The sequence below is a fragment of the Bartonella sp. SD1336NMGDW genome, assembly GCF_042193565.1.
GTDB classification, from domain to species: Bacteria; Pseudomonadota; Alphaproteobacteria; order Rhizobiales; family Rhizobiaceae; genus Bartonella; species Bartonella grahamii.
The window spans coordinates 1-53,147 of record NZ_JBHILW010000009.1; the positions used below are offsets into that span (position 1 = coordinate 1).

Below are 53,147 nucleotides of genomic sequence, written 5' to 3' on the forward strand. Positions count from 1 at the left end.
CCTTACCTATCCCAACAAATCTATCCATAATGTATATGATTACACAGATATAAATAGATTACAAGTAAGCTGTTAAAGCCCTTCAACTGAAATCGCTCCAATGGTAAAAAAAACAAGGCAGCTGTCAAAAAGAGAAGTATACGTTCTTGATCCTCATGGTTCTTCAACAAAAACTTTTAACCCTTTAGATTGGCTGTTAGATGAAAATCTCCCCCTTTATGAAAGAGAAGCGGGTGTGGTTGAAGTTGCTAGACTCCTTCTTTCTGAAAACGACAAATCAACTTCGACTGATCAATTTTTTGTATTACAAGCACATAATTTGTTAACAGGGCTTCTTGCGCATATTGTCTTTTCTGATGAATACGCAGTAAAGGAAAAAAACTTAAAAACCCTTCACACGATCATGTCAATGCCAGAACCCTCTGTGATTGGAAAATTGCAATCTATACGATCAAATTCTTCATCCCAATTTATTCGTGAAACCCTTGGCGTTTTTACAAACATGGCTGAACAAACTTTCTCAGGTGTCTATGCTACTGCTGCAAAAGATATACAATGGCTTTCACTCTCTAACTATGCAGATCTTATTAGTGGTCATGATTTTAAAACTACCGATATAACAAAGGGAAATATTGATATTTTTCTAAATATCCCCTCAAAAATTTTAAAATCTTATCCAGGTGTTGGGCGTATCCTTGTTGGCTCTTTTCTCAGAGCTATGGAGGCTGCTAATGGTAATTATGCAAAAAGAGCGCTCTTTATTTTAGATAATGCTGATCTTTTAGGATATATGAACATTTTAGAAGAAGCACGTGATCATGGACGCAAATATGGTATATCTCTCATGCTTTTTTACAAGTCTGTAGATCAAATAGAACACTATTTCGGTTCGTCAGGCGTTATGACATGGTTTGAAAATTGTGCTTTTGTAAGCTATGCCGCAATAAAAGATATTAAAACTGCTGAAAATATATCTAAGGCATGTGGTCAAATGACCATTGAAGTGAAAGATTCAAGCAAACCTCTAGGAGGATTCCATACAAGAGGGACAGAAAATATAAACACCCAGCATAGACCTTTAATATATCCACATGAAATAACACAAGAAATGCGAAAAGACGAACAGATTATTCTTATGCAAGGGCAACCACCTGTTCGTTGTGGACGCTCTATCTATTTTAGACGTAAGGATTTAACAGCTCTTACTAATGAAAATAGCTTTTCTTCTCAATAAAGCACTTGTTTTTAGTTAAAATGAATAAAATATTGTTGTATTTTGGGATGATATAATTAGAGATAAATTATTTTTATAGTACATTTTTATAGTACAGTGGCTTGAAAATGGGAGAGTCATGAGCAGTCTTTCTGCTAAGAAGACAAAACACCAAAGAAGAAAGGTTAGATGCAAAACAGAGCATTGCTTCAACTATAATGCGTGGGGTGTTCAAGATAATACGTAGAATATTCGTTTGGATATTTAAAACAATACGTAGAATGTTGGCTGTGATATTTAAAAGGTTGCTTTACGCAATCTTCCTTATTTTATTATTCATTCGTAAACCAGTTTTTGCCTTCTTAAACTTCTTTGCTGGTGGCTTGGCTTTATTCCTATTTTTTCTTTTTTTCGGATACACAGCGAGAGTTGCACCCTATGAACACCAAACAGCAATGGTCATTGGTGGTATCATCATGATATTTCTTTGCTTGTTTGCTCATGATGCCTATGAAAGGTTTTTACTACGTCTAGCATCTCTTGATTATGATCTTATACTTATTTCAATAAATAGCGCTCACTTCGTTCATACATAATTTAATCAAAAATGGGAGGTTATCTGCCTCTGATAAAAATACAAATAAAGACTGTTTTTAAATTTTATTGCCAATTTCCTGAAATTACTTTATTGTAAGCGAATGTTTTGGTCGTCTACGCAGCGATCAACAGGGAATGAAAGACCCGAAACTTGAGACACGTATTTATCCAGCTTTATGGATATCCCGGATTTCCGGGAGCTTTTGTTATGTCCAGGTGCGTCTGCGCACTAAAAGCAAAAGGCTGAGTCAAGTTTCAGCTCTTTCAACTCCCGGAATACTTATGCGAGGGCGCTCGCAACCGGTAGGGGAGCTTGAAGTGAAAGCTAAAAATCCACACTTTAACGACATTTCGATAGGCAGAAAAATTCGCTTTAAAAGAACAATGCTGGGGATGTCGCAAAAGCAATTAGGCAGCCAGTTAGGTGTGACGTTTCAACAAATCCAAAAATATGAAAAAGGCTCTAATCGTATAGGGGCGGGGCGTTTACAAGAAATTGCTGATATTCTCAATGTTCCCATTTCCTTTTTTTATTCCGATCTCTCAACAAAGGAAAACGCCTTGGATCCTTATGATGAAAGGATCTCGAGCAAAGAAGAGCAAGTCCTTTTGAAAAGCTTTAGAGAGCTTAAACCTAAAAAGCAGAAGGCAATTTTGTGTTTGATTGTCTCATGAGATAAAAACACTGTTTTAAATTTATTGCTGGTCTCCTGAAATTATTTTATGAACAAGAACGAGGGTTCTCGTTGTACAGTGCGGTTGAATGGTGGAGCCCAAAGCCTGAAAATCCAAGCTGAGACATTAGCCTGCTTTATAAGTATCGCGAGATTCCGGGAGCTTTTGTTATGTCCAGGTGCGTCTGCGCACTAAAAGCAAAAAAGCTGATTCGAACTCAGTACTTTCAGACTCCCGGAATACGCATAAGAGGCGCTCGCAACCGGTAGGGGAGCTTGAAGTGAAAGCTAAAAATCCACACTTTAACGACATTTCGATAGGCAGAAAAATTCGCTTTAAAAGAACAATGCTGGGGATGTCGCAAAAGCAATTAGGCATCCAGTTAGGTGTGACGTTTCAACAAATCCAAAAATATGAAAAAGACTCTAATCGTATAGGGGCGGGGCGTTTACAAGAAATTGCTGATATTCTCAATGTTCCCATTTCTTTTTTCTATACGGATCTCTCGACAAAAGAAAATGCCTTGTATCCCTGTGATGAAAGGATTTCGAGTAAAGAAGAGCAAGTCCTTTTGAAAAGTTTTAGAGAGCTTAAACCTAAAAAGCAGAAGGCAATTTTAAGATTAATTTTTTGTTAGAATAAAGAAAAAATTAAAGAGGCTCTTGCTAAATAATAAATTATTCTATAAACCCTTTTTTAGAGAAGGGGGTTAGCATTTCTCCTCCCCCCCCCCCCGCAGAAATGTCCAAATAGAACCTCCTTCTCGTCATTTTAAAAATCATGAAAATTTGGACCTTTTCCCTTTTTAAAGAGTGACTTATTTGTGTTAGAAAAGTTGCTGTGTTAGGCAAATTGGAAGGCGTGGTGTTTTTAGGGATTTGGGAAGGGCTTGAAAAGTCATCTTGCCAAAAAGAGTTCTCAAAAGGAAACATTGGAGAGCAATCATCCAAAGGGCGCACAGTGGAGAGCGATCATCAAAGGGGCGGCTTAAAAGAAGCTACCAAAAATCTGGAACTTCAGGCTTTAAATGAGGACCAATCCGTACTGCCGAGACCTTTTCTGCTAAACCTGTGCGGTCTGAAATCTCAACCGCTAAACCACAAAGGGTGGCGGGACCACATGCCGGTTCAAAACGATCTTGCTTCGTCTTATAAAGAAAACGGTGTAAGGGTTCTTCTTTGTCCATTCCAAGAGAGGAGTTATAATCTCCACACATGCCTGCATCTGTTAAATAGGCGCTCCCACCTTCTAAGATTTGTGCGTCAGCCGTGGGAATATGCGTATGCGTGCCAACGATAACACTCACACGACCATCAAGAAAATGGCCAAAACATTGCTTCTCGCTTGTCGTTTCTGCGTGAAAGTCAAAAATAACCGTATCGGCTTGCTCCATCAACGAACAGGCTAAAAGAATATTTTCTGCTGTTTCAAATGGATCTTCTACTTTGCACGGCATAAAAACGTTGCCCAACAGATTGGCGACAAGAACACGGGCTCCATTTTTTGCTGTAAAAATACCTACACCTCTTCCAGGAGTTTCTTTCGAAAAATTGGCAGGGCGTAAAAAACGATCACTCTCATGGGCATACTGCAATGCTTCTTTGTGAGAAAAAGCATGATTGCCCGTGGTCACAACATCAACACCGGTCATCAAAAGATCTTGATACGTTTCTTGTGTGAGACCAAAACCACCAGAGGCATTCTCACCATTTACCACAACAAAATCAAGCTGCCACTTCTTAATCAGTTGAGGAAGGTGTTCAAAAACAGCTTTACAGCCTGTGTTACCAACAATGTCACCTAAAAATAAAAAACGCATAGGCGCTTTAATCACATTTTAACATTTTAAGAAACCTTTTTCTGTAAAAATCCCCTGTACCTGTAGATCATGTTCTGCTGCGCGAATAGAGGAAACCTCCTGACATGAAAATCCTATGCCCCATAATGTTATTTGATGTCCTTGTTTTTCAAGAGCTTCAACCGCACGGTCATAATATCCTCCTCCATAGCCAAGACGGTGACATTGACGATCAAACGCAGAAAGCGGAACAATAATATTATTGGGGACAACAACGCTACTGTCTGCACTTGGACCAAAGGTGCCAAAACGCATGGGCTCTAAAATCGTGTTGGGCGAAAATGCACGGAAAACCATGGTGGTGGAATCAAGCACTGCTGGTAAGGCTAAACGTCCGCCGCGTAACGCTACAGCATCCAGTAAAGGACGCGGGTCAATTTCCGATTTAATGGGCCAATAGCCTGCTAAAATGAGCTGTGAAAAATTTGTCCCCTTTTTTTCAAGGTATTCAATAAAGTGGCAACAAGCACGCTGCGAAAAGAGTGCCCGCTCTTCTGTTAAAAGAGCATCACGACGCGATAAACCGCTTTTTCGCTGCTGTGTACGAAGGGATAAAGCCGATTCACAGAGGGGATTATGTGTCATTGTCTCGCCAATTGTTTTATAAGATGCTGGTATTTTATCCATTGTTGGCGTTTTGTAAATCTCTGTGTGGACAAGAGCTGTGCTCATGAAAAAATGTGCGCTCTTATGGTAGGGTATCTTGATGCGACAAGCTGCTTTTGCGTTGCTTGCGTGCAAAGGGATGAAGCAGATTCACAGAGGGGATTATTTTTGTAAGTGCTGTCTGTTTTATAAAATAAAGCTCAACGTAATTTTTATTTCTTGAAAAGAGCATATCGTCATTGGTCTTATGTAAAAGGACGCTCTCAATTTTTATCTGGAAAAATTTTGATGTAAAAAAGGGTGATCCACAACAGCCGATGGAAAAAGCTGATCCCGGGAACCTATACAAATAGGTGGGCGCCATATGAAAAAGCCCACGGGCTTGATCAGGGACAGCTCCCTTGGAGATCATTAAGGTCTCAGGAATACGTTATTTCCTGTCGAGAAGCGCAGAACACCCTCCTTAATATAAAACAATTTCAGAGTTTCTGCTAGAGATAAAATAACTACAATCTCTTATTTTTCATAAAGTTTTTTCAGGATGATTCTATAACCTTGCGGGTGGCTGCTAGAAATGGCTGTATGATATATAGAACGCGTTATTCAAAGTAAAAAAAGCAAAAAATATGAGTGGGGGTGGGTGATTGAGTGAGGCATAACGGTTTATTGGCAATCGCTTGATTTTTATGTTTCGGGGGAATGTTTGGAGGAGCTTTGAAGGGGAATATTTTTTATTCAAGGATGTTTGTTAACTGACGTTGCGTCTTTGAAGTTTTTGCCTCGTGGGGAATATTTCAGTGCTGTTTTATCAACTTTGAGGGCAAATTGTGAACGCTTTTCGTTTCTATGATTTTCTAAGTGTAAAAAGGTATCTCCAATCATGGGGTGAAGGCTATGAGAGTGTTCGTGAAGAGCGAAATATAGTAAAAGATAAATATTTTTTGTTTTTAGAATGAAGTAAACACAATAAAGAGGTGATAAAATCTAAAAAGGGAGGAAACATGAGACTTATCAACTTTAGAAAATTATATACTTTTACTTTCAAGGCGACAATTAAAGAACCTGTTAAGCCCTATATGGTTTCAATTGTTAATGTTGAAGATCTAACAGATATCACTGTTTTTACAATAAACGATGGTGATCCTGTTAGACTTTTTTTAGAATTTGTGAAAAAAATAGAAAACAGTACAAGATTTTATGCTTATAACCTAAACTATGATTATGCTATTATTCGATCATGGTGTCATTTTAATCAAAATGATCTTATAACACCTAAATTTTATGATTTTATCTCGCAAAAGGATAGAGTTCTTAGATCGGAACTTGCATTTCAATCAAATAAATCAAAAAGAGTTTATCTATTCGATTCATTAGAGTTATTTTTAGTTCCTTTACAAGACATAATAACAGCTTTTACCGATTTAAAACAAAGTGAATCTTCTCTCTTTGAGTGCATTGATGATGTTATTATTCATCAAAATGATATCGACTGCTGTGTGAATGAAAGCAAGGGATTAGCCATTGCTCTCAAAAAAAGACTCCAATGGGGAAGAAATAAAATGACTTTTGCAGCTGATGCTAAAGCTGTATGGTCAGAAAAAATGTTTAAAAAATTTACAAAAATTAAAGCAGAAACATATTTATTCCCATCTTTAGAAGAAGGTGATGATTATATTTTTAGAAAAGCAAATGACGGTGGTTTTTGTTTTTTTAATAGATATATGGGTAAATTCATAAATAAAGAAATTGAAATTTATGATGTCAATAGTATGGGCCCTGCTATGATGTTAAAACAATTACCTATAGGGGCACCTCTTTATAAAAAAGGTAAAATTGAAACTAATGACTTACACCCTCTAGGTCTTCAAAGATTTTATATAAACTCAGCAGAATTAAGAGAAAACAAAATACCTATTTTAAATAATAACACACAATCATCATCTGGGGGTGTTGAATATTTACAAATTTTATCTGAATACGAATGTGAACATAAAAAAATATTCATGTTAACATTACAAGAATTTGAATTGTTTAAACAATCTTATCACTACCAAAATTTGGAATTATTAGATGGTTATCTCTTTCAAGCAAGAGATGACCTTTTTACTGATTATATTGATGAATTTTTTGAATTGAAAAATTCTTCAGATAAAACAATCAGCAGAATAGGAAAAATGTTTCTTAATTCATTATGTGGAAAAATGGCTGAACGTCCTCATAGAATTAAAACATATATCGAATTTGAAAATGATGTTCTTAGATTTATTTGGGGTGAAACAATATTCCAAAAATGTGGTTATTTGCCAATTTCTTTATTTGCTGGAAGCTATGCTCGTATGTTTTTAATTGAGTCTATTTACAAAATTGGACTTGAAAATTTTATCTATTGTGACACTGATAGTATCCATTGTTTCAAAACTGAAAATGCTAAAAAATTAGATATTCATCCCTCTAAAATAGGGGCTTGGAAATTAGAAAATAAAAAGAAAATTATAGCAGCTAAATATTTAGCTCGTCGTCGATATTGTTTGCAATTTGAAGATAATACTTTTCAAGCCGTTTGCCCATATATACCTTCTGACAAATTAACGCCTCACATCAAGTCATTGGATGATTTTCAACTTGGTAAAAGCGTTAAAATGACAGGTTTTAAAATGGGTGTTGGTGGTCTATACCCAATAGAAAGATTTGTTTCAATTTAAAGGAAAATAGGAAAGTGACTATACTGGGAGATGAAAACGTGCATGGAAAGGCGTGAGGGTATCAAATTTTATCCTGTTATGGCGTAACATACTGTTATTTACTGGCAATATAAGGTTGCTATCCTTGATAGGTTCAATGTTTTAATGTGTGTGGTCAATGTCCTTAAGTTTAAGAAAATCCCATATGTGGGAAACCAAGAGAAGTCTACTAGAATTCGGATTGTTTACAGTCCGAAGCGGGTTAAGAGACTTCGTGCTTTAAGGTGTGGGGAGGATATTCATTGGCAATCGCTTGATTTTTATGTTTCGGGGGAATGTTTGGAGGAGCTTTGAAGGGGAATATTTTTTATTCAAGGATGTTTGTTTAACTGACGTTGCGTCTTTGAAGTTTTTTCCTCGTGGGGAATATTTCAGTGCTGTTTTATCAACTTTGAGGGGTGGAGAAGAGCCGATACGGTATGTTCTCTGCTATGGTTGAAGCTCATAAAAATAAAAAAAGACGATAACAGTTTATCAAAGGGCTCAGCGATGTTTTAAGTTTTTTTCAAAAAATATTTTTTGAGGATCGTGTTTACAAAATTTTTTTTTGTCCATGATGGAGAGATGTGAAAAAAGAGGCGGTGTGAAGAGGACTCAAGCGTGAAGCGTTTGCTTGCTAGGAGAAGAAATTCTTTAAGGGGTATATTGGAAGTGTTTGGACGCTTCCTTTAATACAAAACAGGTCAAAATTCAAAAAAGACATTTTCAATTGCGTGGGGTGGGGTCAATTGCGTGCGGAGTGTTTGAGGGCGTGGTTATGAGCAGGGGGGCTTTTAGTTTATTGAGTGGAATGTGAAGAAGGCTTGCGTCTTATCCAAGTTTTAAAGGATGCGTAAAGCATCTCGTTTTTGAATGGTTTCAAAGAGCTTGTGGTGATTGTTCGTCTAACAGAGCTTGTACGCGCTTTTGAATTCTGCGCATTTGTGGGTAATACTCTAATGCGGTTTCATAGGCTTTAAGAGCCAGTTTTGGACGCTCTGTTGCTTCCATGGTAACGCCAAGTTCAAAAAAAGCGATATAGTTGCGCGGCTCAAGTTCAAGAGCATGGTTGAGATCAAGCATGGCAAGCTTGAAATCGTTTAGTTGAATGTGAATCCAAGCGCGCCTTACCCAAGCTTCAGCGTGAGTAGGTAAAAGTGCAAGAGCATTATCAATATAATCAAGCGCCAGTCCATAATCATCACTGTTAATAGCATTTTCAGCCCATGACATTAAAAGATCAATCGTCTCACTCCCCGATTGGGACCACAAATGTTGAAGTTGTTGACTGATCTTTTTTGCTTGAGAAACATCAGCACAATATTTCAACTCTTTCAGTAAACGTAAAATTTCGGCTTCTTTGCGTTGCTTAACTCTGTCAATATGGGAAAGCTGCTCTTTGTCAAGATCTTCAAGAATAACCGCAGACAAATCAGAATCGGAGGGCGTTGAGGAAGGGGGAGGAGAATTGGGAATAAGATCATCTAAGGGTAAAAGCGATTGTGGAGAAGGCCGATCTTCAGGAAGCGAAGGAGGATTTTGCCCATAGCTAGAGGGAACAAAACAAAATATGCCAACAAAAAAAAGAAAAAAAACGCGACTGAAAATACAGAAAAAACGCGACTGAAAAAATCGAAAGGTTTTTAAAAAAATAGAAGAATCCATAAAAACAAGCCCCCAAAAGATAAATCACCAAATATTATCAAATACTAGACTTGTAATCAACGAACTTATAACCAACCGACTCGTAACCCAAAAAATCTTAAGAAAAAATTTTTAAGCCTACAAAAAGTAGGCATAAAAACATTAACCAAAAGAATTAGCCTTGACGCGCTCTAAAACGAGGGTTCGTCTTATTAAGAATATAAATACGACCCTTACGACGCACCAAACGATTGTTACGGTGGCGCTCCTTTAGTGCTTTAAGCGAATTTTTAATTTTCATCATATTCACCGTTAAACAGTTTACGTAACACAATACTATGATACAACATTAAAACAACTATGATATAACATTAAAACACAAAAATACAACACCACAACCCCAATACACTGTTCACTCAATGAACATTGCATTGCGATATTGTACTTGCATCATAACATCACACGATACACTTTTTCACTGTGATCACAAAAAGAAAAACGCACCCTTAAGGTACGCATTAACACACTTCATTAGCACAACGAATAAGTGAAAATTGCAAAAAAAGTAAGGGAGATTTAACAAGAAGTCTTATTCTTGTCAAGGGTGTATTATACATTTCCTATGGTGGGTTAATGGTTTCCTTGAAGGTAAAAATATTCTCGCAAAAGAAGGACAAAGAGTGGAAAAAAGTAAAAGCCTTTTCAGCTTTAAACAAATAAGCTCTGTCAAGGGGGTGTTGAAAGGTCAGGAGCGCTGTTGAGCCGTTGGATTGTTGATTGGTGTGGTTTTTGAGGGTGGGGGGTATGGAGGAGAAGGAGCTTGTAGGAGGGCGTGAAGCTCTGCTAGGGGGCAAATTAAAAGGATTGGGGCGGGGGGCGGCGCGCTTTGAGCCGCTGGATATCGGTGTGAGGGGAGAGGTTGTTTTTCAGTTCATTGAGGGGAAAAGCATTTGTATATATGTGGGTTTAAAATTTGCTAGCTGGTCCCATTAATTGGATGACATGCCCCATTTTGCGGTAGGGTTGAACAGTGCTTTTGCCATATAAATGGATCGAGGTGCGCTCTTGCTTCAGAAAATATTTTAACGTGCTTAAATTTTTCCCAAGAAGATTTGTCATTTGGCAATCGCTATGGCGGTATGTGCTGCCCAATGGAAGACCGCAAATAGCACGGATATGCTGTTCAAATTGTGAAGTTATGCATGCTTTTTGTGTCCAATGACCAGAATTATGGACACGCGGCGCGAGTTCATTTACTAAAAGATGACCATCCGTTAAGACAAAAAACTCAATACAAAGAACACCAACATAATCGAGGGCATCCATGACTGTTAGGCTGATTTCTTGGGCTGCTTTTTGCACGTCAAGTGGAATATGTGATGGAACAAAGGATTTATGAAGAATTCCGTTTTTGTGTTGGTTTTCAGGGCAATCATAAAAAATATGTTCTCCTTGTTTTGTGCGAGCCGAGAGAACTGAAATTTCCGATAAAAAAGGAACTATCTCTTCCAAAATACAAGGCTGCTCCTGAAAAGTCCTTAAGGCTTCGTCAAGGGTTTGTTCATCGGGGTGGTCAAGCTTGATCTGGTTTTTTCCGTCATAACCAAAACGACGCGTTTTTAAAAGACCACGTCCGCCTAAGGCATCGAGCGCGGAAAGAAGAGAAGAAGAATTGTCAACAGCATACCATGAGGCGGTGCCAATCCTTTGATCACGCAAAAATTGCTTCTCAAAAAGTCGATCTTGCGTGATCTCTAATGCTTTGGAAGAAGGATAAACAGGCTTACTCTTCTCTACATATTGAACCGTTTGAAGCGAAAGATTTTCAAATTCATAGCTGACAACATCACACTGAGAAATAAAATGATCTAAAGCTGATGTATCGTCATAGGAGGCAACAATATGGCTGTTTGCTGTTTGAGCGGCTGGGCAATCGGCCTCAGGGCAAAAAATAACTGTTCGAAATCCTAATTCTGCGGCCGCTATGGCGAGCATCCGTGCTAACTGTCCGCCGCCGATTAAACCAATGACGCTGCCTGGAGGTAACATGTTAGGTGAGAGGGTGTTGGGTGAGGGGGTGGTGTTGGGTGAGGGGGGCGTGTTGGAAAACGGTGCCATTTTAACCCTCCGTTACAGGCGTTTTGGCGACATTAGCTGTTTGTTGTTGACGCCAATCTTGTAATCGTTGGGCGAGATCATGATCATAAATGGCCATAACGGCTGCGGCTAAAAGTGCTGCATTAATTGCACCTGCTTTGCCAATTGCTAATGTGCCAACGGGTATCCCTGCTGGCATTTGCACAATTGAAAGCAAAGAATCTTGACCAGAAAGAGAATGAGAATGCACTGGAACGCCAAAAACAGGAAGAGGCGTAAGGGCTGCTAGCATACCAGGAAGATGCGCTGCGCCCCCTGCACCGGCGATTAAAACTTTAAACCCTGCTTCTTTTGCTTCTTTTGCAAATTGATAAAGGCGTTCAGGGGTTCGGTGTGCTGAGACAATATGCGAACTATGAGAAATACCAAGATTTGTCAAAATATCTGCGCTATGGCACATCGTTTGCCAATCCGATTGGCTCCCCATTAAAATCGCGACATCACATGATTTTTTCATCATTCACCATCCTTTTCAAAGGTTCAATGCGATTCTTTATCATTATTTTTTTTAAAGTTTTATATTCTCTTTGCAAAGCCAATTGATGACAGAGAAACAGTTATTTTTCAAATAAGATGGAAAGCTAAAAATTTAAAGGGGGATCTCGAGAGATGAAAAATTAAAGTATTGAAGGTTATGAAGCACTTCTTTTGAGGGGGAGGGATGAATTTTGAGGGGAAGTGTTAAGGGGTGGTGTTGGACCTATGAGGCTGTTGAGCTGCGGAATTGCTGTTTATTTAAGGTAAGAGGAAAAAATACATCGGGGGAAAGGCATTGATTGTAAGTTTTTTTAAAAATGTTTCATTTTTATTTGCCAAAATAAACATGGTCACCATATATTATGAAATCTGCTGCAATTTGAAAAATTGCTCATGAGAAAAAGAGATTTTTATGGCGAAAATGCGTTGCAAAGTGAGGATATTCTTTGAGAAAAAAGAGATATCGATCTCTTAATTTCAAAGGCTATTTATTTTGCTGTTCAAGTGATTATTTTAATTGAGTGGGGGGATATGCTCTTTGTAATCGTTGATATATTTTAATAATAGCTGATATAAAGGGAAGCGAATAATCAGCGCTTTTGTGCTTTTGTTGAGATGTGTTTCTTAGCGATTATATGGTTCTTTGTTTTTTCACTTAGATAGTATGACAAGAAAAGTGAATGACGAATTGTGAATAATAAATCCATGGTCTCTTTTTTGCCCAATTTTGTAATAATGGTGGAAGCTGAAATAAATTAAGAGTTAAACACCGGATGTAAAGGAGATTTAAAGCTATGTTTTTTCCATTTTTAATCGCTTTAGGTACTGCAATAACGACTATGTATGGCAAAAAAAATATAAGTTATGCTCTGTGGGCAGTTTTATTCGTTGTCATTCTTCTCACTTTCAATCATCACGCAACTTCTACTTTAAATTTATCTTTTTGAGAGAATAGCCATGGAACATGTTGAACAAAAAAATCCTCACTTCGTCATCTTTATGAATACGCTAGGACTCATTGGGTTATCCATTGTCTTGGTGGTGGCTTTTTATTATCAATTGGTAAAGTTTGAGTTACCGTGTCCCCTTTGTTTGCTGCAGCGCGTTGGATTGATGCTAGCAGGTTGTGGGTTCTTGCTCAATATTCACTATAAGGTGAAAAATACCCATTATGGTATGGTTATTCTCGGTTGTATGGTAACGAGTGCCGTTGCAGCACGGCAAGTGTTTTTGCATATAACACCTGATGATTTGGGATATGGTTCAACGTTCTTTGGATTGCATTTTTATACTTGGGCTTTCATTATTTCTGTCCTTTGTATCTTTGCTGTCACATTTGTCATGATTTTAGGCGAATTGGCACACAAGTTCAAAGAATTTTCTCCTTTTCCATTTTTGAGTAAAACGGCAAGTTTTTTATTTGTGTTTTTGATTGCGGCAAATTTGATTTCTACCATACTGGAATGTGGTGGCGGACAATGTGCCGATGATCCTGTAAGGTATGAATTGTTATCAAATTGGTTCCCTTCATAGTCTTGAAATTTTTTAATAATCCCTCATCATGGTTTTATTGTTAAAGAGGCGGAAATATTTAAAAGTCCGCTTCTTTTTTATTGACTGGGAAGACATTTCAGCAAGCTTTTCGATAATCTGATCTTTTATGCCAACGCTGCCTTTTATGAGCGCTTGCGATTGGTATTTTTTTAGCGAAGACCTGCTCTGTGAACCTTTTATACGGTCTTTTGAGGGAGATGAAGGGATTGGTCGGAGGCGTTTATAGGGCAGCCCCAAATTGTTGAGCCGCGTGGGTTAAAAAATTCGTTTTTTAAAGGTGCATTAACGATAAAATTTTTTTCCTCTTGATTTTTCTTAACGTTGTGTTAAATAAACCTTTGTATTCATTTTTGATGCTTCTGAAGTATCTTTGCTGCTTTTAGAGGGATTAATTTAAAATTTTGAAAATTATCTGAATAATTTTCTACAGGGGTTTGTTTATTAGAGGCAAACCTTTTTTTTTATCTAATTTTTAGATGTTTTTTCAATGTGAAGCCTTTTTTAGAAAAAGGTAAGCATCTTGATGATGACTCTCCTATTTGTTAATATATTGATTTATAATGAAATCATTTTCAACGTGAAGCACAACGCTGAATAGAATAAGATTTTCTCATCATCAGTTCTCTTATATTGAATCAATTAAAATTACTTGCTTGCACATCATGAGCGGGCGGGCCATGTGGGTCAAAACTTTACAAGAAAGGCATAACTTTAATGAATTGGCTCTTGAACTGAAGGCTGTCGGCAACATTAGAAGCTGGCAGAATTTTTGTGATAGTGCCGGTTTTGTTCCTGCATAAGCGTAAAGATAAGGAGGGTTGAATGGATTTTATTCCCTTCATGGGGGCTTTACCATGCCTTTATGGATAGCGTTTGCGAAATGGGTGTGACGAGCGTTGAGAGATCTGTCTTTAAAACAAGCGTGTGAATATGCAACGCAAGTATCGTGTGTTTTGTGCGTTTTGTCTTACGAAAAAATACTGACTTATAAGGATAAGTTATCGTTGCGAATGTTGAATGAGAAAAACGAAAAGGTTCTCTCATTTCAAATTTTCTTCTAGTCAATCAATTAAATGTACTCTCGTACGTTACAAGAAAGCACTGGGTGTAAATAAAAGTTCTTTTAAAAGTCGTAAAATGCTTCTTATGAACCCTTTTGATAGCTAGAATTTGTCGAAAAATTTTATGTTGGTCAAGGGAAATAATAGGGCGGTTTATATCTATGATTTAAGTAAAAATAGGAGGATTTAAATGAAAAGGGAGGCGAGATTTTAAAGACAGTTGTCGAGAACGTTATTGTGTAATGATTTTTTACAGATTTTCTGATTTCTTTAAATATGTAAAAACATAAAAACGGAAATGTGCAAAAAAGGAAGCTGGGACTTTATGCGTGGTGTGTGATTTTATCATGGCATGGCATGGCATGGCATGGCATGTGATGAGAGGAGTGGAGGGAAGATTGGGGTGTGGGGATAAAGAGTCTTATGAAGGGAGGGGGCGTTTTAATGAAGAGGTGGGTGTGTTGACGGGAGAGAAGATTGGGGTGTGGGGAAGTTGCTTTTGACGTGGGATTGACCGGTGCTTTGCGTGATCTTACTTTAGGGTGGTGAAGGGGCAAGAATATTTTAAAATAGGACGTATCTGTCGCGTTTGATGAAATATCATCCTTTGAGGGGTGGTGATCTGAAATCAGCAGGGGAATTCGCTAGAGTAAGAAGCTGTATTGTTGACAAACCTATGTTTACAAAGCGGTGCGAGAGGAATTTGAAAGTTTCGTTTGGCTGCTTTCTGTAAATGTAGAGAAGCATAAAAACGTTGATCCGTAAAATAAAAATGTATATCCGTAAAATGATGCGGAGGGATTTATGCTTTGTGTGCGCTTTTGCTTAATCAGAAATCAACCACAAGATTGCTTTTTGTTTTTTCGGCTTGAGCTCTCTAAAATTTTTTAAAAGGGCGTGCTCTTTTTCGCTATAGGTGTATTGATTGTGGTGTAAGAGAGTTTCTTTTGTAGCAAGGTCTGCATAAAAAAAGCTTATGGGAACATCTAGTTTTTGGGCGATTTCGAGTAAACACCCTGCGCTTACACGATTGAAGCCTTTTTCATATTTTTGGATTTGTTGGAAACTGACGCCTAAATAGTTTCCTAATGCTTTTTGGGAAAGTCCCATTGAAATGCGTCTATGACGAATTCTTTTGCCTATCAAAATGTCGATAAAATGTGGATTTTTGGTTTGCACGTCAAGCCCCCCGCCGGTTGCGAGCGCCCTCGCATTGGTATTCCGGGAGTCTGAAAACACTGACTTGACTCAGCTTTTTGCTTTTAGTGCTGAGAAGCACTTGGACATAGCAAAATCTCCTGGAATTCCGGGAAACCTACAAAAGTGGGCTCAATTGTACGCTAGGGTTTAGGGCTTGTTTTCCCTCTTGATCGCTGCGTAGACGATCAAAATCACTCTTTAAGTGATAAAGTAATTGCAGGAGATTGGCAAGAAGAATCAAAGTAATCTTAAAGACTACAAGATTGGGTACTCTTTAAAAAAGTGCGAAATATGGATTATAAATAGCGTTTTTTTCTATAGAGATGTCGATAAAATTTGGATTTTAGTTTGTACTTCAAGCCCCCCTCCGGTTGCGAGCGCCCTCGCATTGGTATTCCGGGAGTCACAAGTACTGAACCCTAGTCAGTTTTTTTGCTTTTAGTGCTTAAAGCACTTGGACATAGCAAAAACTCCCGGAATTCCGGGCCCCCCACAAAAGTGGGTTCTATTGTACGCTAGGGTTTAGGGCTTGTTTTCCCTCTTGATCGCTGCGTGGACGATCAAAATATCTTTTAAGTCATAAAGTAATTTCAGGAGATTGGCAAACAAAAATAGTTTTTATTTATAAACTTTATTTTTTAATGAGAGGCTGTCCGTCTTTCAAACTCTCCGGAACGCTCACCAAAATCATGATTTCAGATCCGCGTTTAATGAGGAGACTAACAATCCTAGGTTCTTAAGGTCAAGGAGACCATTACATGGCGCCTAACGGCGTCCTTGACCCCAAGAAACCTAACGGCTTGTTTTGTCTCTCTCACGCGGCTCCGAAATCATGATTAGAAGGGGAGCTTATAGGGGGTGTGGTATCAGGCATATCAATTTATCAAGGTGTTTTTTGTGAGAGTGTGTGATGAATATTTAGGCTGGATTTCCTTTTCTGGTCTGGTGAAATAGTCTCGTTTGAGGGGTGTGATCTGAAGTCCGTGGGGGGATCTGAAGTTTATAGGGGGTGTTGGCTAGGTAAGAAGCTGGGTTGTCGAGTATTGTTTTTAGAGTAGCGCGGGGTGGGGTGGAAGTTTCGTTTGGCTGCTTTCTGTAAATGTGTAAAGGCGTGAAAACGGAAATGTGCAAAAAAGGAAGGTGCGACTTTATGCGTGGTGTGTGATTTTATCATGGCATGGCATGGCATGGCATGGCATGGCATGTGATGAGAGGAGTGGAGGGAAGATTGGGGTGTGGGGGTGACGCGGTCTATAAAGGGGGGTAAAGCTGGGATGAAGAGGCGGGTGCGTTGATGAGAGAGAAGAGAGGGGGTAGGGAATGGGAATGAACAGATTAGAAGGGGGGGATAAGAGACGGTGGTGCGAAGGGGATGCATGAAGGATGGTGTGAGGAGATAGGCTTGGCTTATGGTCCTTAATGAAGTGGTGTCATTTGAGGGGGTGATCTGGAGTGCGGGGGGGGATCTGAAGTTTATAGGGGGTGTTGGGTAGGTAAGAAGCTGGGTTGTCGAGTATTGTTTTTAGAGTGGTGTGGGGAGGGGTGGAAGTTTCATTTTGTTGCTTTCTGTAAATGTGTAAAAGCGTGAAAACGGAAATGTGCAAAAAAGGAAAAGGCTTTATGTCGTTAGGGGCGTTGTGGTTAATGATACGCAATGTATGGGGATCGTGTTTTCGAAGGTAGGGAGAGCAACATAAATGGAAGGAGTGGCTTAGAGGAAATGTGTGGAGAGAGGAAAAATGGGGCAAGGCTGTGCGGGAAATGCATAGAGAGTGGCGTGTGGGGTGGTGAAGGATGTTGTGGAAGGCTGCGTGAAGAATGGAGGAGGTTTTTGAGAAAAGGAGGGGGCTTTTGGTGTGGGGAGTGGTGTTTATCTGAAGGGCGCATGTTTAAGGTGTGGAAGGGAGAAGGTGAGGAAAAGTTGGAGGGAGGATGATTGTTTGTAAGTGGTGGAGGATAAGTCAGAGGCGTTGGGAAAATGCTTGAGGGGGAGAAAATTTAGCGTAATTTCTCGTCACTCTGAAATCAAGATCATCATAAAAATTGGAGGAAATGGGTGGGTAAAATTGGTGGAGAGAAAGTTTTGTGCCAAAATGTGTGGGGTGATGTTTTTTGAGCGCATGAGAGAGTAAACTTGAAAAACCTTTCTCTTTTTGTTGAATTTTTATTCACAAACTCAAGAAAATAGGGTATGAACGCTGGAAATAACGCACAGCTTAACAAAAATGTGCACTGTAAAGGAAATGTTTGTTTATGTCAAAAGAAGAAGTTTTAGAATTTTCTGGTATCGTTACTGAACTCTTACCGAACGCAATGTTTCGTGTGAAACTGGAAAATGATCATGAAATTATTGCGCATACTGCTGGTAGAATGCGAAAAAATCGTATTCGCGTGTTGGCAGGTGATAAAATCATGGTGGAAATGACACCTTATGATTTGACAAAAGGGCGCATTACATATCGCTATAAGTAGCCTTAGGGGTGGCTTGTGCTTTTTTGTAAAAGCCATCATATTATTTCTATTATTTTTTAACAGTTTTTAAGCTTGCTTTTCATGAGTGAAAAAAGGGGAGTGTTTGAATGGCCTTGAAAAACTGTAAAATTAATGCGGAAAAAGATCAAGGAGATTAATGGCGCTTAAAAAGGGGCTCTTAAAAGGGAGTGCTTAAAAAGGGGCGCTTAAAGGGGGTCGCGTAAAAGGGGGTGTTTAAAAGGGGTGAGAGGGAAGTCGATTGTGAAGGGGTGGAAATGAAAAATATAAGAGAGTGGGGGGAAAAACGTTTGGCAGATGCTCTTACAGAAGAAATTCATTTGGTGCTTGCTTCCGCTTCGCCAAGGCGTTTAGCGCTCTTAGCACAAATAGGGATTGATCCTCAGCAGGTTTGTGCAAGCGATATTGATGAAACGCCAAAATTAAAAGAACATCCTGCAAACCTTGCCAAACGTTTGGCAAAAGAAAAAGCCCTGAAAGCCCAAGAAATTTTGCGCTGGTACAATCAGAATGCTCAAGAAGAATTACCTCAACAGAAAATGATTATCTTGGCTGCTGATACGGTGGTGGCTGTGGGGCGCACCATTCTCCCTAAACCAGAGGGTGAAGACGAGGCTTATGAATGTTTGCGATACCTTTCGGGGCGGGCGCATAAGGTCTATGGCGCTATTTGTGCCTTGAATGAAAAGGGGAAAAAAACCGTAAAATTGGTTGAAAGTCGTGTCCGTTTTAGACGCTTAACCCCTGCTGTGATGAAGGCTTACCTTGCTTCAGGAGAATGGCAAGGGAAAGCGGGTGGCTACGCTATTCAGGGAAAAGCCGGTGCTTTTGTTGTCTATATCAGGGGTTCTTATTCCAATGTGGTTGGTTTACCGTTGGCTGAAACAGCCGATCTCTTGACCGCTTATCACTATCCGCTTTTTACGCACTGGGCTGAAGAAACGCATTAGAAAAACTTTAAGGCAAGATCAATGCAAGGTGAAAACCAAAAAAAAGAGAAAAGCCAAAATGAAAAAAAAGGAACAGAAGAAAAACTAATGAAGGAGCAAATGACAAAGGTGCGCCAAGAAAAAAAAGAGCTCAATTTGCAAAAAGAGACTCGCCTTCCGCATCCTTGTCCGATTTGTGGTCAGATGGCACAACAAAACGCCTATCCTTTTTGTTCCACACGGTGCCGAGCCATTGATCTTAATCGTTGGCTTTCTGGCGCTTATATTTTACCGCCCCCGCCGCAGAAAAGTGATGAGGAAGAATAAAGAGTCCTCTTGAGGAGAGAATGCTCAGAGCGTTTTTTGTGTTGGAGCTTAAGGGGGTACGCGGGATTATCGTAAATGGATTCAAGGGTTGGATTAACGGCTTGCTTATTGTCGTCGTTCGTAGAGATGCAGATTAAGTTCAATCAATGATGAAAGTTTTAATATATATCTAAGACTTAGCACTAGTGGTTTTGTAATTATAAATTTCTTTGTTGCGGGGAGGTCGATAATGTCTTTAGGGTGTGAGGGAAGAATTGATCATCTCATCAATATTGCTGAGGTATGGCTAAGGAAAAAGAGGGGCGCGTGTTTTGGTGCAAATAGATGGGGCAACAAACAATCGCTTGCTGGTGCTTTGTTGCGGGGAGGTTGTTGATGTCTTTAGGGTGTGAGGGAAGAATTGATCATCTCATCAGTATTGCTGAGGTATGGCTAAGGAAAAAGAAGGGCGCGTGTTTTGGTGCAAATAGATGGGGCAGCAAACAATCGTTTGCTGGTGCTTTGTTGCGTGAAAGTTGTTGATGTCTTTAGGGTGTGAGGCAAGATTGATCATCCAATCAATATTGCTAAAGTATTGCTAAGGAAAAAGAGGGGTGCGTGTTTTGGTGCAAAGAGATGGGGCAGCAAACAATCGCTTGTTGGTGCTTTTGCTGGGTAATGGTATGGTGTCATTTGGGGGCTGGATTGATTATATCGTGATTTTGACCGTATCTGTGTTCATCTGGAAAGCTGATCAATATGATGTCGCTTTTATTGGAGCGGCAACATTATTACCTGGTATCGTTCTGTCTAAGCCAATTGGAATGTTGGTAAGTCACCGTTCTATGATCCATTGGCTGCGGGCGTCACTGCTGTTACGGGCGCTATGTACTGTCGGTTTATTGCTGGCGACGAGTCTGCAAGGATTTATTATATTGGCAGTTATTCGAGCGATATTCAATAGTGTCGCCATGCCTGCAATTTCCGTTCTTAGTGCAAATTCGGTGCCTAAACACGAACGGACGGACTCGTTACTATTCTGTGCTTAACATGATCAATAGCATGGCGAAGATGATAGGACCTGCTTTGGGTAGTGCTCTCTCTGCATTTTTGTCAGATACATATACTTTATTGTTTTCTGGATTTCTGACATTGCTAGGCTTTATCGTGTTTTGTTTTATTGGTGCACAACCTGTCTCGTCGCTAAGAATAAAAAAAGCGAATACCACGCAAGTACAGCAGAGGCTTTATGGGACAACTTGGTATGCCTATGTGGCGGTGATATTTGTGTATTTTGCCATGATCTTTATGGTGAATAATCAGTTGCCCGTTATTCTTAGTGTAATGAAAATGAATAAACAAGCTCTTGGGATGTTGGTATCGGCTTCGGCGATTGGTAATTTTCTCTATGGGTTTTGGCGTGTGAAACAATCAAAGCATAAACCCCTTACAGGCAAAATATCGGAGTTGTTAATGCCGGCAATGTCATCAATGATTGGTTTTGTCATGATCTCAGTGTGCTTTTTTTACTTTGATTTACTCCGTATTGAGACTTTGTTGTTCTGTTTTTTTCTTATTGGAATGGTGAGCGCTTACTTTTCCATATCTTCTAATGTTTATCTGGTAAGCAATTTCAATGAACAGATTGGGGTGGCTTCCGGATGGGTGCAGTCTATACAAAATTTAGCTATGTTGGTGGCGCCCTTTGTTGGAGCGTTTGTTTTAGGTCACACTTCGGCTGGAAAATTGTTCCTTCTTTCTGGATTGAGTGGATTATTCTGTTTATTGGCTATCAGGATATTGGTGAACCGTTCTTTGTCAATTGTTCGTTCTCAATGATTGGCTCATCAACGAAACATGTATTTTAAATCATTTTTCTGAGATTCAGGGGGCACGGGAATAATCCAGCATCGGGAAGCTTTTTCAACGTTATAGATTCAATTTTTGATTTTTACTTAACCGCTCATATGTTTTTTTTCGGGGCTTTGCCTTCTTGACACTGTTCCACTGTCTCGTAAACTCAATAGGGGGCATGGTTTTGAGCAACAATGTCATTTTTGTGTGACTCTGCTTTGCTACGAATAGTCAAACTTTAAACCCCAGTCGCTGATCCTCAAGCAGCTTGGCTTAAAGCAATAACAGAAACAGAAAACGAGCTATAGCGTGAATTATCCTATCATGCTGTAAAACATCACTCTTTGGGGGGGATATCAGGTATGGGAAATTTTAAGCAGGGGGGGAGGATATATTGATCGTTGCATTTTTTCCTAATCAGAAATTAACCATAAGATTGCCTTTTGTTTTTTTGGCTGGAGGTCTCTAAAATTTTTTAAAAGGGTGTGTTCTTTTTCGCTATAGGTGCATTGATCATGGTGTGGGGCATGTATTGAAAGATTTTCTTTTGTGGCAAGGTCTGCATAAAAAAAGTTCACGGGAATTTCTAGTTTTTGGGCGATTTCCAGTAAACATTTGGCACTTACACGATTGAAGCCTTTTTCGTATTTTTGGATTTGTTGAAAACTGACGCCTAAATGGCTTCCTAATGCTTTTTGGGAAAGTCCTATTGAAATGCGCCTGTGGCGAATTCTTTTGCCTATCAAAATGTCGATAAAATGTGGATTTTTAGTTGGCACTTCAAGCCCCCCTCCGGTTGCGAGCGCCCTCGCATTGGTATTCCGGGAGTCTGAAAGTACTGAGCTCTAGTCAGCTTTTTGCTTTTAGTGCTTAAAGCACCTGGACATAGCAAAATCTCCCGGAACCCCGGGACACCCACAAGAGTGGGTTCATTTTTACGCTAGAGCTTAGGGCTTTCAGTTCCCTCTTGATCGCTGCGTAGACGACCAAAATTACACTTTAAGTGATAAAGTAATTTCAGAAAATTGGCAAGAAAAATCAATATGTCATAAAACAGTATTGTTTGAGGGATGTGGTGATATCAGGTATGGGAAATTTTAGGCAGGGGGGGAGGATATATTGATCGTTGCATTTTTGCTTAATCAGAAATTAACCATAAGATTGCTTTTTGTTTTTTCGGCTGGAGCTCTCTAAAATTTTTTAAAAGTGCCTGTTCTTTTTCGCTATAGGTTTCTTGATCATGGTGTGGGGCATGTATTGAAAGATTTTCTTTTGTAGGAATATCTTCTTTTGTGGCAATGTCTGCATAAAAAAAGTTCACGGGAATTTCTAGTTTTTGGGCGATTTCCAGTAAACATTTGGCACTTACACGATTGAAGCCTTTTTCGTATTTTTGGATTTGTTGAAAACTGACGCCTAAATGGCTTCCTAATGCTTTTTGGGAAAGTCCTATTGAAATGCGCCTGTAACGGATTCTTTTGCCTATCAAAATGTCGATAAAATTTGGATTTTTAGTTGGCACTTCAAGCCCCCCTCCGGTTGCGAGCGCCCTCGCATTGGTATTCCGGGAGGTTGAAAATACTGAATCCGAGTCAGTTTTTTTGCTTTTAGTGCTTAAAGCACCTGGACATAGCAAAAACTCCCGGAAACTCAAGATATCCGCAAAGTGGGTTCGTTTTTACGCTAGAGCTTAGGGCTTGTCTTCCCTCTTGATCGCTGTGTTGGCGATCAAAAACACGCTTTAAATTTGTAAAGTAATTTCAGTATATTGGCAAGAAAAATCAAAAATATTTTTTATTCTGTTATGCCATAAAACATCGCTCTTTTAGGGGGGAAGAGCTAGAATATTCATGATAGGGCTTGATTTGTTGAGTCTGAGGAAGTGCTGTCGTTTGAGGAGGGGTGTCTGAAGACTGTAAGGGGATTAGGCAAAAAGCTTTGTTCGTTTATAGACTATTGTTTATAGAGCAGCGTGGGGTGGTGAACCTTTCCTTTAGCTTTGTTCTGTAATAATGTAAAAGCGTAAAAATGTGAATCTGTAAAAGTGAAGTGGAGGATTTGTGGATTTATGCATTGTGCGTGTTTTGGGTCATGTTGGGCTTTTGTCTGGCATGGAATGTGGTGAGATAAATGGGGGGACGCATTTGTGAATGGAGCGGGGAAGTTGGGAGGAAGAGGGGTGTTAAGCGCGTTGGTTGGAGAAGAGTGTGTAAGGGAATATTTTAGGCTGGACTTAACTGCCTTGTCTGATGAAGTGCGTCTTTTGGGGGGTGGTGATAATTATATGAAGTGATCAGTAGTCCTTCCTTAGATAAGAAGCTGGATTGTTTACAGACCAGTGTTTACAAAGCGGTGTGCGGGGCGATAGTTTGGAAGTTTCGTTGGCTTACGTTCTGTAAAGATGTAAAAGCGTAAAAATGTATATCCGTAAAAGTGAAGTGGAGGACTTATGGATTTATGCATTGTGCGTGTTTTGGGGTCATGTTGGGCTTTTGTCTGGCGGGGAATGGGGTGAGATAAATGGGGGAAAGAGTGCTGTGAATGGAGGGGAAGTTGGGAGGAAGAGGGGTGTTAAGTTGTTAAGTGTGTGATGGTGAGGCTTTGCTGGTGGGGCTGTGCTGGTGAGGGCTGTGATGGTGAGGGCTGTGATGGTGAGGGCTGTGATGGTGGGGTTATAGGGGAGTTGCAGTTTTTATTTAAATAATGACAGTGTGCCTTTCTCTCCCTCTTGCTATAGGGCTTGTGAGGACCCATATTCTTTTTAGCACTACGGTTCTTCTTCATGTGGCATCATTTGCGGTGTTTTGTGGGGGGTGGTTGGTCCTTTGAAGATGTCTCTTTTGTGGAATGTTGGGGGAATTTAAAGTGCGGTGGTGGCTTGAGATTTAAGGAAAAAAAATGAACTTGGAAAAATATAGCGAACGCGTGCAGGGTTTTTTACAATCAGCACAAAGTGGTGCCCTTGCTTCTGATCATCAGCAGTTTTTGCCGGAGCATCTGTTGAAAGTGTTGTTAGACGATTCTCAAGGATTGGCAGCATCACTGATACAAAAAGCGGGTGGTGATCTTACTCTTATTCGAAAGGCGCTTAACGAAGCGCTTGATGCTTTGCCTAAAGTGCAAGGGGGAAATGGACAGCTCTATCTCTCTCAGCCGTTGGCAAAAGTCTTTAACATAGCGGAAGATCTGGCGAAAAAAGCTGGTGATCAATTTGTGACTGTGGAGCGTGTGTTGCAAGCGCTGATCATGGAAAAGACCGCAAAAACTGCTGATATTCTTACAAGCGGAGGGTTGACAGCGCAGGCGCTTAATGAGGCTATTAATGATTTGCGGAAGGGAAAAACAGCAACAAGCCCCCATGCCGAAAGCCAATATGATGCTTTGCAAAAATATGCTCGTGATTTGACAAAAGATGCCCGTGAAGGAAAACTGGATCCTGTTATTGGGCGGGAAGAGGAAATCCGCCGCACTATTCAGGTGCTTTCACGGCGGACCAAAAATAATCCTGTGCTTATTGGTGAACCAGGGGTGGGGAAAACAGCTATTGTGGAAGGGTTGGCATTGCGCATTGTTAATGGTGATGTGCCTGAAACCTTGCGTGATAAACAGCTTCATGCGCTGGATATGGGAGCGCTTATCGCTGGTGCAAAATATCGTGGGGAATTCGAAGAGCGCCTTAAAGCGGTGCTGGCAGAGGTGCAAGCTGAAAATGGGCAGATCATTTTGTTTATCGATGAATTGCATAATCTCGTGGGGGCTGGAAAATCTGACGGGCCTATGGATGCTTCTAACTTGTTAAAGCCTGCTCTTGCACGCGGAGAGCTCCATTGTGTGGGGGCTACTACGCTCGATGAATATCGAAAATATGTTGAAAAAGATGCTGCTCTTGCACGCCGCTTTCAGCCTGTCTTTGTACCGGAACCCTCTTTAGAGGATACTATCTCTATTTTGCGCGGTATTAAAGAAAAATATGAACAACATCACAAAGTGCGCTTGGCAGATAGTGCTTTGATTGCGGCGGCGCGTTTGTCTAACCGCTATATTACGGATCGTTTCTTGCCGGATAAAGCTATTGACCTTATCGATGAAGCGGCGGCGCGGTTGCGCATGCAGGTCGATTCAAAGCCGGAAGAACTCGATGCTGTTGATCGGCGTATTTTACAGTTGAAGATCGAACGGGAAGCTTTGAAAACAGATGTCGAGCCAACAGCAAAAGAACGTTTGAAAAATGTGCAGGAGGAACTGAAAACATTGGAACAACAGTCCGCTGAGATGACAACGGCTTGGCAGGCTGAGAAACAAAAATTAGGGCATGCTGCTGATTTGAAAAAACAACTCGAAGAAGCCCGTAATGCTTTGGCTATTGCACAACGTGACGGACAATTCCAACGCGCTGGAGAGCTCGCTTATAGTGTTATCCCTGAACTCGAAAAACAATTGAGCATCGCGGAAAATGATGATCAACAAAATCATCTCGTTGAAGAGACGGTTACTGCTGAACATGTGGCACGGATTGTTTCACGCTGGACTGGTATTCCTGTTGATCGGATGCTGGAGGCAGAACGGGAGGCGCTGTTGCGGATGGAAGATGAAATTAGCAAACGTGTGATTGGGCAGGGAGAGGCTGTGCAAGCTGTTTCTCGCGCTGTACGTCGTGCGCGCGCAGGGTTGCAAGATCCCAATCGTCCGCTTGGCTCTTTCATGTTTTTGGGTCCTACCGGTGTGGGAAAAACCGAATTAACTAAAGCACTTGCCGCTTTTCTGTTCCAAGACTCCAATGCCATGTTGCGCATCGATATGTCTGAATATATGGAAAAGCATGCTGGGGCGCGGCTGATTGGGGCGCCGCCTGGATATGTCGGATATGAAGAGGGTGGGGTGCTGACGGAAGCTGTGCGTAGAAGACCTTACCAGGTCATTCTATTCGACGAAATTGAAAAAGCACATCCGGATATTTTTAATCTCTTGTTGCAAGTGCTTGATGAGGGACGTTTGACCGATAGTCAAGGACGTACTGTCGATTTTCGCAATACCTTGCTGATTATGACTTCTAATCTTGGTGCTGAATTTTTAACCGCTTTGCCTGAAGGACAAACAACCGATCAGGCAAAAAATGATGTTATGAATGTCGTGAAAGCGGCTTTCCGTCCGGAGTTTTTAAACCGTATTGATGAGATTATTCTCTTTCAAAGGCTGCAACGTCACGATATGGAAGCGATCGTCGATATTCAGATAGAACATTTGCAAAATTTGCTCAATGAACGCAAAATAACTTTGCAAATCGAGCCAGAGGTGAGAAAATTTCTTGCCAATAAAGGCTATGATCCGCTCTATGGTGCGCGTCCGCTTAAACGGATTATCCAAAAAGAAATTCAAGATCCACTGGCGGAAAATATCTTATTTGGAAAAATTCACGATGAATCAACGGTGAAAATTACAAAACAAGGCGATCGGTTGGAATTTTTGCCTGAAGATTAAGTGTGGAGAAATTCACGCTATAAAGAGCGGTGATAATCCTATTATGTGATAAAACACCGCTCTTTGAGGCGTGCTGATTTAGAAAAATTCACGATGAGACAGCGGTGTTTTATTGCAAAGCAAAGGGAGTGGTCGGTTTTTTTGCATGTTAAATGAGCGTTCTCGAATATCGTAGGATTCTTTTACTTCTGTTTGTCGTGAAAGCTATTTTCTTGCAATGTTATAAGTGAAGTCACAAGCGGGATTGCTTTATTGCTTTATTGCTTTGTGCGTAAAAGCGTTAAAGAGAAATGCCGTTTATTCGCCGTAAAATATTGCTCTTTGAGGGGGCTGATCTGTGGCATGGGGGATTTTAGACGAAGATATTTTGACGATGGGTTGGAGTTTTGCTGTTTAAGAAAAAGGTGGAGGATGCGTAAAATGCACTGCTCTCTCATTTTTTTCGGTGATATGCGTTTTTCTGCTTTAAAATTTTGCTAAAAGTTTTTTAAAATTGTTTGATTGATTGCACTCTTGTTAGTGGCTCGTAGATAATGAAGCATGATTATCTGCACAATCAAGTTTGCTCCTTTGCAGTTTTTTAATCAAGATAAAGACTTAAAAACAAGACCCCTAACCTGTTTTTGGTTAAAATTTCCGCTATTCGTTGTTATAAAAGCAAGTTTAAGTGAAGGTGTATATTAAAAATATCATCTATATCTTAATTTACTTTACTTTTCTTATTTACCAATAAACTATAATATGGTAAATACTAAGTAAAACAAAAAGATAATGAACTTTTTTTAAGAGTTTTAATAAAAACTGTATTGGAGTTTATTGATCAAAAGGATCATTTGAAATTTAAGCGGGGGGTGTAATCTCATGAAATTAGCCACAAACTTAGCCACAAACAAGGAATTAATTAACAGCTGGTTTGCAAAGGAGGTTAAGAGTTACAATCGGCGTATTCCAAAAGGCTTAAAGGATTTCTACGAGGATAGGAAAGATTCGTTAATAAGTGATGATGAGCTTCAACAGGAAATTTTGGACTTTTTAATACGGGATATGCCGTTAACACCGGACGATTCCAATCCATTAAAGATGTTTCTTGAACAAGACATTTCTTTTAGGAAGGAGCAAGGGGCGAGAGTTTTTGATACTATTAGAGGTGAGCATTCGATATCTGTTAAAAGTGGAGAAAGCGTTGATCCATTTAAAGTGAATGATCCAGAAATTGACGCATCATCTATACCGGACAAACGAAAAGATCGCTATCCATTTCTAGTGACGTGTGATCGAACAGAGCGTGCTTTTAGAGAAGAGTATGGGCTGGACAATCTTTTAGAAGAGATTAGATCGTCTCTCCGAGAGCAGGATAATGTTGAGAGTTACAATTGGTTAGAAAAGCTTATTGATCGTGCATTAAACAGTGAAGTTGCACCGTTACAAGAAACACAAGAAATCTACATTCCAGACATTCGTGATCATCGTTTAGATGAAAAATCATATGAGCTCGCTATAAAAATCATTCGACAAGCAGTCGGATGTCTTGGGATTCGCTCACGTTTGTACAATGCTTGTTATTTTCAAAAAGCTTGTTCTTTGCGTGATCTTGTATTCATTTTTGTCAGCAATGCTCAATTTGATATAAATGATCAAGTTCTTAACGAAGTCATGAATATGTCGACAGTTGATGACGCTAAAAATAACCTTTTAAAAGTACAAAATTTTGGTGAGAGAAATAGCGATGTTATTGGTCTTGCCATGTCAAAAAAAGCGATATCTATCGATGACTTAAAAATAAAAGGGTATAGCGAGTTTGATCCAAACAATTTGCGCACGAATATCTTTTTTCATATTTCGCAATCGTCATTATTTCGTCCGTTTGAAACAATGATTGTTTTTAAAGCAGGGACTGATGATCAGATTGAAAAAACAATAAAAAGGTATGAAGTCGCTAATGACATGAAGTTAAAAGAAGAAGCAGAGAAAGAAGCTTTAAAAAGAGTGAAAGTGCTATAAAAAGACTAATTGAGGCATTCAAAAGTCACTGGAAAATTATAAGTGACAACAAAAATGCAGCTGATTATCCTCCCTTCCATAAAACATTGCTCTTTGAAGGGGTGTGGTGTGCTAGAATATTTGAGGGCAGAGCTTGAGTTATTGAGCCTGATGAAGTGTTGTCGTTTGAGGGGAAGCTGGTTTGAATTTGACTTAAGGGGGGGATATGAATGGAATAACGTTGATCGTTGCGCTGTTGCTTAATCAGAAATTAGCCACAAGATTGCTTTTTGTTTTTTCGCTTTGAGCTCTCTAAAGTTTTTTAAAAGGGTGTGTTCTTTTTCGCTATAGGTTTCTTGATTGTGGTGTGAGGCATTTTCTTTTGTGGGAAGATCTTCTTTTGTGGCAATATCTGCATAAAAAAAGTTCATAGGAACTTCTAGTTTTTGAGCGATTTCCAGTAAACATTTGGCACTTACACGGTTTAAGCCTTTTTCGTATTTTTGGATTTGTTGAAAACTGACACCTAAATGGCTCCCTAATTCTTTTTGGGAAAGCCCTATTGAAATGCGTCTGTGACGGATTCTTTTGCCTATCAAAATGTCGATAAAATGTGGATTTTTAGTTGGCACTTCAAGCCCCCCTCCGGTTGCGAGCGCCCTCGCATTGGTATTCCGGGAGTTAAAAACACTGACTTGACTCAGCTTTTTGCTTTTAGTGCCAAAGCACCTGGACATAGCAAAATCTCCCGGAATTCCGGGATACCCGCAAAGCGGGATAAATTTATGTGTCAAGTCTTCGGGTTTTTAATCCCTATTGATCGTTGCGTAGACGACCAAAATTACACTTTAAGTGATAAAGTAATTTCAGAAGATTAGCAAGAAAAATCAAAATAATCTCAAAGACTATAAAATTGGGTACTTTTTAAAAAAGTGCGAAATATGGATTTTTGGTTGGCACTTCAAGCCCCCCGCTGGGGGCGAGCGCCCTCGCATTGGTATTCCGGGAGCCTGAAAGCACTGACCTCGAATCAGCATTTTGCTTTTAGTGCTCATCGCACCTGGACATAGCAAAATCTCCCGGAATTCCGGGACACCCACAAAAGTGGGTTCATTCTTATGTATCGAGGTTTCGGGCTTTCAGTTCTCTATTGATTGTCGCGTATACGACCAAAATTACACTTTAAGTTAAAGTAATTTCAGAAAATTGGCAAGAAAAATCAAAAATTTTCTATTCTATTGTGCCGTAAAACACGGCTCTTTGAGGGGGGGTGAAGAGCTAGAATATTTGAGGGCAGGGCTTGATTTATTGAGCCTGATGAAGTGCTGTCGTTTGAGGGGGGTGTCTGAAGACTGTAAGGGTACTAGGCAAAAAGCTTTGTTCGTTTACAGACCCGTGTTTACAGAGCAGTGCGGAGTGGTGGTTTGGAAGTTTCGTTTGGCTTTATTCTGTGAATGTGTAAAAGCGTGAAAATGTGAATCTGTAAAAGCAAAGCGGGGGATTTGTGGATTTATGTATAGTTAAGCTGATTTTAAATTTAAAGTACTAGGTTATTCAGCAGGTAAAGCAGAACTTCCTAGTTTAGACAAAAAGACTAATACTGTACAAACAGTTCTGTATTTTGATGATAAAAAAGTTCTATTTGTCATAGCAAGAACAGCTATTCGAGATTTTTTGATATTGTCTCTAAATTTGGAACCACCAGTCAAAATATGGGCCTAATTTTATCAGTAAAATTAACTAAATCTAGTAACGATAATAGAGCTTACTATGTAATAAAATACACGGTATTGCTAATGAGACTTGACTTTAAAATAAGAATGCAAGTTCAATTTTCTAATCCAGAAACAAAAAACTTATGAGTTTAAAGATTATGAAATTGTAAACAGATGTTTTAATGGTGAAAAAATTTATTAATTTATTACAAGAAAAAATAGATGATACAAGTTATACTTGTCACCTTATTATAAAAATAAGCCCTCTGCGGGAACAGAGGGCTTCAATAGCGGAAAAAATTCTCAACATTGGGGTAAACAATGTCAAAAAAACTGATCTGCAAAACTTAAAAAAACGTATAAATTATGCACATTCATATCTTAGTACTTCATTAGGTATAAAGGCGATGGAGGAAATCGCACCTTCGGAAACCGTCACTACTAAGAATGTGTGTGAAGCTAGCAGAGAATTAAAAAAATGGCAAGCAGAAAAAAAGTTTAAACAAAAAAAGAAAACTTTGCTGTTTGTGCCCATAAATATAATGAATCAATTCCAAATAGTGCTTTTTATTTTAAAGCGTATCCAGAAACTGAAAATCAGTTAATTCACTACAATAAATATAATAACTAAATTAAAAAGAAATATTGTTAAAGAGAGCAGTGCTAAAAGACTGATTTAAAAAATAATTTCTCAAAAGCTGAAGATGATATCATAAAAGATATGGTTTAAAGACATTTTATTAAAAAAGGATACTTTAAAAAAATACGATACTTTACCAAGCCCTGTAATGAACAATTTATCGGAAATTACAAAAGCAACTTTTTTAACACCTACTTTAGAATTAAATGATGATGAGATATTAAGAAATGCATATAAAGGTGGCTTTGTTTTTTTAATCAAGACAGGGGGACATATATATAATGGAATTGAAGTATATGATGTTAACAGTATGTACCCAGCTATGATGTTAAAACTGTTACCTATAAGTAATTCTATCTACAAAAAAGACGAAATATTCACCAATTCATATTGGGCATGTTTTTTGTCATGGTATGGAGGAGTGAGAAGGATTGGGGGAAGTGTTTTCGTGAATGGAGGGGAAAGTTTAGAGGAAGAGGGGTGTTCAGTTGTTAAGTGTGTGATGGGAGAGAAAAAGGGGAATGGAGAATGAAGAGAGTGCGCATGGATAGGAGGAGAGTGTGGGTAAGGCGGGTATTGCAAAGAGATGCGTGAAGGATGGTGGTTTAAGGAGAGAGGGCTTGATTTGTTGAGCCTGACGAAGTGCTGTCGTTTGAGGAGTGGTTGGGTGTAAGCTTTATTTTGTGGGGAAAGCTGCTTTTTGACGTGGGATTGTAGACTAGTTCTGGTTGGGAATTTTCATTCTTTGAGACGTGGGCTGGAAGTCAATATAATAATATAGCAGATTTTGATCTCATAATTTTTACATTCTTTCTTTTTTAAAGCAAATAAGAAAGAAAAATTAATATATTACTTGATATTGGTCTAAATGCTTATATCAAGAGGAGTATTTCTTTAAAAATTTTCACTTAACTTATTAAGTGATTTATTAGAATAAAAGACTCTTCTGAAGTTCATATCACCAATTGTATCGAAGGAAGTGTAACTTTAAGTGTAAAAAAGTTTAACATTGGATGGTTGGTATGAATTTATTTTTAAAAAAGAGTCCTTTAGCTCTTTTTTGCTCTCTCTTTATTTCTAAAGTTGGTGATTATGCTTATGAAGTTGTTTTTGTTTTACTGGTCTTAGAATTAACAGATAACACCTTTTTTATAGGTCTTGTGTATTTTTTTCGATTTATCCCTTTTCTCTTTTTTGGCCCTATAGGAGGTTGGTTAGCGGATAATTTTTCTTTGAAGAAAAATATGATCTTAAGTGAAGTTGTTAGATTATTAGCTTCATTATTCGTTTTTATAACCACTATAACAGGTACGGCACATATCATTGTTCTTATTGTTGCAGCAATATGTACAACGATAGGAAGAAGTATTTTCCAACCAAGTTTTCAAGCTGCTATTCCCAGAATGTTTTCAATAAAAGATCTTACAAAGGCCAATAGCATTGCTCAAATTATCATGGAAACTGCAGCCGTCATTGGACCTTTGGTTTGTTCCCTACTGCTTTTTTTAGCAAATAAATCGGCAGTACTCATTTTTGATTTTTTTACCTATTTTATATCTATTATCGTGTTATTTAATCTCATGAATTTAAATTCAAGCGAGAATAAATCATTCAATTTTATAAAAATTTATCGAGAAACAGCTTCATATCTTAAATATATTTCTACTGAAAATAAACATTTATTTATTACGCTGGTTGGATCGTCGTTTGCTATTCTCTTTACGGGTGCTATTTTAAGATTTTTAATTCCAGCTTTTGTTCTCTCTATAGGGGGAGAGGAGAGCCTTGTGAGTTATATTTTTTCTCTCATGGCTGTTGGAACTATTGTTGGTGGTTTGTTATATCATAAAATTATATTAAATATTACATCGTTGAAGCTCATGATATTTTGGCTTCTTTATGGGGTTATTCTGTTTGTTATGCCCTTGGCTGCAGGACTTTATTTAAAATTCCTTCTCGTGTTAGCATTTGTTTTAGGATTTATTGGTGCCTTTGTGGATATTGGTTTAGTTTCAGCTATTCAATTATATTCTCGTCGTGAAGATTTTGGTAAGAGTTTTGGAACCTTTTCAACTTTAGCGAACTCTGCGGAAGCAATGTCTGGCTTTATTGCTGGATTTTTGGCGCTTGTGGGATTGTTAAGCTCTTTTTTAGCGATGTCTGCCTTCATTATTTCCACGGGAATGATTGGCGTTGTAAAAATTAAGAAAAATAAAGAGTTAACACCTCTTAACACGACAGTCGATGACGACCATTGATATATTTGATATCTCCATGCCGTTTCTTTTTTCTAAAGACGGTTCATTCATTATCTTATTCATGAGGTAAAAACACCGCTCTTTGAAGGGGGTGATCTGAAACGAATGAGTGGACAGTGGTGGAAACTTGCTAGGCAAGCATTTGAATTCTTTACAGACCTTTGTTTATAGAGTGGTACGGGGTGGTGAACCTTTCCTTGGCTTTGTTCTGTAATGATGTAAAAGCGTAAAAACGTTGATCTGTAAAATGATGCGGAGGATTTGTGCTTTGTGTATTGTGCGTGTTTTTTGTCATGATATGGAGGGGTGAGAAGGATTGGGGAGGTGAAGAGTGTGTGAATGGAGGGAAATGAAGAGTGCTGTGGGTTGGTTTATGTAATGCAACACTCCATGAAAGTAAGTATACATGTACTATATGTATACTACATTCTTTACATGTGTTTTTTCGTACTTTTAACATATATATTTTGTGTCTTAAACATAAGCTTTGAGTACTATGAGAGATGGTGGTCGTTTTTTTAATAAGCGAGAAAGTGATTAACGAATGCTTGATTGTAAAGCAGTATGTTGTTAAGGCTATTCTTTGAAAGGATGCTCTTATTTCTGGTGTAGGAGCTTCTCAGGAGAGAATGCAATTAATAGGGGAGTTAAGATGTCAAAATATTTATTTCCGTTACCGCTTGTATTGGTGGCTGGTTGTGCATCTATGAGTAATTATTCATCAAATTATGTCAGTCCAAATATTACGCAAGATGATGTAAAATTAATTGCTAACGATTTTGTTCATAATCTTAAAAAACCTTTACCGCCCGCTACAACAACACTTGTTGTGAAAAAAAATAAAACAGGAGACAACTTTACTCCCGTATTTATTGATCTGTTGCGACGGAATGGATATAATGTGATCTATACAGATCAACCAAACAAACAGCAAAATGGTGTAATCTTGACTTATCAAATAACGCCAATAAAGATAGGTATCATGTCTATGGTTTCTTATGATGAGGCTGGAGTAACGCGTTATTATGTCCGTACTTATAATAGATGAAACGCCTTTACCGGTTTGTCTCAAAGAAGTAGATAATGAAGAAATGTGTTTCAGGGGAAATGTTGGGATTGAATTAATCAATAAAAATTTACAGATGTGAAAATTACATATTCAGCCGACAATTATCCGTCGTCTCGTTTACAATTTCAGTATTGTAATGAGAAGAGATATCGTTTTATCTGTTTGCAATTCTTCATGTTCTGTCTCAGTTATATAGCGCTTTTATCGTTTCTGTCTTATAGAAAATTACTTTCTGTTCTACGGCTCTATATGCCAATTTAATAGTCAGATCTAAACAATCAAATTCATATGAACTCTTTACGGAAATCTGTTGTTTGAGATTGTTGAAAGGTGTTTTGTTTTTATCAAATTGTCGCGTGGTGGTTTGGGAGTTTCATTTGGATGCGTTCTGTGAAGATGTAAAAGCGTAAAAACGTTGATCTGTAAAATGATGCGGAGGATTTGTGCTTTGTGTATTGTGCGTGTTTTTTGTCATGGTATAATGATAAATCCATTGAGCACTCCTATCTTTACGCTTATGAAGAAGCAAGTCGGTATCATCATTATATTTGCTAGCTCGTGGGTGTTGGCTACAGCCTTTGGCACTTGAGACGGTTCATAAGAGCTATTTTTATTCCTTTCTTAATCGTTTTTTTATCCACATGGGTTCTTGTGAATGGAGCGGAGAAAGCTGGGATGAAGAGGGGTGTTAAGCGTGTTGACTGGAGAAGAGCTTGTGGGAAATATTTTAGGGCAGGGCTTATCTGTCTTGTCTGATGAAATAGCCTTCTTTGAGGTGTGGGATAGCCATATGAAATAATCAGCAGGGGAATCTGATAGACGAGAAATCAGATTGTTTCAGACCCGTGTTTACAGAGCGGTGCGGAGTGGTGGTTTGGGAGTTTCGTTTGGCTTACGTTCTGTAAAGATGTAAAAGCGTAAAAACGGTGATCTGTAAAATGATGCGGAGGATTTGTGCTTTGTGTATTGTGCGTGTTTTTTGTCATGGTATAATGATAAATCCATTGAGCACTCCTATCTTTACGCTTATGAAGAAGCAAGTCGGTATCATCATTATATTTGCTAGCTCGTGGGTGTTGGCTACAGCCTTTGGCACTTGAGACGGTTCATAAGAGCCATTTTTATTCCTTTCTTAATCGTTTTTTATCCATACGGGCTCTCCCCTGCTTTTGACGTGCAAGCGAGTGATTTTGATTGATTCAACATGGGAGAGATTTGAAATGAGAGAATCTTACGATGTTTGGAACTCTCAATCAGTATCAATAACGCTAAATTATTTCTTATAAATCAATATATTGTCATGGTGTCGAGGGGTGAGAAGGATTGGGGAGGTGAAGAGTGTGTGAATGGAGGGAAATGAAGAGTGCTGTTCGTGTGTTGGCTAGAGAGAAGAGTTTGGGAATAGCTGTGAATAGATTGCAGGGGTGATGTTGTAAAGAGGGGATGTGTAAAGAGGTGTGAAGAGAGAAAAATCGTGGTTGGCTTTTATATTCTATGCGAAATTTAACAATTATATTTGCGTCTATATTTGTATGGGGGATATCCGTGAAATGGGTGTGAGAAGCATTGAGAAATGTTTTTTTAATAAGTGGGTGAATGAGAAATACAATGAAATCCTATTTAGAGGGGAAATCCTATTTAGAGGGGAAATCCTATTTAGGGGGAATTCTATTTAGGCGGAAGCCCATTTAGAGGGATGCCTATTTAGGAAAAATCCTATTTTAGCTCTTGTTGTTTTAGACATTGTGTTTTGTATGAGGGGCATTTTGCAGAAAAGGTGTTTTGAGGGATGTGGCTCCCTTAAAGAAAAACACAAAAATATCAAAAGAAAAATATAAAAACTTGACAAGGTAAATGTAAAAAGGTATCATAATGATACAATCGGAATTGTGCGTTTAAATCAGAAGAGATCTCTTGATAAAATTCTGTGAGAGGGGTGGGGATGTTTTTCCAAGGTTTTGGTATTTTTATCCTATTTTGAAGTTTGTTATCCTATGATGTCGTAAACCGGTGCCGTAAACCGTTTTTTGAGATGTGGTGATATCAGGCGGGCAAGACTTTAGGCAGAGGGGAATATTGGCAACGGATGTCGATTGATGCGCTTTTGCCTAATCAGAAATTAACCACTGTCTAATCAGAAATCAACCACAAGATTGCTTTTTGTTTTTTCGCTTCGAGCTCTCTAAAGTTTTTTAAAAGGGCGTGTTCTTTTTCGCTGTATGTGTCTTGATCGTGGTGTAAGAGAGTTTCTTTTGTGGGAATATCTTCTTCTGCAAAAATATCAGTATAAAAAAAGGTAATAGGAACTGCTAGTTTTTTAGCAATTTCGAGCAAACACCCCGCGCTTACACGATTTAAACCTTTTTCATATTTCTGGATTTGTTGAAAACTGACACCTAAATAGCTTCCTAACTCCTTTTGAGAAAGTCCCATTGAAATACGTCTGTGACGGATTTTTTTACCTATTGAAATGTCATTAAAATGTGGATTTTTTGTTTGCAATTCAAGCTCCCCTCCGGTTGCGAGCGCCCTCGCATTGGTATTCCGGGAGTAGTAAAGTACTGAGCTCTAGTCAGCATTTTTGCTTTTAGTGCTTATCACACCTGGACATAGCAAAAACTCCCGGAACTCCGGGATACCCACAAAGTGGGGTAAATTAACGTTTGAGTTTTCGGGCTTCAACTCCCTATTGATCGCTGCGTAGACGATCAAGGCACCTTTTGAGTGATAAAGTAATTTCAAGGGATTGGCAAGAACAATTAAAAGATTTGGAAAATGAGAGCATTTTTTTGTATCTTAAAAATTATCTCATTATATTCTTATGCCTTATGCCTTATGCTGTAAAATATTGTCATTTGAGGTAGGGGGAGATGGGGCATTAGAGGCAAAGATATGCCGTTGAGAGACCTTCAAGTACATCAATTTATAAGATGCTTTTTGTGAGAGTGTCTGGATATTGGAGGGTAGGGGTTATCTGTCCGTGTCTGGTGAAACAGCATTCTTTGAGGGGTGGTGAGAGGTGGTTGCCCAAATGCAATGTGCTCGATAAAAAGTGGGATTGTTAACAGACTCTTGTTTATTGAGTGGTGGGCTGGTTTGGAAATTTCGTTTGGCTGCTTTCTGTAAAGATGGAAAAGCGTAAAAACGTGAATCTGTAAAAGTGAAGTGAAGGATTTATGCGTTGTATGCTTTTGTCTTGACATGGAATGTGGTCGGAGAACTAGGGGACGCATTTGTGAATGGAGTGGGGAAAGTTGGGATGAAGAGGGGTATAAATCGCGTTGACTGGAGAAAGGTGTGTGAGGGAATATTTTAGGGCAGGGCTTATCTGTCTTGTCTGATAAAATTGTCTTCTTTGAGGTGTCGTGATCTGAAGCTTATATTTTAAGGATGTTGGATATATTGGCGAGGGATGTTGATGGGTGTGCTTTTGTCTAATCAGAAATCAACCACAAAATTGCTTTTTGTTTTTTCGGCTGGAGCTCTCTAAAGTTTTTCAAAAGTGCGTGTTCTTTTTCGCTGTATGTGTCTTGATCGTGGTGTAAGGCATGTTCCTTTGTGGAAATATCTGCTGTTAAAAGGTCCGCATAAAAAAAGTTCATAGGAACCTCTAGTTTTTTAGCAATTTCGAGCAAACACCCCGCGCTTACACGATTTAAACCTTTTTCATATTTTTGGATTTGTTGGAAACTGATACCTAAATGGCTTCCTAACTCTTTTTGAGAAAGCCCCATTGAAATACGTCTATAACGGATTCTTTTACCTATTGAAATGTCGTTGAAATGTGAATTTTTAGTTGGCACTTCAAGCCCCCCTCCGGTTGCGAGCGCCCTCGCATTGGTATTCCGGGAGGTTGAAAATACTGAACTCGAATCAGCTTTTTTGCTTTTAGTGCTGACAAGCACTTGGACATAGCAAAAACTCCCGGAACTCCGGGATACCCGCAAAGCGGGATAAATTCATGTACGAGTTTTCGGGTCTTCAACTCCCTATTTGACCGTTGCGTGGACGATCAAAAACACAGATCAATTCATAAGGCAATTTCAGAAGATTGGCAAGAAAAATCAAAATAATTTCAAAGACTATAAGATTGGGTACTTTTTAAAAAAGTGCGAAATCTGGATTTTTAGTTGGCACTTCAAGCCCCCCGCTGGGGGCGAGCGCCCTCGCATGAGTATTCCGGGAGTTTGAAAGCACTGAGCTCAGCCAGCCTTTTGCTTTTAGTGCTGACAAGCACTTGGACATAGCAAAAGCTCCCGGAATTCCGGGATATCCGCAAAGCGGGATAAATTTATGTACTGAGCGTTCGGGCTTTCAAATCCCTATTTGACCGTTGCGTGGACGATCAAAAACACAGAATTATCAATAAAGTAGTTTCAGAAGATTGGCAAGAAAATTAAAATATTTTTTAGTCTGTTATACTGTAAAATAGGAATGTTTGGGGGCGGTAATCTGATGTTAGTAGGGGAATTTATTGGGTAAGAGGTTGGATGATAGTTTAAAACCGGTGCGGGGTGGAAGCTTTATTCAGCAGAGGAAAATTTGCTTTTTGAAGTCGAATTGTAGATCAGAGCTTATCTGGCGTGTTTGATGAAACACCATTCTTTAAAGTGTGGGATAGCCATATGAAATAATCAGCAGGGAAATCTGATAGACGAGAAATCAGATTGTTAACAGACCAGTGTTTACAAAGTGGAGCGGGGTGGTGGTTTGGGAGTTTCATTTGGCTTTGTTCTGTAATAATGTAAAAGCGTAAAAATGGTGATCTGTAAAAATGGAGATCCGTAAAAACGGAGCAGAGAATTTGTGCTTTGTGGGTGTTTTTTACCTTTTAGTATGTGTCCCATTTTTTTAAAATTGCTGGTTGCTTTTGAGGTTTCATTCCTGATTTTCATATCATTTTTTGTGTTTGAGGTTTTGGTTTCTCTTTAGTTGGAAGGATCATGATGATGGTAGATGAACATTGTCTTCCCTTACGTCGAAGAGGGCGGAAAAAAGGGGCTTTAAATAAAACAACAAAGCGATTTAATGAAGCTCTTCTGACTGCGGCGGAGCAGGCTGGCTATCACTATGGTGAAGATGGGCTGGTGTCTTATCTTCAATATCATGCTCTAAACAATCCCGTACCGTTTTTTTCGCTTCTTGCAAAAGTGTTGCCTCTTCAGGGGACTGGAGAAGGGGAGGTTAAAACAGTTTCGCGTATCGAGATTGTACCAGTGAATGCAAAAAATAGTGAACCGGAGAAGCATGATTTTTCAGCAACGGAGGCTTGTGATATTGAAAAATGTTAGGCTGAGGTGGATGATGCGGGGTGATGTCTTGCAAGGGGGGCTGCTTTGGTGATTGCTTGTCTTGAGGGGATTGAAGCGGAGGCTATCTTGCTTGTAGGCGCTCGTGATACTTGGCTTGGGTGAATGATGCCTGAGAGCCATGTGTTGGAGGAGATTTGGTGCAGGATGTTTGTGTGGTGGATATGGGACAGTGTTTTGATGGGTGAAGGGCGTGAAACTTGAGAGAAGTATTATGCTTGCGGGATGCATGTGTTTTGGTGGGGGTATCGGGGATAGACAAGTGTGAGGATTGGGGAAGCTTGAGAGGCATGATATTGGAGGATGTTGGGCTTTGGATATGCTTGAGAGCCATGTGCTGAGGCTATGATTTGGTGGGGGGATGCTGTGCTTGTGGTTGGGGGATGACAGGCGCGGTGTTTGAGGGGCGGTTTGGGGGGGGGAATAGGGACCCTTGTGATTTAAGGACCCTTGGGGGCGCATATCGTGTATATGCGGGGTCCAAAGTGGTCAAAGGGGTTCAAAGGGGTTGAAGGGGGGGGCTTCATGCAAAAAAGTGAAATTCATTGAGTATTAGGATGAAGGAAGGTAAAGCGCTGCTTTTGAGAAGGGCGTTTTGCGTTCAATTGCTCTTTTCCTTTAATTGCTCTTTTCCTTTAATTGCTCTTTTCTTTCAATTGTTCTGGGAGAATTAAACTTGGGATAAGCAAAAGGGTGAAGCGCAATTATTGCTAAAGTATGAAAATTTATAATGAAAATTGTTCAGAAAATTTCTCAAAAAATGGAGCAGAAAACGGCTCAAGTGGCTCTTATTCCAAAGCTTATTCCTGTTTTTACTGGAAAAGCAGATGTGCGAGCCGCTTGGGGAGGACGGGGTTCTGGAAAAACACGTTCTTTTGCTTTGATGTCGGCTGTTGTGGGATATCGCCATGGAATGGCTGGAGAACGCGGGATTATTCTTTGTGCAAGGCAATTTCAAAATTCTCTCAATGAAAGTTCTTTGGAAGAAATTAAACGCGCTATCGAATCTTACCCTTTTTTACAAGACTATTATGAAATCGGCGATAAATATATTAAGTCAAAAGATGGACGGATTGTCTATGTGTTTGCTGGGCTTGATCGCAATATCGCAAGTATTAAATCAATGGGGCGCGTTTTCCTTTGTTGGGTCGATGAAGCGGAGCCGGTCACTGAGACTGCTTGGCAAACACTTATTCCAACTTTGCGCGAAGAAGGAAAAGATTGGAATGCAGAATTATGGGTCACATGGAATCCGTGCCATGAAAATGCACCCGTGGAAAAACGTTTCCGAAATGTCGATAATCCTCATATCAAAGGGGCAGAAATTAATTGGCGTGATAATCCGCAATTTCCTGAAAAACTCAATCGTGATCGAATGGACGATTTGCAGCAAAGACCAGAGCAGTATAACCATATTTGGGAAGGCGAATATCTTCAAGCTGTCCAAGGGGCTTATTATCAGAAATGTCTTCTCGAAGCCGAAATGGAAGGGCGGATTACCACCGTTCCACGTGATCCTTTGATGCAGGTCAAAATCTTTTGGGATATCGGGGGAACAGGAGCAAAGGCTGATGCTACCGCATTGTGGGTTGCGCAATTTGTTGGACGGGAAATTCGAGTGCTCGATTATTATGAAGCCCAAGGACAGCCTCTCTCAGAGCATGTGGGCTGGGTCTTTCAAAGGGGATATGAAAAGGCTCTCATGGTTTTGCCTCATGATGGCGCAACAAAAGATCGTGTTTATAATGTGAGTTTTGAAAGTGCACTTCAACAAGCCGGTTTTCAAACTAAAGTGATCCCTAATCAAGGAACAGGCGCTGTGAAAATGCGTATCGAAGCCGTAAGGCGATTGTTTCCTGCACTATGGTTTAATCGTGAAACGACATGTGCGGGTAGAAAAGCGCTTGCTTGGTATCATGAAAAGCGCGACGAACAGCGCAATATCGGACTAGGCGCTGAACATGATTGGGCTAGCCATGGGGCCGATGCCTTTGGACTGATGTGTGTGGCTTATGAACAGCCAAATGCTAGAGCGCGAAAAAATACCTATCGCTCGTTTCACCATTCTCAAACGTCATGGATGGCTTTTTAATGAATATTTCTACAGATTCTACTTTTAATCAAATCGAAACGCTTGAAAATCAAGCACTTTTTAAAAAACTCGTGGGGTGGTATCAGGATGATATTGCCCATGTCGAAAAATGGCGAAAAAATGCCCAAGAAGATTACGATTTTTATAATGGACGGCAATGGAATGAGCAAGACTTGGCTGTCTTGCACGAACAAAACAGACCGGTTATGACTTTTAACCGTATTGCGCCTTTAATTAATGCCGTGATTGGGGCTGAGCGCAATAATAAAAGGCAAGTTCAATTTATTCCACGACAAGAAGGAGCAGCCTTTGCAAACCAGATTTTGACAGGGGCGGCTGAGTGGTTTCGTGATGAAGCCGATGGGGAATACGAAGATTCCGATGCCTTTCAAGATGCAATTATTTGCGGAATGGGGTGGACAGATACACGCCTTGATTATGAAGAAGATCCACAAGGAAAACCAATCATTGCGCGGCTCGACCCTATGAAAATGGTGTGGGATGCAAGTGCTGTTAAGCCTAATCTTATTGATGCACAACGCTTGTGGTATATTGATGAAAAACCCCTTGCTGTGGCTGAAGAAATGTTTCCCAATGTTCATTGGAGTGATCTTAATGCTGATTGGGTTAAACATCAGAGTTTTTTACACCCAACCAGCAATGGGATGACACAAAGTTATCAGTCCGAGAGGGGATATCAGGGAGAGTGGGAAGAGGGAGGGACCTATCAACGTCCTAAAATGGTGACATTGGTAGAATGTCGTTGGTTTGAACGCGAGGTGATTTATAAAGTTCTCGAGCCTCAAAGTGGAAAGTTTGTCGATTATTCAGAGCAAGATTTCCAAAATTTAAGTAAAACCTTTCCTCATGTTCAAGCAACAAGGTTGAACAGAAAAATTGTCAAAAGGGCATTTTTAGGCAGAAAGCTGCTTGAAGCGCCTGATAAGCCCTTGGTTCCACCCAATCAATTGGGATGGGAGTGTATTACCGGTACTTTTGATAAGTTAAGCCGGCACTTTTACGGACTTGTGCGCCCTACAAAAGATCCACAACGGTGGGCAAACAAATATTTTAGTCAAGTGATGCATTTGCTCAATAGCCAATCAAAAGGCGGAATTATGGCAGAGCGCGATGCTTTTGATGATGATCGACAAGCCGTCGAGAGTTGGGCTAGAGCTGATAGTATTACTTGGTTGAAAAGTGGTGCTGTGTCTGGGGGAAGAATTCAGCCTAAACCCGTGGCACAATTTCCGCAAGGGTTTTTCCAATTGTTTAATGAAGCAAAGAGCGCACTTGAACAGGTGACGGGGTTGTCTTCTGAATTTATTGGGACAAGAGCTGTCAATCAGCCTGGCGTTCTTGAGCAACAACGGCGACAATCGTCACTTAATCTTTTGGCTTCCTTTTTTGATGGGTTGCGTCGATATCGGCAACGACAGGGAAAAATTATTCTCTATCTTATTCAAAATTATCTGTCCGATGGGCGGCTGGTTCGTATTGCTGGTGATGAAAATGCCCAGTATGTGCCGCTGACACGCGAAATGGTGACAAGTTTGGAATATGATATTGTCGTGGATGATGCGCCAACAAGTCTTAATGAAAAAGAGCGTACTTTTGCACTGATCATGCAATTGCTTCCTTTGATGCAAAATTTTGCAACGCCTGAAATTATGCTCGATCTCTTACGCTATTCGCCTTTACCGGCTTCACTTATTCATAAAATTGCGATAAAGGCGCAAAACTCTTTTCAAGAAGAGCAAAATGCCTCAGCGCAGATGGGGGGTAATATGGGAACAGAGCAGATAATGCAGATGTTGCAGACAGTAAAGGCTCAACAATAGGATGCTTTATGATGCGCTCTCTTGGATGAATTTCATCTATCAGAAGTTGCTTATCTAAACAATGTCCATAGTTTACCCATGTTGCTTATGTCGTGCAATGTCGCCTCTCTTTATCTAAGAAGAGCTGTTGTGTTGAGCCGTAGTGTTGGTGTTGGGAAACATCTTTAATAGAGTCTTGCTGTCACGGCGGGGATATGGTGGGAGGTGTTTTGCTGTCATGGTGGGGGAGCCATGTGAGGAGAATGCTGGAGCCTAAGTGATGATGGGTAAGCATTAAGGGGACAAATGCTTATGGGGCTGTTTTATCTGAAAAATTTGATTTTATTGTTTTAAAAAAGAGAAGGCTAATGTCATGGATCAAGAACACTTAACGCCAGCAGAACAAAACCAATTGAAACAGGATTATCTACTCTCAACACAAGAGGGAGAAGACGGTGAAATTGGAAGAGAAGAAAAAACTCTTGAAGATAATTTCCAAGGGCAAATGCATCAAAAACAGGACTCTTCGCAAAAGGCTGGAAAAGAAGTTCAAGGGGGAGAAGATGGTCCGCCAGATCCGCAAAAAGACTTTATGGGCTATATGCAATGGTTGGGAAAAACACTCCAAAAACAAGGACTTGTTAATGAAAAACAACAACCTTCTCTGGCTCGCGAAGCAGAACAGTTGCATGCGTTTTTTCAGCAGTCTGTTGCAAGTGTTAAACAAAAGCATCATGATTTTGATCAAGCCGCTGATTTTATTTATGAAACGCGGGCTAAACAGTTGGCAGCTTGTGCTTCTCTTTATCCTGAGATGGCAGATCCCAAAAATATTGATGCGTTGATTGGTGATGAGTTGAAACAGATCTTGCGCGATTGTGCGCAAAAAAATCAAAATCCGGCTGAAGTAATTTACTCTATTGCACAAAAAATTGGCTACACAAATGTTCCCAATAACATGGATGAAAATTTACAGGAAAGACACAATTCTGCACGTACACTTGCTGCTTATAACGGCTTGACGCCAAATGGGCCGATTTCTTTGGAGATGCTTGATAAAATGTCAGAAGCAGAGTTTAGCGCTTGGGTTTCTGATCCTAAAAATAAAGCTTCTTTTAATCGCTTAATGGGGGGAAGAGAATTTTAAAAAACAAGAATGTGGCAAGTGTTTTTTGTGGGAACGTGGAGAGGCTTTTAGCGCAGGGAATACGGGGGATTTCTCAAAGCACGGATGTGGTGAGGAGAGCTCTTATAAGGGGGAGGCAGACGCTAACAGAAATTAGATAAAACTCACGAACAACCTATTCACCATTTGAAATGAAATGTGGTGTTTTAACAACCGGCGCTTTGCCGGGTTTTTTATGTCAATAAAACTTTTAGAGGACAAAATGACTGTAACTTATATCGGACTTAATGACCCAATGGCAGTGCGCACATGGTCTAAATTACTAAACCAAGAAGTCTCAAAAGCACTTCCGATTGCACCGCTGATTGGAAATGATTCAAACAGTATCGTACAATTAAAAGATGAAACCACGAAAGCAAGTGGGGATGCTATTAGCTTTAATTTGCGTGTGCAGTTGCTAGGCGATGGGGTGAGCGAAGGGCAGACATTGGAAGGTAATGAAGAAGCTTTACAGTTTCTCAATGATCGTTTGGCAATTAATGAACTCGTTCATGCTGTGCGTGTCAAAAATGAGGGAACGATTGATCAACAACGAATTCTCCATGATTTGCGTACTGAGGCAAAAAATGGTTTGGTTGATTGGTATGCAGATCGTCTGAGTATGATGTTCTTCATTCAAGTGTGTGGATATACTGCAAAAGCTATTAACTTTGAGGGACGTACGATTAATCTTAAACCTGTCCATTATGGGTTTAATGCACCAACGGCACCAACCGATAAACGCGTCGTGCGCCCTAATGGAAAAACAAAAGATGAAGATTTAAAATCAAACGATGTTTTTGATCTTAAGCTCATTGATAAAGCTGTTGAACGGGCTAAATTGGCAAATCCTAAAATTAGACCCGTGCGGATCGATGGGGAAAATGTCTATGTGCTTTATCTTCATCCAACCCAAGTGACACAATTGCGAACCAACACAGATGCGGGGCAATGGCTCGATATTACCAAGGCAATCTATAGTGGAAGTCGTATCAAAAATCCGCTCTATGATGGATCTTTGGGCATGTATAATGGTGTGGTTTTACGCGAAGCTGAACATATTACCGAAGGGGTCGAATCTGGGACGGCAAATAAAGCTGTACCAAATGTGCGTCGTGCTGTTCTCCTTGGTGCGCAGAGTGCTGTGATTGCTTTTGGTAAAGATCGAGGAGCAACACGCTATAAATTGGTGGAAGAACTCTTCGACTATGAAAGAGAATTCGGGGTCGCGGCAAAAACCATTATTGGTATGAAAAAAACTTGCTTTACCTTGCCAGGAAGTACGCAAGGGGCTCAGGATTTTGGCACTATCGTCATCCCAACTTATGGAGCACCCGCTTAAAGCGAATGTTTGCTCACTTCCCCCAACAAGAGGGATCTGTTGGGGGAAAAATTTAAAATGCTTCCAGAAACAAGGACAGGCTTATGACCACTTTATCCACTGATCCCCAAAATCTAAACCTTACACATTCAGACCATTCTAAAACTTTTGCTTATATGGTCGCCCTTATTCAAGATGAAATTGATGATACAACAGCGGAATATTCTCTGCAAATTCAAGATTCAATTTTTACGGCTTTGCGTTTGTGTGAACGCGAACCCTTTTTCTTTAATGAAAAAAGAGAAAGGACGTTTAAAACACAAAGTGGTAAAACATGGTATGGGCAAGAAGAGGGAGTTTTTATTGAATCAGAAAAGAGTTTGGAGGGCGTCTTTTTAGCAACAAAGAATGCAACACCAACAAAGTTGTTCTTTAAGCCCTTGGAAGTGTTGCATCAACAATATGGTATGAATCCTGCGCTAGGAACGCCATTCTTTTATACGTGCCTTGATCAAAAAATAGGACTCTTTCCAACACCAGAACATGTGGAAACTGTACAGCTTTCTTATGCTCCTGTTCATTTTGCCGATGAACAACTAAAAGAGGATGATAATCCTTGGTTGATTTATGCTTTTGATCTTATTAAAGCACGGGCAAAATATGAACTTTATAAAAATATTCTTAAAGATCCTGAATATGCCGCCGTTTCTTTCAGAGATTTTCAAGAACAGCTTCAAGCTTTGCGTATTGAAACATCGCGCCAAAAAGGTTCTTCAAAGATTCGCCCAATGCGTTTTTAAAAGGCTTTGTTCCAAATCGTTGATGGCTGGTTTGTCCCTTATGGTTGGATGAGCGCTGGGGATTGATGGTGAAGGGCTGGTGGATGGCGCTGGGTATGCCATTATTTATGGTATCTTTTTTTCGATGCGTTGGTCAACTTAAGGTTGTGTATTTTGTTGAATTTTATGCCTTTAGAGTTTTAAGGGCTTTTGTGGTTTCAATCAGTAAGCTTTGGTGTTTTGAATGGTACTAGGCTCTTCAAAGATTTATGGAGAGTTTAAAGGCTTTTTCCCAGTTGTTGGGGTGATTGCGGGCGGTTGATTTTGGTCGGGCGCTGGTGGATGGCGCTGGGTATGCCATTATTTATGGTATCTTTTTTTCGATGCGTTGGTCAACTTAAGGTTGTGTATTTTGTTGAATTTTATGCCTTTAGAGTTTTAAGGGCTTTTGTGGTTTTTTATCAATAAGCCTCGGTGTTTTGAATGGCACTAGGCTCTTCAAAGATTTTATGGGGGTCTTGATGGCTTTTTTCCCAATCGCTGATTATCGACCCGATGTGGCGGATATCAATGGAATTTTTACCGATGAACTTGTTAATGTGCTACCGGCTGATGGCTCCTATATCCCTATGCCAAGTTTTGAACCTTTATCAGAGCCTTGTCCTGAGCCAATTTTAGGCGCTCTTGCGGTTAAAACAAAAAATGGGGTTTCCATTATTGTTGGGACAAGAGAAAAAATCTTCTTGCTTGATAATACAACAATGAACTGGAAAGATATTAGCCAAAAAGGAAAATCTTATCTGGCTAATATCGATGCTCCGTGGTCTTTTGCTTTGTTTGGTGATTTTATCATTGCGGTGAATGCCAATGATAAACCACAAGTGATTGATATTAATCATGATAAAAGATTTAGAAATTTAGGAGGAAATCCACCACAAGCAGGGATTGTTCGAATCTGGGGAGATTTCGTTTGTTTGATGAAATTAACCGAGCATCCAAGACGGGTTCATTGGTCTGGATTAAATGATGCTGAATTTTGGACCGTGGGGAAAAAAAGTTGCGATTATCAAGATTTTCCTGATGGCGGATTTGTTCAAGGGGCAACGGAGACAACAAATCCAATTATCTTTATGCGTTCTGCAATCTATGCCGGTTCTTTTATCCCTGGCTCTAAGATTATTTTTAGTTTCCAAAAAATACACGATAAAAGAGGCGCAAAAAATGCTGAATCAATTGTTTGTCGCGGTGATTTAGCATTCTTTGCCGATGAGGGCGGTTTTTATCAAATAACAAATGATGGACAGATTATCCCCATTGGGTTCGAAAAAGTCGATCGAACGATGACCGCAAAATCAAGGCAGGATAATTTGTATACCATGTCTGCGGCTATCGATGGGGTGTATAATCGTGTTTATTGGATGGTTGATTCTGATGAGAATCTTCATAAACGTATCTTGCTCATTTATGATTGGGGATTGCAAAAATGGACAAAAGCTCTCGTCGATATCAAAATGATATTGCCTATTTTCTTAGCCGGAACAACCCTAGAAGGTCTTGATTTTGTAACAGAGAATATTGATAATTTGTCCTTTTCTCTCGATAGTAAAGTTTGGAAAAATGAATCGCCTATTCTGGGGGCATTTGATCAACAGGGCAGACTTGGTTCGTTTTCTGGTTCTCCTATGGCTTGTGTGGTGACATCACAAGAAATGGGGCAGACAAATGGCATGATAACACGGGTGAAAAATATTATGCCTCAAGTCAATAGTGGAAAGTTTTATTTGTCTGTGGGAATGCGCTTTCGACAATCTCTTGAAGAGGAAACTGTTTGGTTGCCAGAAAAACAGCCCTCTTATAATACGGGACAAATTCATTGTCGCGCAAGGGCACGGTTTTATCGCTTTAAATTGCGCATTCCTGAAGGGGTGAATTGGACTCATGTCACCGGATTTGATGTGGAATTGACGCGGGCCGGCATGCGATAGGCATGCCCTTTTGTAATACCATGTGATAGGATCACGCCCCTATTATTAAAGAATAAATGCTCATAGACCAAAGCCTTTATAAACAAAGGAACAAGGTGGTGCGTCATGCTTCATGCTTCATGCTTTTCTGCGATAAAGGAAAAATAGTCTGCACAATGGCTTATTTTTATAAAGAAGAAGTTTCCTTTTTGTTGTGACAAAGAGATGATGGGGCTTTTTTTCTTTTATTGTGCGGGGGGCATGGAACATGAGAAATGCGTAGGGGGATGTTCTTTAAGGGGAGATGAGTGATAAAGCTAAAAGAGCCAAAGTTATGATGCAAGAGAGTCAAGATTTATATTCTGCTCATTTGACAGAGCAGTGGCCATGGGAAAAAATAGCGCCCTATCAAGAGGCTCTCAATGCTGCATTGAGAAAATATGCTCGGCGCTTTCCTGATGATGTTTGTCTGGAAAAAATTGCTGAAGAAATCGCTACAGGACAAGCACAATTGTGGCTGGTCTTAAAAAATAAAATCCAATTTAGTGCTTTTGCAATCACCAAAGTTGAAAGTGCCCATACGGGAAAAAAATGCGTCGTTCTCTCTGATCTTGCTGGAGAGGGAGGGCTGAAATTGGTCAAGTTGATTGATGAAGTCGAAAAATGGGCGCGAACAATTAATGCTGAAGAAATGCACATGTTTGGAAGAACTGGATGGGCGAAAAAGCTCGCTCATCACGGATATTCTCGTAATCTTATTCAATATAGAAAGGTTCTCAAGTCATGAGTAGAAAAACCACACCTCAAGTGCAGACAACAACACAAACAAATGCTCCACCTGCTTGGGCGGCTGATATTTTAAAACAAGCCAGTGCTGATGCACTTGGACTTTATAATAAAGGAATTGGCGGAAACGTTTATCAGGGAGACAGAGTCGCTGGTCTTAGCGATATGACAAAAAATGCTCTGACCGGTTTACAACAAGCAGCAGGGCTCTATAACAATCCAACGGTAACGCAATGGTTGAATGCACCAACCAACAGCGCTACAAATCTTTCCGGTATGGCTAAGGGAAGCTGGATTGGAAGCAATAGTAAATTTAATACTGCATTGCAAAATGCTCTGAATAAAACTTCCGATGCAATTAATCAATCAATGTCTGGGGCAGGACGTTATGGCTCTGGGGCTCACACCGGTGTGCTGGCCGATGAGCTAGGCGCCTTGGCAACAAATGCTGCAGCGCAGCAATATAATCAAGATATTAACAATATGATGAATGCAAACCAGATGATTGATCGCTCTCAGAATGATCAGGTTAATGCGGCAAATAGCTATTATCAAGGGCAGAGTAACGTGCAAAGCAATGCTTTGAAAGGAGGCATGATTCAAGATGTAAATCGTCAAAATATCTTAGATGCTGAACGCCAAAAATGGTCAGAAAAAGATAATCAAGATTGGAACCGATTGCAAAGCTTGTTACAGGTTGGGACTCAGGCTGCTGGAAATTACGGAACGACTTCCGGAAAATCCACGACAATGCCTTCTGTGACAAAAGATCCATTGCGTGATGCGCAGCAAGTGCTTGGATTGGTCGGCGGAATTTTAGGGCTTTGTGATGTGAGGGCAAAAGAAAATATTATCCCTGTGGGGCAGAAAAAGGGATATCCACTTTATACCTTTAATTATAAAGGAAATCCACAACGTTATCAGGGCGTTATGGCGCAAGACGTGTTGCGTGTGAAGCCGGAAGCTGTTTATGTCAATGCAAAAACAAAATTATTGCATGTTGATTATGACAAAATAGGACTGAAAATGGAGAAAATGAAAGAGGAGAAAATACCGGCATCTAAAAATAAAATTGCGGCTTTCTTTTCTTCATTTTTTGCTCGTTTTCCCTTTTTGAATAAAGAGTATCTTCTATGAGTTCGATTTATGATTGGTCAATTATCGCATCAGAAAATGCTTATGCCGACGAGAGTATAAACTGGGCAGAAGGGCAACCTCCAAGCACAGTTAATGATAGTGCTCGCGCTATGATGCAACGCATCAAAGAATATTTGTTGGATAATGGGGGTGGGATTGAAACACAGTTTACTGTTGATGTGAAGAACGAGAGGACATCACTTCGTTTGGCGACAAAGTCTTTTTTTGAGACTTATATGGATGGCATTGTTGTGCGCTTCAAAGCACAAGGCGCCAACAGAGGAATAACAAATGTTTCTTTAAATCAATTACTTCCACGACCAACTTATATGGCAACGCCAGAGGGTATTATGCCTTTAAAGGGCGGAGAAATTCAAAAAGGGGGGCTTTATGAGATCGTCTATACGCGTGATATTGCCGGAAAAAATGCTGATGGCTGGTTTTTAACCAATCCTACTATAAAACTTCCTGAAATTCCGCCCTTTCCTCCTTTACCGGAAACGTTTTCTTCTGGATTTATCGGGACTTTTGCTACAGAAAAAATACCCTCTGGATGGTTACTGTGTGATGGTAAAGAATATTCGCGAAGGAGCTATGCCAATCTCTTTGCTGTTCTGGGAGAAACATGGGGAAAAGGAGACGGGAGAACAACATTCAATGTTCCCGATTTGCGTGGAATGTTTTTACGGGGGCTCGATAGTGGAAAAGCAATTGATAAAGGACGTCGCTTGGGAAGTCGACAAGAAGAGTCTTTTAAATCTCATACCCATGAAGGAAAAACAGATTCAACAGGCAAACACCAGCATAGTTATCCAATGATTGACAAGGTAGTTTGGGATATGAATCACGGTGAATATAATAGAAGTCTGGCTCAAGTCTACAATAAAGATCGGTTAACGAAGGCTGCAGGAGAGCATGAACATAAGGTCTTGTTGCAAAAAACAGGGGGTGATGAAACACGCCCTGTCAATATGGCGGTGATTTATGCTGTCAAAGCCTGAGAATGAAAGCTTTGAGAAAGATAAAAATGATTGCAAAATATCTGTTATGAGAAAAAGTCTTATAGAATATATTGTGCAGAAAGTTTTGAGGCGCTTTAGAAAAAACTCAACTCTCTTTATTATTTTATTTTTTGTGCTGCCTTTGTTGGATGTGTAACGGTCAGTTTGCCTATTGTTCTTTAGAGGATCAAGACAGTGATTATTGAAGGTAGGGGTAAAAGAGAACAAAAAAACTTTCTTTATTCATAGAGTTTTTGCTGAGGAATAAAGACTTTATCCAAAATGCTTCTCTCTTGTGGTATCGTGATACATTATTAAAGCGTTGGGTTTAAAGCGCTGGGTTTAAGGTGCTGGTGGGCGATGACAAAAAGCCCATGGATAAAATTTTATCTTGTTATGCCGTAAAACATCGTCATTAAAACACTATTATTGAAGCTGGTGATATAAGGAAAATAAGATATACAATACTTGATCCATTTAAGTATTGAAGAGACATCTATTCAGTGGAGGGCTTGCTTGGTTAAACCTTATGCCAATGAATCATATAAATGATTAGCAGACGGAATCCTTTCAGAGTAGTTGAATTGTTTACAAACCGATAGGGGCTAAAATCTTCGTCCTTTGAGGTGGTGGGAAGAGGTCAACGGATATGTCTATTTAAAGTGAGGAAAGGCAAAATGGTTCTCTCCTTCTTTTGGGAGTGTATGTAAAAAGCGTTTATTCTTTCAAAATGGGCGCTTTGTTGGCTAGAGCAGATTGGCGATGCGTTACATGGTGAGGCATTGAACTCTCTTAGATGGCATTTTGTGCTTATCAGGCAACTTCTTGAAACAGAATGAGAGTGATACGAGAAAATCTGTAAGACAATAGTTTATCCTGTTGTGTCGTAAAATACTATTGTTTGAGGTGCGGTTAAAATTTTATGCATGGGATGCATTCCAAGGTGCATTTGATGAGGGAAGCCAAGCCAAATCCGTTAGATAATAAGCCAGATTGTTTACAGATTGTTGTTTATCGATTGGCATTATTTAAAGACCGGTGGGGGTGGCTTTGTCCTTTTGGGGAAAGTCAACAAAGCATGCAAGGCGATCATGCATTTTTCTTTGGTTTCAGCTGGTAAAATCATCATTTTAGGTGGAAAACAGAATATAATCTAAAAAAATACCTTGTAAAAATTTTCGATGAAGAAATTTTTTTCAAAAGCCTTTCACATAGTTGTCTGAGATTGTCTGAGATTGTCTGAGATTGTCTGAGATTGTCTGAGATTGTCTGAGATTGTCTGAGATTGTCTG

At 39.6% G+C, this 53,147-nt stretch carries 46 protein-coding genes, 1 other RNA gene and 1 pseudogene; 34 read left to right on the plus strand and 14 right to left on the minus strand.

Annotated features, from left to right (window positions below; translation table 11 throughout):
* Positions 1–79: 79 nt before the first annotated feature.
* From ACFIKH_RS06225 to ACFIKH_RS06235, 3 genes and pseudogenes are all read left to right on the plus strand, one after another.
* A pseudogene (locus tag ACFIKH_RS06225) lies at positions 80–1,234 on the plus strand (type IV secretory system conjugative DNA transfer family protein); the annotation flags it as partial.
* A 711-nt stretch (positions 1,235–1,945) separates the two neighbouring features.
* Positions 1,946–2,485 carry a helix-turn-helix domain-containing protein gene (locus tag ACFIKH_RS06230; RefSeq protein WP_375671208.1) on the plus strand — a complete coding sequence of 180 codons (540 nt, stop codon included), beginning with the start codon at positions 1,946–1,948 and terminating at the stop codon, positions 2,483–2,485.
* 280 nt (positions 2,486–2,765) lie between these two features.
* Positions 2,766–3,122 (plus strand): helix-turn-helix domain-containing protein, encoded by a 357-nt coding sequence (locus tag ACFIKH_RS06235; protein ID WP_375671210.1) that lies wholly within the window; start codon positions 2,766–2,768, stop codon positions 3,120–3,122.
* A gap of 360 nt (positions 3,123–3,482) precedes the next feature.
* Here the strand turns inward: ACFIKH_RS06235 and ACFIKH_RS06240 are convergent, their stop codons facing one another.
* The 3 genes from ACFIKH_RS06240 to ssrS all read right to left on the minus strand — a co-directional run bounded on the left by ACFIKH_RS06240 (position 3,483) and on the right by ssrS (position 5,408).
* Positions 3,483–4,304 (minus strand): TIGR00282 family metallophosphoesterase, encoded by an 822-nt coding sequence (locus ACFIKH_RS06240; protein WP_375626371.1) that lies wholly within the window; start codon positions 4,302–4,304, stop codon positions 3,483–3,485.
* Between the two features lie 18 nt (positions 4,305–4,322).
* Entirely contained in the window at positions 4,323–4,928 is a 606-nt protein-coding gene (locus ACFIKH_RS06245; protein ID WP_375625410.1) for a 5-formyltetrahydrofolate cyclo-ligase, read from the minus strand.
* Between the two features lie 319 nt (positions 4,929–5,247).
* Positions 5,248–5,408: non-coding RNA, 6S RNA (gene ssrS, locus ACFIKH_RS06250), on the minus strand.
* Between the two features lie 542 nt (positions 5,409–5,950).
* On the opposite strand from ssrS, the gene ACFIKH_RS06255 reads away from it, so the two are divergent.
* Positions 5,951–7,651: a DNA polymerase gene (locus ACFIKH_RS06255; protein WP_375625360.1), complete on the plus strand. Its 1,701-nt coding sequence runs from the start codon at positions 5,951–5,953 to the stop codon at positions 7,649–7,651.
* Positions 7,652–8,548: 897 nt separating this feature from the next.
* On the opposite strand, the gene ACFIKH_RS06260 is transcribed toward ACFIKH_RS06255, so the two are convergent.
* Positions 8,549–9,334: a tetratricopeptide repeat protein gene (locus ACFIKH_RS06260; protein WP_375671212.1), complete on the minus strand. Its 786-nt coding sequence runs from the start codon at positions 9,332–9,334 to the stop codon at positions 8,549–8,551.
* Between the two features lie 154 nt (positions 9,335–9,488).
* Positions 9,489–9,614 carry a type B 50S ribosomal protein L36 gene (gene ykgO / locus ACFIKH_RS06265; RefSeq protein WP_013545486.1) on the minus strand — a complete coding sequence of 42 codons (126 nt, stop codon included), beginning with the start codon at positions 9,612–9,614 and terminating at the stop codon, positions 9,489–9,491.
* 503 nt (positions 9,615–10,117) lie between these two features.
* Between ykgO and ACFIKH_RS06270 the strand changes: the two genes are divergently transcribed.
* On the plus strand, positions 10,118–10,306 hold the full coding sequence (locus tag ACFIKH_RS06270; protein WP_375626368.1) for a hypothetical protein: 189 nt from the start codon (positions 10,118–10,120) through the stop codon (positions 10,304–10,306).
* Here ACFIKH_RS06270 and ACFIKH_RS06275 read toward each other — a convergent pair.
* A complete protein-coding gene (locus tag ACFIKH_RS06275; protein ID WP_375671214.1) occupies positions 10,280–11,431 on the minus strand; it encodes a 5-(carboxyamino)imidazole ribonucleotide synthase in 1,152 nt (383 codons plus the stop codon). The genes ACFIKH_RS06270 and ACFIKH_RS06275 overlap by 27 nt on opposite strands.
* 1 nt (position 11,432) lies before the next feature.
* Positions 11,433–11,930 carry a 5-(carboxyamino)imidazole ribonucleotide mutase gene (gene purE, locus ACFIKH_RS06280; protein ID WP_375625365.1) on the minus strand — a complete coding sequence of 166 codons (498 nt, stop codon included), beginning with the start codon at positions 11,928–11,930 and terminating at the stop codon, positions 11,433–11,435.
* Positions 11,931–12,741: 811 nt separating this feature from the next.
* Here purE and ACFIKH_RS06285 point away from each other — a divergent pair.
* The 3 genes from ACFIKH_RS06285 to ACFIKH_RS06295 all read left to right on the plus strand — a co-directional run bounded on the left by ACFIKH_RS06285 (position 12,742) and on the right by ACFIKH_RS06295 (position 14,301).
* Positions 12,742–12,894 (plus strand): DUF5993 family protein, encoded by a 153-nt coding sequence (locus ACFIKH_RS06285; RefSeq protein WP_375626364.1) that lies wholly within the window; start codon positions 12,742–12,744, stop codon positions 12,892–12,894.
* Between the two features lie 10 nt (positions 12,895–12,904).
* Positions 12,905–13,480: a disulfide bond formation protein B gene (locus tag ACFIKH_RS06290; RefSeq protein ID WP_375626362.1), complete on the plus strand. Its 576-nt coding sequence runs from the start codon at positions 12,905–12,907 to the stop codon at positions 13,478–13,480.
* A 698-nt stretch (positions 13,481–14,178) separates the two neighbouring features.
* Entirely contained in the window at positions 14,179–14,301 is a 123-nt protein-coding gene (locus tag ACFIKH_RS06295; protein WP_375626360.1) for a hypothetical protein, read from the plus strand.
* A gap of 49 nt (positions 14,302–14,350) precedes the next feature.
* Here ACFIKH_RS06295 and ACFIKH_RS06300 read toward each other — a convergent pair whose 3' ends face one another.
* Positions 14,351–14,545: a hypothetical protein gene (locus tag ACFIKH_RS06300; protein ID WP_375626358.1), complete on the minus strand. Its 195-nt coding sequence runs from the start codon at positions 14,543–14,545 to the stop codon at positions 14,351–14,353.
* A gap of 346 nt (positions 14,546–14,891) precedes the next feature.
* On the opposite strand from ACFIKH_RS06300, the gene ACFIKH_RS06305 reads away from it, so the two are divergent.
* Positions 14,892–15,065 (plus strand): hypothetical protein, encoded by a 174-nt coding sequence (locus tag ACFIKH_RS06305; protein WP_375670371.1) that lies wholly within the window; start codon positions 14,892–14,894, stop codon positions 15,063–15,065.
* 322 nt (positions 15,066–15,387) lie between these two features.
* Here ACFIKH_RS06305 and ACFIKH_RS06310 read toward each other — a convergent pair whose 3' ends face one another.
* The gene (locus ACFIKH_RS06310) at positions 15,388–15,741 is read right to left on the minus strand and encodes a helix-turn-helix domain-containing protein (RefSeq protein WP_375671216.1); all 354 of its coding nucleotides are present in this window, start codon (positions 15,739–15,741) and stop codon (positions 15,388–15,390) included.
* 1,798 nt (positions 15,742–17,539) lie between these two features.
* On the opposite strand from ACFIKH_RS06310, the gene ACFIKH_RS06315 reads away from it, so the two are divergent.
* The 7 genes from ACFIKH_RS06315 (at position 17,540) to ACFIKH_RS06345 (ending at position 21,326) form a co-directional block, all read left to right on the plus strand.
* Positions 17,540–17,698: a hypothetical protein gene (locus ACFIKH_RS06315; protein ID WP_375626353.1), complete on the plus strand. Its 159-nt coding sequence runs from the start codon at positions 17,540–17,542 to the stop codon at positions 17,696–17,698.
* A gap of 317 nt (positions 17,699–18,015) precedes the next feature.
* Positions 18,016–18,234, plus strand: coding sequence for a translation initiation factor IF-1 (gene infA, locus ACFIKH_RS06320; RefSeq protein WP_004857577.1), 219 nt, complete (start codon positions 18,016–18,018; stop codon positions 18,232–18,234).
* Positions 18,235–18,509: 275 nt separating this feature from the next.
* Entirely contained in the window at positions 18,510–19,202 is a 693-nt protein-coding gene (locus ACFIKH_RS06325) for a Maf family nucleotide pyrophosphatase (protein ID WP_375648872.1), read from the plus strand.
* A gap of 21 nt (positions 19,203–19,223) precedes the next feature.
* Positions 19,224–19,508 (plus strand): DNA gyrase inhibitor YacG, encoded by a 285-nt coding sequence (gene yacG, locus ACFIKH_RS06330; protein WP_375671218.1) that lies wholly within the window; start codon positions 19,224–19,226, stop codon positions 19,506–19,508.
* 324 nt (positions 19,509–19,832) lie between these two features.
* Positions 19,833–20,030, plus strand: a complete 198-nt coding sequence (locus ACFIKH_RS06335; RefSeq protein WP_375671220.1) for a hypothetical protein — start codon at positions 19,833–19,835, stop codon at positions 20,028–20,030.
* 80 nt (positions 20,031–20,110) lie between these two features.
* Entirely contained in the window at positions 20,111–20,536 is a 426-nt protein-coding gene (locus tag ACFIKH_RS06340) for a hypothetical protein (protein WP_375671222.1), read from the plus strand.
* A 13-nt stretch (positions 20,537–20,549) separates the two neighbouring features.
* The gene (locus ACFIKH_RS06345) at positions 20,550–21,326 is read left to right on the plus strand and encodes a hypothetical protein (protein WP_375671224.1); all 777 of its coding nucleotides are present in this window, start codon (positions 20,550–20,552) and stop codon (positions 21,324–21,326) included.
* Positions 21,327–21,754: 428 nt separating this feature from the next.
* Here ACFIKH_RS06345 and ACFIKH_RS06350 read toward each other — a convergent pair whose 3' ends face one another.
* Both ACFIKH_RS06350 and ACFIKH_RS06355 read right to left on the minus strand, forming a co-directional pair.
* Entirely contained in the window at positions 21,755–22,120 is a 366-nt protein-coding gene (locus ACFIKH_RS06350; protein ID WP_375670369.1) for a helix-turn-helix domain-containing protein, read from the minus strand.
* A gap of 359 nt (positions 22,121–22,479) precedes the next feature.
* Complete coding sequence (locus ACFIKH_RS06355; RefSeq protein WP_375651925.1) at positions 22,480–22,863, minus strand: helix-turn-helix domain-containing protein; 384 nt, start codon at positions 22,861–22,863, stop codon at positions 22,480–22,482.
* Positions 22,864–23,487: 624 nt separating this feature from the next.
* On the opposite strand from ACFIKH_RS06355, the gene ACFIKH_RS06360 reads away from it, so the two are divergent.
* From ACFIKH_RS06360 to ACFIKH_RS06370, 3 genes are all read left to right on the plus strand, one after another.
* Positions 23,488–23,634, plus strand: coding sequence for a hypothetical protein (locus tag ACFIKH_RS06360; RefSeq protein WP_375625376.1), 147 nt, complete (start codon positions 23,488–23,490; stop codon positions 23,632–23,634).
* A gap of 605 nt (positions 23,635–24,239) precedes the next feature.
* Positions 24,240–26,819 (plus strand): ATP-dependent chaperone ClpB, encoded by a 2,580-nt coding sequence (clpB, locus tag ACFIKH_RS06365; protein ID WP_375671226.1) that lies wholly within the window; start codon positions 24,240–24,242, stop codon positions 26,817–26,819.
* 861 nt (positions 26,820–27,680) lie between these two features.
* On the plus strand, positions 27,681–28,820 hold the full coding sequence (locus ACFIKH_RS06370) for a hypothetical protein (protein WP_375671228.1): 1,140 nt from the start codon (positions 27,681–27,683) through the stop codon (positions 28,818–28,820).
* A gap of 239 nt (positions 28,821–29,059) precedes the next feature.
* Here ACFIKH_RS06370 and ACFIKH_RS06375 read toward each other — a convergent pair whose 3' ends face one another.
* Positions 29,060–29,431, minus strand: coding sequence for a helix-turn-helix domain-containing protein (locus ACFIKH_RS06375; protein WP_375671244.1), 372 nt, complete (start codon positions 29,429–29,431; stop codon positions 29,060–29,062).
* Positions 29,432–30,696: 1,265 nt separating this feature from the next.
* On the opposite strand from ACFIKH_RS06375, the gene ACFIKH_RS06380 reads away from it, so the two are divergent.
* The 4 genes from ACFIKH_RS06380 to ACFIKH_RS06395 all read left to right on the plus strand — a co-directional run bounded on the left by ACFIKH_RS06380 (position 30,697) and on the right by ACFIKH_RS06395 (position 34,460).
* Positions 30,697–31,119 carry a hypothetical protein gene (locus tag ACFIKH_RS06380; protein WP_375625381.1) on the plus strand — a complete coding sequence of 141 codons (423 nt, stop codon included), beginning with the start codon at positions 30,697–30,699 and terminating at the stop codon, positions 31,117–31,119.
* A gap of 129 nt (positions 31,120–31,248) precedes the next feature.
* On the plus strand, positions 31,249–31,686 hold the full coding sequence (locus ACFIKH_RS06385; protein ID WP_375651941.1) for a DNA polymerase: 438 nt from the start codon (positions 31,249–31,251) through the stop codon (positions 31,684–31,686).
* Between the two features lie 490 nt (positions 31,687–32,176).
* Complete coding sequence (locus ACFIKH_RS06390) at positions 32,177–33,412, plus strand: MFS transporter (RefSeq protein ID WP_375671230.1); 1,236 nt, start codon at positions 32,177–32,179, stop codon at positions 33,410–33,412.
* 652 nt (positions 33,413–34,064) lie between these two features.
* Positions 34,065–34,460, plus strand: a complete 396-nt coding sequence (locus ACFIKH_RS06395; protein WP_375625383.1) for a hypothetical protein — start codon at positions 34,065–34,067, stop codon at positions 34,458–34,460.
* A gap of 2,151 nt (positions 34,461–36,611) precedes the next feature.
* On the opposite strand, the gene ACFIKH_RS06400 is transcribed toward ACFIKH_RS06395, so the two are convergent.
* Positions 36,612–36,983 (minus strand): helix-turn-helix domain-containing protein, encoded by a 372-nt coding sequence (locus tag ACFIKH_RS06400; RefSeq protein ID WP_375671232.1) that lies wholly within the window; start codon positions 36,981–36,983, stop codon positions 36,612–36,614.
* Positions 36,984–37,915: 932 nt separating this feature from the next.
* The gene (locus tag ACFIKH_RS06405; RefSeq protein ID WP_375671234.1) at positions 37,916–38,284 is read right to left on the minus strand and encodes a helix-turn-helix domain-containing protein; all 369 of its coding nucleotides are present in this window, start codon (positions 38,282–38,284) and stop codon (positions 37,916–37,918) included.
* Between the two features lie 1,146 nt (positions 38,285–39,430).
* Between ACFIKH_RS06405 and ACFIKH_RS06410 the strand changes: the two genes are divergently transcribed.
* The 11 genes from ACFIKH_RS06410 (at position 39,431) to ACFIKH_RS06460 (ending at position 52,975) form a co-directional block, all read left to right on the plus strand.
* A complete protein-coding gene (locus ACFIKH_RS06410) occupies positions 39,431–39,772 on the plus strand; it encodes a hypothetical protein (protein WP_375671236.1) in 342 nt (113 codons plus the stop codon).
* Between the two features lie 748 nt (positions 39,773–40,520).
* A complete protein-coding gene (locus ACFIKH_RS06415; RefSeq protein WP_375648314.1) occupies positions 40,521–41,882 on the plus strand; it encodes a PBSX family phage terminase large subunit in 1,362 nt (453 codons plus the stop codon).
* Positions 41,882–43,723 carry a portal protein gene (locus ACFIKH_RS06420; RefSeq protein WP_375648313.1) on the plus strand — a complete coding sequence of 614 codons (1,842 nt, stop codon included), beginning with the start codon at positions 41,882–41,884 and terminating at the stop codon, positions 43,721–43,723. The genes ACFIKH_RS06415 and ACFIKH_RS06420 overlap by 1 nt, the downstream gene beginning before the upstream one ends.
* A gap of 352 nt (positions 43,724–44,075) precedes the next feature.
* Positions 44,076–44,849 (plus strand): hypothetical protein, encoded by a 774-nt coding sequence (locus tag ACFIKH_RS06425; RefSeq protein ID WP_375671238.1) that lies wholly within the window; start codon positions 44,076–44,078, stop codon positions 44,847–44,849.
* A 241-nt stretch (positions 44,850–45,090) separates the two neighbouring features.
* Positions 45,091–46,209 carry a N4-gp56 family major capsid protein gene (locus ACFIKH_RS06430; RefSeq protein ID WP_375625388.1) on the plus strand — a complete coding sequence of 373 codons (1,119 nt, stop codon included), beginning with the start codon at positions 45,091–45,093 and terminating at the stop codon, positions 46,207–46,209.
* An 83-nt stretch (positions 46,210–46,292) separates the two neighbouring features.
* Positions 46,293–46,988, plus strand: a complete 696-nt coding sequence (locus ACFIKH_RS06435) for a hypothetical protein (RefSeq protein WP_375625389.1) — start codon at positions 46,293–46,295, stop codon at positions 46,986–46,988.
* A gap of 500 nt (positions 46,989–47,488) precedes the next feature.
* On the plus strand, positions 47,489–48,952 hold the full coding sequence (locus tag ACFIKH_RS06440; protein ID WP_375653682.1) for a hypothetical protein: 1,464 nt from the start codon (positions 47,489–47,491) through the stop codon (positions 48,950–48,952).
* Between the two features lie 283 nt (positions 48,953–49,235).
* A complete protein-coding gene (locus ACFIKH_RS06445; RefSeq protein WP_375625391.1) occupies positions 49,236–49,718 on the plus strand; it encodes a hypothetical protein in 483 nt (160 codons plus the stop codon).
* Positions 49,715–50,854, plus strand: a complete 1,140-nt coding sequence (locus ACFIKH_RS06450) for a tail fiber domain-containing protein (RefSeq protein ID WP_375626323.1) — start codon at positions 49,715–49,717, stop codon at positions 50,852–50,854. Before ACFIKH_RS06445 ends, ACFIKH_RS06450 begins: the two co-directional genes overlap by 4 nt.
* On the plus strand, positions 50,851–51,855 hold the full coding sequence (locus ACFIKH_RS06455; protein ID WP_375651936.1) for a phage tail protein: 1,005 nt from the start codon (positions 50,851–50,853) through the stop codon (positions 51,853–51,855). Before ACFIKH_RS06450 ends, ACFIKH_RS06455 begins: the two co-directional genes overlap by 4 nt.
* Positions 51,856–52,807: 952 nt before the next feature.
* Positions 52,808–52,975 (plus strand): hypothetical protein, encoded by a 168-nt coding sequence (locus ACFIKH_RS06460; protein ID WP_375671240.1) that lies wholly within the window; start codon positions 52,808–52,810, stop codon positions 52,973–52,975.
* The last annotated feature ends 172 nt before the right edge of the window (positions 52,976–53,147 follow it).

Coding starts and splice junctions, on each gene's coding strand:
- infA (WP_004857577.1), top strand. CDS start 18,016: ATGTCAAAAGAAGAAGTTTTAGAATTTTCTGGTATCGTTACTGAACTC.
- ACFIKH_RS06445 (WP_375625391.1), top strand. CDS start 49,236: ATGAGTGATAAAGCTAAAAGAGCCAAAGTTATGATGCAAGAGAGTCAA.
- ACFIKH_RS06255 (WP_375625360.1), top strand. CDS start 5,951: ATGAGACTTATCAACTTTAGAAAATTATATACTTTTACTTTCAAGGCG.
- ACFIKH_RS06275 (WP_375671214.1), bottom strand. CDS start 11,431: ATGGCACCGTTTTCCAACACGCCCCCCTCACCCAACACCACCCCCTCA.
- ACFIKH_RS06345 (WP_375671224.1), top strand. CDS start 20,550: ATGGCGAAGATGATAGGACCTGCTTTGGGTAGTGCTCTCTCTGCATTT.
- ACFIKH_RS06325 (WP_375648872.1), top strand. CDS start 18,510: ATGAAAAATATAAGAGAGTGGGGGGAAAAACGTTTGGCAGATGCTCTT.
- ACFIKH_RS06455 (WP_375651936.1), top strand. CDS start 50,851: ATGAGTTCGATTTATGATTGGTCAATTATCGCATCAGAAAATGCTTAT.
- yacG (WP_375671218.1), top strand. CDS start 19,224: ATGCAAGGTGAAAACCAAAAAAAAGAGAAAAGCCAAAATGAAAAAAAA.
- ACFIKH_RS06285 (WP_375626364.1), top strand. CDS start 12,742: ATGTTTTTTCCATTTTTAATCGCTTTAGGTACTGCAATAACGACTATG.
- ACFIKH_RS06270 (WP_375626368.1), top strand. CDS start 10,118: ATGGAGGAGAAGGAGCTTGTAGGAGGGCGTGAAGCTCTGCTAGGGGGC.
- ACFIKH_RS06300 (WP_375626358.1), bottom strand. CDS start 14,545: ATGAGAGAACCTTTTCGTTTTTCTCATTCAACATTCGCAACGATAACT.
- ACFIKH_RS06295 (WP_375626360.1), top strand. CDS start 14,179: ATGTGGGTCAAAACTTTACAAGAAAGGCATAACTTTAATGAATTGGCT.
- clpB (WP_375671226.1), top strand. CDS start 24,240: ATGAACTTGGAAAAATATAGCGAACGCGTGCAGGGTTTTTTACAATCA.
- ACFIKH_RS06415 (WP_375648314.1), top strand. CDS start 40,521: ATGAAAATTGTTCAGAAAATTTCTCAAAAAATGGAGCAGAAAACGGCT.
- ACFIKH_RS06370 (WP_375671228.1), top strand. CDS start 27,681: ATGAAATTAGCCACAAACTTAGCCACAAACAAGGAATTAATTAACAGC.
- ACFIKH_RS06260 (WP_375671212.1), bottom strand. CDS start 9,334: ATGGATTCTTCTATTTTTTTAAAAACCTTTCGATTTTTTCAGTCGCGT.
- ACFIKH_RS06240 (WP_375626371.1), bottom strand. CDS start 4,304: ATGCGTTTTTTATTTTTAGGTGACATTGTTGGTAACACAGGCTGTAAA.
- ACFIKH_RS06435 (WP_375625389.1), top strand. CDS start 46,293: ATGACCACTTTATCCACTGATCCCCAAAATCTAAACCTTACACATTCA.
- ACFIKH_RS06420 (WP_375648313.1), top strand. CDS start 41,882: ATGAATATTTCTACAGATTCTACTTTTAATCAAATCGAAACGCTTGAA.
- ACFIKH_RS06335 (WP_375671220.1), top strand. CDS start 19,833: ATGGGGCAACAAACAATCGCTTGCTGGTGCTTTGTTGCGGGGAGGTTG.
- ACFIKH_RS06450 (WP_375626323.1), top strand. CDS start 49,715: ATGAGTAGAAAAACCACACCTCAAGTGCAGACAACAACACAAACAAAT.
- ACFIKH_RS06425 (WP_375671238.1), top strand. CDS start 44,076: ATGGATCAAGAACACTTAACGCCAGCAGAACAAAACCAATTGAAACAG.
- ACFIKH_RS06230 (WP_375671208.1), top strand. CDS start 1,946: ATGAAAGACCCGAAACTTGAGACACGTATTTATCCAGCTTTATGGATA.
- ACFIKH_RS06290 (WP_375626362.1), top strand. CDS start 12,905: ATGGAACATGTTGAACAAAAAAATCCTCACTTCGTCATCTTTATGAAT.
- ACFIKH_RS06380 (WP_375625381.1), top strand. CDS start 30,697: ATGGTGAAAAAATTTATTAATTTATTACAAGAAAAAATAGATGATACA.
- ACFIKH_RS06395 (WP_375625383.1), top strand. CDS start 34,065: ATGTCAAAATATTTATTTCCGTTACCGCTTGTATTGGTGGCTGGTTGT.
- ACFIKH_RS06410 (WP_375671236.1), top strand. CDS start 39,431: ATGGTAGATGAACATTGTCTTCCCTTACGTCGAAGAGGGCGGAAAAAA.
- ykgO (WP_013545486.1), bottom strand. CDS start 9,614: ATGAAAATTAAAAATTCGCTTAAAGCACTAAAGGAGCGCCACCGTAAC.
- ACFIKH_RS06460 (WP_375671240.1), top strand. CDS start 52,808: ATGAGGGAAGCCAAGCCAAATCCGTTAGATAATAAGCCAGATTGTTTA.
- ACFIKH_RS06440 (WP_375653682.1), top strand. CDS start 47,489: ATGGCTTTTTTCCCAATCGCTGATTATCGACCCGATGTGGCGGATATC.
- purE (WP_375625365.1), bottom strand. CDS start 11,930: ATGATGAAAAAATCATGTGATGTCGCGATTTTAATGGGGAGCCAATCG.
- ACFIKH_RS06245 (WP_375625410.1), bottom strand. CDS start 4,928: ATGACACATAATCCCCTCTGTGAATCGGCTTTATCCCTTCGTACACAG.
- ACFIKH_RS06430 (WP_375625388.1), top strand. CDS start 45,091: ATGACTGTAACTTATATCGGACTTAATGACCCAATGGCAGTGCGCACA.
- ACFIKH_RS06390 (WP_375671230.1), top strand. CDS start 32,177: ATGAATTTATTTTTAAAAAAGAGTCCTTTAGCTCTTTTTTGCTCTCTC.